This is a genomic window from Streptomyces sp. NPDC048441 (assembly GCF_043200235.1).
Classification (GTDB): Bacteria; Actinomycetota; Actinomycetes; order Streptomycetales; family Streptomycetaceae; genus Streptomyces.
Genome location: NZ_JBICXM010000021.1, coordinates 1 through 57,329 on the forward strand (window position 1 = coordinate 1; position 57,329 = coordinate 57,329).

The following is a 57,329-nucleotide window of genomic DNA, read 5'->3' on the forward strand; positions in this document are numbered from 1 at the left end:
CCCGTCGAACTCATCGGCGGAGTCCGCTTCCCCGCCATCGGCGAACTCCCCTACCTCCTCACCCTGGCCGGACACGGCTTCTACTGGTTCCGGCTCCGCAAGGACCCGGCGTAGGCTCCACTCCTGCGACTCCTGTGCGGGGCGGTTTCCACCGTCCCGTCGTGGGCACTCTCCCGCACTAACCGGCCCTGCTGTACGACCGGCACTCCCGCACTCACCCCTTGTCCGCACCGCGGAAAGGACGCGACGCCATGTCGGAAGCCGTCACCCGCCCGGGAATCACCGCGGACGCGCTGCTCGCCTCGCTCGATCCGCTGCTGCGCGCGTGGCTGCCCCGGCAGCGCTGGTTCGCGGGCAAGGGCCGCCCCATCGCCGGCTTCACCCTGGTCACGGCGACCGAACTGCTGCCGCCCACCTCCAAGTTGGGTCTGCTGCACCTCCTCATTCAGGTCCACCAGCCGCAAGTCACCGGACAGGGCGGCGGCGGGGCTCCACAGCCCGCCGACTGCTACCAACTCCTCCTCGGCGTACGGCGTGAGCTGCCGCCGCGGCTCGCTCCCGCGCTCATCGGGCATGTGACACAGGGACCGCTCGCCGGGTTCACGGTCTACGAAGCGCTGCACGACGCCCGCATGTCCGGGTTCCTGATGGAAGCGCTGCGGGTGCGGGCCCGCGTCGGCAAGCTGCGCTTCGAGCGCGACATGCGCAAAGCCATCGGCGACGATCTCGCGCCGCGCATGTTGGCCGCCGAGCAGTCCAACTCCTCGCTCGTGTACGGCGATACGTTCATTCTGAAGCTGTTCCGCCGCATCGTGCCCGGCGTCAATCCCGACCTGGAGCTGCCCCTGAGGCTCGCCCGCGAGGGCTGTGCGCAGGTCCCCGCCCCGGCCGCCTGGTTCCTCGCGGACGTCGGGGAGGAGGTGAACGTACTCGGCGTACTCCAGCCCTACTTGAAGGGCACGATCGACGGCTGGGAGCTGGCCCTGGGAGAGCTCGCCAAGGGCCGGGACTTCAGCGACGAGGCGCGGACGCTCGGCCGCGCGACCGCCGATGTGCATCTCGCGCTCGCCCGCGCGCTGCCCACGGTCACCCTCGGCCGGGCCCAGGTGGAGCTGATCGCCGAGGGCATGACGGGCCGCCTTGAGGCGGCGGCGCATGCCGTCCCCGCCCTGCTCCCCTACGCCCCCGCCCTGCACACGGCCTTCGAGGCACTCGCCGACCTGGGGCAGGAGGGGGCGAGCTGGACGGCCCAACGCGTCCACGGGGACCTGCACTTGGGGCAGTTCCTGCGCTCGCCCGCCGGGGAGTGGTCGCTCATCGACTTCGAGGGTGAGCCATCGCGTCCGCTGGCCGAGCGCAGGATGCCGCAGCCGCCGGTGCGCGATGTGGCGGGGATGCTCCGTTCCTTCGACTACGCGGCGCGCTCCCAGGAGTCGTGGGCGCCGGAGTGGGCGGGCGACTGCCGGGCCGCGTACTGCGCGGGCTACGCGGAGATCTCGGGGCGCGATCCCCGTACGGACCCGGTCATTCTGCGCGCCTACGAGACGGACAAGGCGGTCTACGAAGCGTTGTACGAGGCCAGGCACCGACCCGACTGGCTCCCCGTGCCCCTCTCCGCGATCGAGCGCCTGGCCGCGAACGGCCCCGCCACCGAAGCCAACTGACCAGCCACCGCCGAGGAGGCCTCCCGCCGTGACCCCCCGCCCGCAGCCGCGCAAACCGTCCGACGAGACAAGCAAGAAGGCGAAGACGGGCAAGAAGCCGGCGTCCGCGCCGACAGCGAAGCCGACGTCGAAGCCGCAACCGCAACCGCAACCGCAACCGCAACCGCAACCGCAACCGAAGCCTGCCGCCGATACGACGGCATCGCGCCCCGCTTCCCCCGCTTCCCTCAGTTCCCCTGTCTCCGAAAGCGACCGCGCCCGCCTCCTCGACGGCACGCACCACGACCCGCACGCCGTACTCGGCGCCCACACCGTGCGCGAGGGCATCGCCTTCCGCGCGCTGCGACCGTACGCCCGTTCCGTCGCCGTGGTCGCCAAGGATCTGCGGGCCGAGCTGCGGGACGACGGCGACGGGTTCTTCTCCGGGGTGCTTCCGCTGCGGGAGATCCCCGATGACTACCGGCTGCACATCTCGTACGAGGACGCCGAGCTCGAGATCCACGACGCGTACCGCTTCCTGCCCGCGCTCGGCGAGTTCGATCTGCATCTGATCGGCGAGGGACGGCACGAGCAGCTGTGGCACGCGCTCGGGTCGCGCCCGATGGTGCACGAGGGGGCCACGGGGACGCGCTTCACGGTGTGGGCGCCGAACGCCCAAGGCGTGCGCGTGGTGGGGAACTTCAACTTCTGGGACGGCACCGGATTCCCGCTGCGCTCGCTCGGCGGCACCGGCGTCTGGGAGCTCTTCGTGCCGTCGGTGGGCGAGGGCGAGCTGTACAAGTACGAGATCACCCGCCCCGACGGGTCCAAGACCCTGCGCGCCGATCCCCTCGCGCGCCGCACCGAAGCGCCCCCCGCCAACTCCTCCGTCGTCCACGAGTCGCACCACGAATGGCATGACGAGGAGTGGCTCGCGCACCGGGCGGAGCCACCCGTGCACGCGGCGCCTTTCTCCGCCTACGAGGTGCATCTGGCCTCCTGGCGGCCGGGCCTGACGTACCGCCAGCTGGCCGAGCAACTACCCGCGTACGTCGCGGACCTGGGGTTCACGCACGTCGAGCTGATGCCCGTCGCCGAGCACCCCTTCGGCGGTTCCTGGGGCTACCAGGTCACCGGCTTCTACGCGCCGACGGCCCGCCTCGGCACACCCGACGACTTCAAGTATCTCGTCGACGCGCTGCACAGAGCGGGCATCGGCGTCCTGATGGACTGGGTGCCCGCGCACTTCCCGCGCGACGACTGGGCCCTCGCGGAGTTCGACGGACGGACGCTGTACGAGCACGAGGATCCGGGCCGGGCGGCACACCCGGACTGGGGCACCCTCGAGTTCGACTACGGCCGCAAGGAAGTCCGTAACTTCCTTGTCGCCAACGCCACTTACTGGTGCGAGGAGTTCCACATCGACGGCCTGCGCGTCGATGCCGTGGCCTCGATGCTGTACCTGGACTACTCGCGCGAGGACGGCGAGTGGACCCCGAACGTGCACGGCGGGCGCGAGAACCTCGACGCCGTGGCCTTCCTCCAGGAGATGAATGCCACCGTCTACCGCCGCGCCCCCGGCGTCGTCACGATCGCCGAGGAGTCCACGGCCTGGGACGGCGTGACACGGGCGACGCACCACCAGGGTCCCGGCGGCTTCGGCGGGCTCGGCTTCGGCCTGAAGTGGAACATGGGCTGGATGCACGACTCGCTCGACTATGTGTCCAAGGAGCCCGTGCACCGCAAGTACCACCACAACGAGATGACCTTCTCGATGGTGTACGCGTACAGCGAGAACTACGTCCTGCCCATCTCGCACGACGAAGTCGTGCACGGCAAGGGCTCGTTGGTGTCCAAGATGCCGGGCGACTGGTGGCAGCAGCGTGCCAACCACCGCGCATACCTGGGCTTCATGTGGGCCCATCCCGGCAAGCAACTCCTCTTCATGGGTCAGGAGTTCGCTCAGGGCGCGGAGTGGGCGGAGGGGCACGGCCCTGACTGGTGGCTGCTCGACCCCGCTTATGCGGCCGAGCCCGATCACCGGGGCGTACGCGATCTCGTACGCGACCTGAACACCGTCTACCGCCGTGAGCCGTCCCTGTGGCAGCGCGACACGGACCCCGGCGGCTTCGCCTGGGTCGAGGGCGACGCGGCCGAGGACAATGTCTTCGCCTTCCTGCGCTACGGGTCACAGGACACGGAGGGCGGTCCGCTCCTGGCCGTCTCCCACTTCTCACCGGTCGTCCGGCACGAGTACCGCCTCGGCGTCCCGAGCGAGTTCACCGCCTGGCAGGAGGTCCTGAACACCGACCTCGCACGCTACGGCGGCGGCGACGTCACCAACCCGGACCCGGTCAAGCCCGAGCCGGTGGCGTCGCACGGCCGCCCCGCGTCCCTGCGGCTCACGCTGCCACCGCTGGCCACGGTGTGGCTGCGGCCCGTGTGAGCCCCACTCGTAGGTCCTAGCCGAGCTGCTTCAGCGCCACCGGCAGCTCCTCGGAGTGCAGGACGCCGAGCCGCTGGGTGGCCCGCGTCAGAGCCACGTACAGGTCGCTCGTGCCGTAGCGGGCCGGCTCGACGACCAGGACCGTGTCGAACTCCAGGCCCTTCGCCTGACGCGGGTCGATCAGCACGACCGGCCGCGTCAGGTCCGGGGCCTCCCCGGCCGTCACCCCGGGAAGCTTTCCGGCGAGCCCGTCGTGGAGCTCGCGGGGGGCGATCACCGCCAGGCGGCCCTCGTCCCGTTCCTCGGCCGCCACCGCGTCGGCCACGGCCGCGGCGAGGTCGTCGGTGCGGCGCGCCCAGGGCCGTACGCCCGTGGACCGCACCGAACTCGGCGGCTGAAATCCGGGGTGCTCGACGCGGGGCACCTCGGCGGCCACGTCCATGATCTCCACCGGTGTGCGGTAGTTGACGCCGAGCCGGGTGTACTCCCAGCGGTCCTCGACGTACGGCGACAGGATCGACTCCCAGGAGCCGCAGCCGCCGGCCTCCGCGGTCTGCGCGGGGTCGCCGACGAGCGTCATGGAGCGGGTCGGGCAGCGCCGCATGAGCAGCCGCCAGGCCATGGCGGAGAGCTCCTGCGCCTCGTCCACGATGATGTGCCCGAACGCCCAGGTGCGGTCGGCCGCCGCACGCTCGGCGGCACTACGGTGGTCGGCTTCCTCCTGGCGCTCGGCCATCCGCTCGGCGTCGATGATGTCGTGCGCGAGCAGGACCTCGGATTCCTCGTCGTCCAGGTCCTCGAATTCGTACGTCCGGGACGCGTACGACACGTCGAGGACACCCTGGGCGTAGGCGATCTGCTTCGCCCGCTCGGCCTCCGCCATCGCCAGTGCCGCGCTGTCGTCGCTGCCGAGCAGTTCGGCGGCCTCGTCGAGCAGCGGGATGTCGGCGGCCGTCCAGGCTGCGGCGCGCGGGCGCCGGACGGTCCGGGCGTCCTCCTCCGACAGATGCGGTGTCGGCTCCTCAAGGAAGTCCGCCAGGAAGCCCTCCGGAGTGAGCTGCGGCCACAACTCCTCTATGGCCGCGTGCACTTCGGGGCTCGCGGCGATCGCCTTGCCGAGCTGGGCGATGTCGTCGGGGCCGAGGAAGTTGGGCCCGCCGTACGGGTCGGCGCCGATCCGCTCGGCGAGCTGCTCGGTGAGCATGTCGATGACGCGGAAGGCGAAGTGCGGGCGGCCGAGGTTGTGCGGGACGTCCGCGTCGCGGGCCGCCTCGCGCGCCTCGTGGGCGATCGTCCAGTCCAGGATGAGGTCGCCGTCGTCGTGCTCGATGATCAGCGGGGCGCCGGGCTCCGGGGTCTGCTGCCGGTCGCGCACGGCGGCGGCGAGCACGTCCGCCATCTCCGCGCTCCCCTTCACTCGGGCGGCTTCAGGGGTGTCGGTGCCGGTGGCGGTCACGCCGGGGAACAGCTCACCGACCGTCGAGAGGAGCACGCCGGTCTCGCCGAGTGCGGGCAGGACCTCGCTGATGTAGCCGAGGAAGGCGGGGTTCGGGCCGACGATCAGGACCGCGCGCTTGGCGAGCAGCTCGCGGTGCGCGTAGAGGAGGAAGGCGGCGCGGTGCAGGGCCACGACCGTCTTTCCCGTGCCGGGGCCGCCCTCGACGACGAGGACGCCACGGTGCGGGGCGCGGATGATCCGGTCCTGCTCGGCCTGGATGGTCTGCACGATGTCGTGCATACGCCCGGTGCGGGCCGAGTCGAGCGCGGCGAGGAGCACCTCGTCGGCGTCCGCGCCCTCGTACCCGGTGCGGGTGGTGTCGCCGAGATCGAGGATCTCGTCGTGCAGGGCTGTGACCTCGCGACCCTGTGTGGTGATGTGCCGACGTCGGCGCAGCCCCATCGGCGTATGACCGGTGGCGAGATAGAAGGGACGCGCGACGTCCGCACGCCAATCGATCACGAGCGGGGTGCGTTCGGTATCGGACGCACGGATTCCGATGCGCCCGATGCGGTGATCACGGCCGTCACGGAATTCGAGCCTCCCGAAGCAGAGCCCGTTCTCTCCCGTGTTGAAGGCGGCCAGCAGTCCGGACTGCTCGGCCACCAGGACGTCACGCTCAAGCCTGGCCTGCAGACCGTTGCCGACCTGCGACAACGACGCCTGCACGGCGGCTTCGGCCTCCTCGCGCAGCGCGTCGAGGCGCGCGTACAGCCCGGAGACGAATTGCTGCTCTTCCCGCAATTCCTCGGTTGACAATTCAGCCCCTCGCCAGTTACAGTGCTCTTATACAGATTCACGCGATCCCGTTATGCCCAAATGGGCAGGGAGCCGCGAAAGGATCCAATATACGCAGAGAAATACCCCGGACGTCAATTCGTCCGGGGTATTTTTTCTTTCCTGCGTACGCCCTGTCAGAGCACTTCGGCCTCGGCCAACTCCGCGAGCAGCTTCCGCTTGGGCCGCGCGCCCACCATCGACTTCACCGGCTCACCGCCCCGGAACACCAGCAGGGACGGCACGGACAGGACTCCGTACGCCATCGCGGTCTGCGGATTGTGGTCCACATCCAACTGCACGATCTTCAGCCGGTCCACCTCCTCGCCCGAGATCTCACTGAGCACCGGCGCGAGCTGACGGCACGGACCGCACCACTCCGCCCCGAACTCCACGAGCACCGGCAGCTCCGACTTGAGCACCTCCCCCTCGAAGTCCGCGTCCGTCACCTCGGCCACGCCTGCCGCCTTGACCATCGCCATGCTTGCGCTCCCTCTCCCTCAACACGTCAGCTCGCACTGCGGCTCCGGACCCCCCGGAACCACCGCCTCGGCGCGCATGAGCTGCGCGCCGACCTGTTCGCGCACCGCACTCAACTCACTGATCAGCGAGTCGAGTTCACCGAGCTTGCGGTGGTAGACATCGAGCGACGCGGGACAGAAGTCGCCCGCCGGATGCCCCGACCGCAGACACTCCACGAAGGGCCGCGTCTCCTCCAGATCGAACCCGAAGTCCTGCAAGGTCCTGATCTGCTCGAGAAGCCGTACGTCGTCCTCGTCGTAGGTGCGGTAGCCTCCCCCAAGCTCTTAAGGAGCAGGGGGGACCCCCATCACTGCGACGGGCGGGCAGCAGCCCCCGTGACTCGTAGTACCGAAGGGTCCGCGTGGTGGTGCCGGCCCGCTCCGCAAGTTCGCCGATGCGCATGTGTACGACGGTAATCCTTGACGCAGGCGTCAAGGCCAGCGTGTCTTGGCGGCAGCCTGGTCAGCCCAGCTTCAGCACGCCGACGGCCTGGTCGGCCATCTTGGACTCGCCGAGGGCGTTGGGGTGCACGGGGACGAAGTTGGTGCCGAACAGCACGGGCTCGATCCACCGGGTGCCCTGCGGCTTACAGGCGTCGTGCCCGTCGGAGGCGGCGGCCATGTCGACGAAGGTGGCCCCCGTCTCGGAGGCGGCGCGCTGCACGGCCTTGTTCAGGTGGGCCTGGAGTTCCCGCAGGTAGGGGACGTCTCCGGTGGCGATCGGCATCTTGGCGAAGCACGTGGGGTCGGCCTGGGCCGGGACGATCCACGGGTAGCCGAGGATGCCGACGCGCGCGTTGGGGGCCTTGGCCTTGATCGCTTGCAGGGCGGTCTTCAGCGCCGGATACGTACTGGCGTCGATCTGCTTGGTGAACTTGTCCCCGTTGGCGTCCTTGCAGGGGCTGCCCTTGCCGCCGGAGAGCACACCGGCGGTGCCGCAGGCGAGGATCGCGCTGATGAAGGTGCTGTTGTCGTTGCCGCCGATGGTCAGCGTCACGACGTCGGTGCCTGCCTCGACGGCATCGAGCTGCGGGGCGACGCCGGGGTACTGCGACCCGGCGAAGTCCTTGGTCTGGGCCCCGCCGCAGGTCACATCGGTGAGCCGGGCGCCGGTGCGCTTGGCCACGACGTGCGGGTAGTTGGCCGTCGAGCGTGCGCAGAGCAGCGAGGCTGTGGGGTCGAGGGGGAGGATGCCGGATCCGGCGCTGAAGCTGTCACCGAGGGCGACGTAGTCGAGCGGGTCGCTGCCGCCGGCCGCCTGGGCGGGGGCGGCCAGACCGAGGGTGGCGGTTCCGACAGCGGCCAGGGCGGCTGCCAGGCGCAGGGCGAGGGGGCTGGTGCGGCGGCTGGTGCGGATCGCCATCTGGAGTCTCCTTTGAATCCGATGGGGGTCAGTCCCGGGGAGGAGCAACCCAGCAAGCCGCAGGCGCCAACTGCCGTTCTGTGTAAGGAATTTGAGCAGGCTTCAGCGACTGTCGGCGGGGCCTCAGTGGTACAACGCTGAAGTTACTGGCTGGTTTGAATATCAGTCAACAGTTTGCGCACGCGCCCACCTAGATGGCGGAATCCTCACCCAGCACACGCCGCACCCGCGCACAGAATTCCTCCACCGCGCCCGGCTCCGGCTCCGCACCCTCGGCGAACATCGCCATCTGGAGGGCGGGCCCGTACGCGCCGCCGTGCCGGTCGATGTCGGACGTACGGGCGGGCTGCGCGACGAAGTGGATATGACCGGGCACGCGCCCGGAATGGGACCAGAGGCAGACATAGACCTGCTCGCACTCGTCCCCAACTACCGTGCGCAGGACGGATGTCACGCGGGCGAGCAACGGCCCGAGCTCGGTACTCTCCTGTGCGCTCATCTCGTGTACGCCGGTGATGTGCCGCAGCGGCTTGACGATGAGGGTGCCGACGCCGAGGGGGCCGACGCAGTGCTCGACGGTCCAGTGCGCGGTGCGCAGCAGGGTGCCGCCGGGCAGGGGGCGGGTGCCGTCGGCGAAACCGCAGGCGACGCAGCCGCTCCCCTTCCCCGGCTTCACTTGTCCGGCTTCACTTGTCCGCTCGGTACAACTTGAGCTCGCGGTTCACGAAGAGGTGGACGTAGCCGCACCGCCAGCAGATGAGCCCGGTCGCCGACTCGTTCGCCCAGGCCAGGTTCATGAACTCCATGCCGGAGCTGTTGAGCTTGACCTCCCGGTCACGGAACAGATCCCCCTCGCAGACCTGACAGTTGATCCACATCTCTCCGACAGCGGCTCGCATCGGCTTGGACCCCATGAGCTCCGCCCCCTTCCCCGTTTTCCTGATCCCCCGTGTTCAGCTGCCCTTGAGGCTATCCGGCCACGCTCTGGGAGGCGGTAGCCCCCACGTCCTCCCCGGATTCCGAAGCAGCCTCCCCGGATTCCGAAGCAGCCTCCCCGGATTCCGAAGCAGCCTCCGCGGATTCCGCGCCGTCCGCCACCGGCGCCCCCGCACCCTTCCCGCGCCCCGGCAGCAACAGAGCCACCACGACCGTCCCCACCCCCAGGATCACCGCGCCGATCAGACTGGTGTGGGCCACCGCGCCGGAGAACGCCGAGCCCACCGCGTCCGTCATCTGGTGTGCGCCCCCGGCGAGTTCCTGCGCCTGCGCCTTCAGCTGCGCCGCCTGTTCCGGCGATGACGCCCCCGCCGCCTTCTCCGAGAGGGCGCGCGCCTGCTCGGCGATGCCCTGCGCCACCCCGTTGCCCGCGCCCACGGAGTCCTGAGCGGTCTCGAGCGCGGAAGCGGGAAGCTTGCTGCCCGAAGTCTCGTCGGCCAGCTTCGAGGAGTACGACCCCGCGAGGACCGAGCCGAGGACCGCGATGCCGAGCGAGCCGCCCAGCTCCAGCGAGGTGTCGTTCACCGCGCCGCCCACCCCGAGCTCCGACTCGGGGAACGCGCCCATGATGACGTCCGTGCACGGCGAGACCGCGAAGCCGAGGGACAGGCCGAGGATGACCAGCGGTGCCACGAAGTCCGCGTACGTGGAGCCCGCGTCGATCTGCGTGAGGAGCGCGAGCGACACCGTGCCGCCGACCATGCCCGCCACCACCATGATCTTGCCGCCGATGCGCGGCGCGAGGATGCCGGTGACCGCCGAGCCCACGAAGACCGCACCGGCGAGCGGCAACATGCGGATGCCGGTCTCCAGCGGGTCGTAGGCGAGTACGAACTGGAGGTGCTGGGTGAGGTAGTAGAACGCGCCGAAGACAGCAAGGAAGAAGAGCGCCACGGCGAGGTTCGAGCCCGCGAAGCCCCGCTGGGCGAACTTGCGTACGTCAAGGACCGGGCGCGGGTGCTTCAACTCCCATACGACGAAGGCGACCAGGCCGAGCCCCGCCACCACCGCCGCGCTGATCGCCCGCACGCCCCAGCCGAAGTGCGGACCATCGATGATCATGAAGATCAGGGAGCCCACCCAGACGACCGAGAGCAGGCCGCCCACGTAGTCGATCCGGCCGTGCCGCGCCGCCTTCGAGGGCGGTACGAGGACGAACGCGCCGATGATCGCGAGCACCGCCACCGGGATGTTGATCAGAAACGTTGAGTGCCAGCCGTTGTCACGGAGCAGCGCGCCCGCGATCAGCGGGCCCGCCGCGATCGCGATGCCGGACGTGGCCGCCCAGATGGTGATCGCCTTGGCCCGTTCCGCGCGCGGGAAGGTCGCGGCGAGGAGCGACAGCGTCGCGGGCATGATCAGCGCCGCGCCCACGCCCATCACGGCGCGGACCACGATGACCGCCGTCGAGCTGTCGACCACCGCGCCCGCGGCGGCGCCCACGGACATGATCAGCAGGCCGAGCACCAGCGCTCCCCTGCGGCTGTACTTGTCGCCGATCGCGCCGAGCAGCAGCATCAGCGCGGCGTACGGGACGGTATAGGCGTCGATGACCCACTGCAGGTCGGAGCTGGACAGGCCGAGGTCCATGGTCATGTCGGGCGCGGCCACCGTCAGCGCCGTGTTCGCCATCACGGCGATCAGGAGGCTCAGGCAGAGCACACCCAGGGCCCACCAGCGGCGGGCGTACGGCCGGTCCATCCGTTCGACCGGTTCCTTGATCAGCAGAGACATCTGGATTCCACCCATCCCGTATTGCACAAGCCTGTGTAACTGCACACCACTGTGCAAGATACCCGATGTTGCACAGCAGTGTGCAAGTGGGTGGGCGAGAGGGCGCCGGTGAATGGGCAGAATGGGGCCATGAACCCCCGTCCAGCGAGCAGCGCCAGGGCTGACGCCAACCGCCGCCGCATCCTCGACGTCGCTGTCACGGAGCTGCTCCGCGACCCTGACGCGTCCATGGACCAGATCGCGCGCGCGGCGGGCGTGGTGCGGCGGACGGTGTACGGGCACTTCCCCAGCCGTGACGCGCTGATCGAAGCGATCGTGGAGCGGGCCGTGGAGGCGGTGGAGTCCGCGCACACCGCGGGCCGCGAGGGCATCGACGACCCCGCGGAGGCGGTGGCCGGTTCACTGCTGGCCGTCTGGGACGTCGCCGACCGCTACCGCCTGCTGCTCTCCCTCGGAGAGCGGAGCGTGACGATGGGCGGCATCCGCGAACGGCTCGGCCGCGTCCACGAGGAGGGCCTCGAGATGTTCCAACGCGGCCTGGACGACGGCACGTTCGTGTCACCGCTGCCGACGCGGGCGCTCGGCTACGTGCTCGAAGGGATCCTGTTCGCCGTGATGGAGGCCGTCAACGACGGTGTCGTACCAGCCGAAAAGGCGGGCAGGTCCACCGCGATCACGTTTCTGACCGCGGCGGGCCTGCCCGCCTCGAAGGCCACCGAGTTGGTGACCAGGGTCGCCGACCGAAGAGCGGCGACCACCGACGGCAAGGTCTAGGCCGTCAGAGTCTTCTTCTCACCGCTGTCCGACGTCTCACTACTGTCCGACGTCTCACCGCTGCCCGGCTGCGAAGGGACCCCGTCCGCCGCGTCCGGGTTCGCCACCTCGTGCTGCGGGGCACTGTCGTCGAGCAGCGTCTTCTCGTCGAACGGCAGCTTCCCCGCGAGCACGAGGTCGACCCGCTCCCGGTCGACCTCCTTGGTCCACGTACCGATCAGGAGCGTCGCCACCGCGTTGCCCGCGAAGTTCGTCAGGGCGCGCGCCTCGCTCATGAAGCGGTCGATGCCGATGATCAGGCCGACGCCGTCCACCAGGCCCGGCTTGTGCGACTGCAGGCCGCTGGCCAGGACCGCGATGCCGGAGCCCGAGACACCCGCCGCGCCCTTGGACGCGATCATCATGAACAGGAGCAGTGAGATCTGCTCGCCGATGCCGAGCGGCTGGTCCATCGCCTCGGCGATGAAGAGCGACGACATGGTCAGGTAGATCATCGTGCCGTCGAGGTTGAAGGAGTAGCCCGTCGGTACGGTGATGCCGACGACCGGGCGGCTTACGCCCAGGTGCTCCATCTTCGCGATGAGCCGCGGCAGGGCGGACTCGGACGAGGACGTGGAGAGGATGAGCAGGAACTCGCGGCCCAGGTACCTCAGGAGCTTGAAGAGGTTGACCCCGGTGGCCAGGCGCAGCAGCGTACCGAGCACGATCACGATGAACAGCGCGCAGGTGACGTAGAACCCGATCATGATCGTGGCAAGGGCCTTCAGGGCATCCGTGCCGGTCTCGCCGACCACCGCCGCCATCGCGCCGAACGCGCCGACCGGGGCGGCCCACATGATCATGCCGAGGACCCGGAAGACCAGCTTCTGGATGTGCCCGATGCCGCGCAGGATCGGCGTACCCGCCGAGCCCATGGCCTGTAGGGCGAAGCCGACGAGCAGCGCGACGAGCAGGGTCTGGAGCACCTGCTCCTGGGTGAACGCCGAGACGAGCGTGGTCGGGATGATGCCGAGCAGGAAGTCGACCGGGCCCGTGCTCGCCTCGTCCGCGGCCGCGTGGCCCGCGCCCTTGGCCGCCTCGGTCAGGTCCATGCCGGAACCGGGGTGCAGGATGTTGCCCACGACCAGGCCGATGGCGAGCGCGACGATCGACATCACCAGGAAGTAGCCGAGCGCGAGACCGCCGACCTTGCCGACCTTGGCGGCCTTTCGGACCGAGCCGACGCCCAGGACGATCGTGCAGAAGATGATGGGCGAGATCATCATCTTGATCAGGTTCACGAAGCCGGTCCCGACCGGCTTCAGCTCTTTGGCGAAGTCCGGGAAGAGCAGCCCGACGCCGACGCCGAGGACGACGGCGATGATGACGGCGATGTACAGATAGTGGGTGCGGTCCCGCTTGGCTGCGGGTGCCGGTGCCACCTGGCTGTCGGCGGTGTCGGCCACGAGGGCCCTCCTTGGAACGACGACGTCGGCGTTGTGTGGCCAGTGCGTGCGGCTCACGTCCTGGGTGGGGAATCCGGAACCCCATAACTGGCGGAAAACCCGCTGTCCGATCGGGGATCCCCGCTGTCTGAGCTATCGGGATTCCCGGTGACTATCTCTCGCCCTGTGAGGGCGGTCACCCTTACGTTCATTTAGTTCGCGCTTATACAGCGAGGCAGACTGGCACCATGCCCCTCGCCCGTCCACCCCGGCCGCGCAGCCTCGCCGGACAGCTCTTCGCGATGCAGATCGTGCTCGTCACCCTCGTGGTGGCCGGATGTGCGCTCTTCACGTTCCTCAGCGACCGGCAGCAGGCCGAGGAGGGCGCGGGCCGCCAGGCGACGGCCGCGGCGCGGGCGGTCGCCGACTCCCCTTCGGTACGTGCGGCCGTGCGCGGCAAGGATCCGACGAAGACACTCCAGCCGTACGCGAAGGATGTGCTCCACCACACCGGGGTCGACTTCGTCACGATCATGAACCCGGACGGCATCCGCTGGACGCACCCCGACAAGGACCAGATCGGCGAGCGCTTCCTCGGCCACCGGGCGAAGGCACTGCGGGGCAGGACCTTCACGGAGACCTACACGGGGACACTCGGCCCGTCCGTGCGCGTGGTCACCCCCATCCGGGCCGACGACGGCAGCGGCCGCATCACCGGCCTGGTCAGCGCGGGCATCACCATCGAGGAGATCAGCGAGAACGCGCGCGGCCAGCTGCTCGCCCTGCTCGGCGTCGCGGCGGGCGCGCTCGCGCTCGGCGGACTCGGCACATACGTCATCAACGCCCGCCTGCGCCGCCACACCCACGGCATGAACGCCGCCGAGCTGAGCCGTATGCACGACTACCACGAGGCGGCGCTGCACGCGGTGCGCGAGGGCCTGCTGATGCTCGACGGGCAGCGGCGGATCGCCCTCATCAACGACGGAGGGCGTGAACTGCTCGGCGTATCAGGGGACTTGCTGGGCCACAGCGTCGCCGACCTCGGCCTGCCCGCCCCGCTGACGGGCGCACTGCTCGCCGCCGAGCCGCGGGTGGACGAGCTGCACCTGACGGCGGACCGGGTGGTCGTGGTGAACACATCCCCCGTGTCGAGCGGTGAACGCCGGGGCACGGTGGTCACCTTGCGCGACCACACCGAACTCCAGGCCCTGACCGGCGAACTGGACTCGGAACGCGGCTTCACGCGGGCGCTGCGCTCGCAGGCCCACGAGGCGGCGAACCGTCTCCACACCGTCGTGTCCCTCATCGAGCTGGGCCGCGCGGACGAGGCGGTCGACTTCGCCACGGCCGAGCTGGAGCTGGCGCAGACCTTGACGGACCAGGTGGTCGCCGCGGTGAACGAGCCGATCCTCGCCGCCCTGCTCCTGGGCAAGGCCGCCCAGGCCAACGAACACGGCGTGGAGCTCGTCGTCTCCCCCGACAGCAGCATCGACGACGGAATGCTGCCCCCTGACCTGCCCGCACGCGACCTGGTCACGGTCCTCGGCAACTTGATCGACAACGCGGTGGACGCGGCCCAGGGATCACCCGCGGCCCGCGTGACGGTGACAGCACGGGCCGACGAGGCCGGCCTGACCCTGCGGGTCTCGGACACGGGCCCGGGGGTGGACCCCGCCCACACGGAGGCGGTCTTCGAGCGGGGCTGGTCGACGAAGGCCACGGCGGGACGGGGGTTGGGGCTTGCGTTGGTCCACCAGACGGTGACGAAGCACGAGGGGACATTGACCGTGCGGGATTCGCCGGGAGGTGGTGCCGAGTTCGAGGTCTACTTGCAGATGACTGCCACCGTTGTGGGCAGGCGTTCCGCAAGGCGGAACGGGTGGGCACAACCCTCGATGCCGGGTGCCGATGAACAAGCGTCCAGCACACCGGACGCACCAGACGGAGGCACCAAATGACAGAGCCGATCAAGGTCCTCGTCGTAGAGGACGACCCCGTAGCAGCGGACGCCCACGTCCTCTACGTGAACCGAGTGCCCGGCTTCCAAGCCGTAGGCAAAGCCCACAGCGCCGCCGAAGCGAAACGCGCCCTCGACCGGACAGAGGTCGACCTCCTCCTCCTGGACCTCCACCTCCCCGACGGCCACGGCCTCCAGCTGGCCCGCACCCTGCGAGCCGCAGGCCACCGTACGGACGTCATCGCCGTCACCTCAGCCCGCGATCTGACGGTCGTACGCGAAGGCGTCTCCCTCGGCGTGGTCCAGTACGTACTGAAGCCCTTCACCTTCGCCACCCTCCGCGACCGCCTCACCCGCTACGCCGAGTTCCGCGCCGCCGCGGGCGAGGCCACCGGTCAGGACGAGGTGGACCGCGCCCTGGCGACCCTGCGCACCCCCAGCCCCGCCGCCCTCCCGAAGGGCCTCAGCGGCCCCACCCTCGAAAGGGTGACCCGCGGCCTGCGCGATGCGCCCGCGGAGGGCCTCACCGCCGCGGCCACCGCCGAGTCCGTCGGCATCTCGCGCATCACCGCACGCCGCTATCTGGAGCACCTGGTCACCACGGGCCGCGCCGCCCGCGCCCCGCAGTACGGCCACGTCGGCCGCCCGGAGTACGTGTACCGCTGGCTGACGCCGAACACCTGAAGTCGGACACGTGACGCCCAAATCCCCATCCCCGTAAGCCGATTGCCGTCCCGGCAGCACACCGGCAACACACCGGCGGTGCCCCGCCCCCGCTTCCAATAACAACGTTGTCACGTTGATGACAAGGGACGACGCACGGGCATTGACCTTGCTCCGAGCCCGCCCTTACGTTCACCGGGCAGCCCCGCGTTGCGCCCTGCGTGGTAACTCAGCCGCGTCGGCCTGTAGGAGGTCGTGCCCGTGCGTCCCACCACCCCGCTGCTCCTCGCCACCGCCCTGGTCGCCGCAGGCACCCTCACCGCGTGCGGCGGGGGCTCCGACGATGATCCGGACACCGTGAAGGTCTCCTTCAAGCAGTCCACGGACAACCAGATCAAGGTCATGGACACCTATCTGGCGGACATCAAGAAGCAGTTCGAGAAGGCGAACCCCGGCAAGAAGGTGAAGCTGGTGCCGATCAAGGCGCCGGACTCCGAGTACTACACCAAGCTCCAGCAGATGATGCGCTCCCCGAAGACCGCGCCCGACCTGGTCTACGAGGACACCTTCCTCATCAACTCGGACATCACCAGCGGATACTTGAAGCCGCTCGATCCCTACCTGGACAAGTGGAAGGACTGGGACCAGTTCATCGGCACGTCCAAGTCGGCGGCGAAGGCGGCGGACGGCAAGACGTACGGCGTACCGGACGGCACCGACACGCGCGGACTCTGGTTCAGCAAGGGCATCTTCAAGAAGGCCGGGCTGCCGGCGAACTGGCAGCCGAAGTCGTGGGACGACATCCTTCAGACGGCGCGGACCATCAAGAAGAAGGTCCCGGGCGTCACCCCCCTGAACGTCTACACGGGCAAGCCCGCGGGCGAGACGGCCACCATGCAGGGCATGGAGATGCTCCTGTACGGCACGGGCCAGGACCCGATGTACGACCCGAAGTCGAAGAAGTGGGTCACGGGAAGCCAGGGCTTCAAGGACTCCCTCTCCTTCGTCGAGACGGTCTACAAGGAGAAGCTCGGCCCCGACGTCTCCGACGCCCTCGACCCGAACTTCGCCACCCGGGTCCGCGGCGAACTCCTCCCCGAGGACAAGCTCGGCATCAACCTCGACGGCTCCTGGCTGCCGCAGGACTGGGGCAAGGGCGCGGGTCACGAGTGGCCCGAGTGGTCGAAGAAGCTGGGCCTCGCCCACATGCCGACCCAGAACGGCCAGGCTCCCGGCAAGGTGAGCATGTCCGGCGGCTGGACCTGGGCCGTGCCCACCAAAGCGTCCAACCCGGACCTGGCGTTCAAGTTCATCGAGCAGATGCAGACCAAGGCCAACGCCCAGAAGTGGTACGTGGCGAACTCGGGCATCGCGGTCCGCAAGGACGTCGCATCCGACCCCTCGTACCTGAAGGCGCAGCCCGGCCTGAAGTTCTTCACCGACCTGGTGCCGTCGACGCACTACCGCCCGGCGTACCCGGCGTACCCGAAGGTTTCGACGGCGGTCCAGGAGGCCATGGAGAAGGTCACGACGGGCGACGGGTCCGTGGCGGACGCGGCGAGCGGATACGACGAGGAGCTCAAGGCGGCGACGGACGGCAAGGTCATCAAGAAGTAGCCGCGTCCCGCAGCCGTCCGTACGCAAGGGAAGTGAGTGCCCCGAGGTGACCACCGCACCCCCCGCAGGGCCCGGCGACATCGCCAAGACGGCGCCGGGTCCGGACCCGGGCGCCCCGCACCCCCCACGCCCGCCCTCGCGCCGCAAGCTGGCGGGCCGGTCGCTGACCCGCGCCCTGCCCGTCTCCCCGGCCGTGATCCTCCTGCTCCTCTTCCTCGCGGGGCCGATCGGCTACTGCGCCTACATCGCCTTCACCGACCTCCAGCTCACCGGCCAGGCGGAATCGAGCTTCGTCGGCTTCGACAACTTCCGTAAGGCTTTCGGCGACGATGCGTTCCTCAACGCGGTCTGGCTGACCCTCGTCTTCACGGTCCTGTCGTCCCTCATCGGCCAGAACACGATCGGCCTGGCACTCGCGTCCCTGATGCAGCGGGCGTCCAAGCCGGTCCGCACGATCACCGGCGCGATCGTGATCACCGCGTGGGTACTTCCGGAGGTGGTGGCGGCGTTCCTCCTGTACGCGTTCTTCCGCCGCGAGGGCACTCTGAACGCGGTCCTGGACTTCCTCCACCTCCCGTCCCAGAACTGGATGTACACGCTGCCGATCCTGGCGGTGTCGTTCGCGAACGTATGGCGGGGGACGGCGTTCTCGATGCTGGTCTACTCGGCGGCCCTGAACGAGATCCCCAAGGAGATCACCGAGGCGGCGGAGGTGGACGGCGCGGGCGGCTGGCGCCGCATGTGGCACATCACGCTCCCGATGATCCGCCGCTCCATCGGCACGAACCTGATGCTGAACACCCTCCAGACCCTGTCCGTCTTCGGCCTGATCTGGGTGATGACGCGAGGCGGCCCGGGAAACCGCAGCCAGACCCTCCCCCTGTTCATGTACGAACAGGCCTTCCAGAAGAGCATGATCGGCTACGGCACGGCGGTGGCACTCCTGCTCCTGGTCGTCGGCTCACTCTTCTCCCTCGTCTACCTGCGCCTGCTCCGCACGGAGGTCTGAGTGTCCGCCCACACCGTCAAGTCCCCTTCCAGAAAGCTGAGTTCACGGCGCACGACGCGACGCCTGGCGGCGGACGCGGGCCTTCTCGTGGTCGCGGCGGCATTCATCCTGCCGCTGGCCTGGGTGATCCTTTCGTCCCTCGACACGAACGCGGACCTCAAGGTGAAGGTCCCCGACGGCATCACCCTGGACAACTACGACGCTGTCCTGACCCCCGAGATCACCTTCACGCCGCTCCTCAACAGCCTGCTCCTGTGCGGCGGCGGCACGCTCCTGACAGTGGTCTGCGCGGCATTGGCCGCCTACCCGCTCTCCCGCTTCAAGTCCCGTCTGAACCGCCCGTTCATGCTGACGATCCTCTTCGCGACGAGCCTGCCGATCACGGCGATCATGGTCCCGGTGTACGCGCTGTTCGTCCAGGTGGACCTGATCGACACGATGCAGGGCACGATCTTCTTCTTCGCGGCGTCCCAACTCCCCTTCGCCATCTGGCTGATGAAAAACTTCATGGATGGAGTCCCGAAGGAGCTCGAGGAGGCGGCGTGGACGGACGGCGCCTCGCCGTTCCAGTCCCTGCTACGGATCGTGCTCCCCCTGATGGGCCCGGGAGTGGCCGTGGTGACGGTCTTCTCCTTCGTCATGATGTGGGGCAACTTCTTCGTCCCGTTCATGCTCCTGCTCACGCCTGAGCAGATGCCGGCATCGGTGAGCATCAACGACTTCTTCGGCAACAAGGGCACGGTCATCTATGGCCAGTTGGCGGCGTTCTCGATCATCTACTCGACGCCGGTGATCCTGCTGTACGTCCTGATCTCGCGAAAGCTCGGCGGCGGCTTCGCACTCGGTGGCGCCGTGAAGGGCTGAGCCGCACTGGTCCACACCTGCCTGGAGCCGATCTGGATGCTCGCCATTGGCCGTTGAGCTGGTCGATGTCCTTGCGGGCGATGCGGACCGCGGCGGTCCAACTCCGATGTGTCTGCCCATTGGTCTCGCATAGTGGTCGCACCCTGGACCTGGGTGCCGGGCAGTATGTTTACATGCGCGTAACACTTGAGTGTCCCGCGCGCGGCAAGGGCGCCGAGCGTCCCGAACGGGCTGTACCGGAGTGCGCCGCGCCCCGTACCGGATCCCCCCGGTGTCAGCCGTGCCAGAAAGGCCTCCTTTGACCACGCGATCCGAGACGACGAAGAGCACGCTCGCGCAGCTGCTCACCGAGATGGAACACCGCAACCCGGCCCAGCCGGAGTTCCTCCAGGCCGCCCACGAGGTCCTGGAGACCCTGACACCCGTCATCGCGGCCCGCCCCGAGTACGCCGAACCCGGCCTGATCGAGCGGCTGTGCGAGCCGGAGCGGCAGGTCCTCTTCCGGGTGCCGTGGCAGGACGACCGGGGGCGCGTCCACGTCAACCGCGGCTTCCGGGTGGAGTTCAACAGCGCGCTCGGCCCGTACAAGGGCGGCCTGCGCTTCCACCCGACGGTGAACCTCGGCGTCATCAAGTTCCTGGGCTTCGAGCAGATCTTCAAGAACGCGCTGACCGGCCTCGGCATCGGCGGCGGCAAGGGCGGCAGCGACTTCCAGCCGCACGGCCGCAGCGACGCGGAGGTCATGCGTTTCTGCCAGTCGTTCATGACGGAGCTGTACCGGCACATCGGCGAGCACACGGACGTGCCCGCGGGCGACATCGGCGTCGGTGGCCGGGAGATCGGCTACCTGTTCGGCCAGTACCGGCGCATCACCAACCGCTGGGAGGCCGTCCTCACCGGCAAGGGACAGGGCTGGGGTGGTTCGCTGATCCGTCCGGAGGCCACCGGATACGGCAACGTCCTCTTCGCGGCGGCGATGCTGCGCGAGCGCGGCGAGGACTTGGAAGGCCGCACCGCGGTCGTCTCCGGTTCCGGCAACGTCGCCATCTACACCATCGAGAAGCTGGCCGCCCTCGGCGCGAACGCCGTGACCTGTTCGGATTCGTCCGGCTACGTGGTCGACGAGAAGGGCATCGACCTCGACCTCCTCAAGCAGATAAAGGAGGTCGAGCGCGGACGGGTGGACACCTACGCCGAACGTCGGGGCGCCTCGGCCCGCTTCGTGCCGGGCGGGCGCGTCTGGGACGTCCCGGCCGACATCGCCCTGCCGTCGGCCACACAGAACGAGCTGGACGAAAGCGATGCCGCCACGCTGGTCCGCAACGGCGTGAAGGTGGTTTCGGAGGGCGCCAACATGCCGACGACCCCCGAGGCGGTGCAGCTGTTCCAGCAGGCGGGCATCGCGTTCGGGCCCGGCAAGGCGGCCAACGCGGGAGGCGTCGCGGTCAGTGCCCTGGAGATGGCCCAGAACCACGCCCGTACGTCGTGGTCGGCGGCGCGGGTCGAGGAAGAACTGACGCACATCATGAACGACATCCACACCACCTGCCACGAGACCGCCGAGCGCTACGACGCCCCCGGAAACTACGTGACGGGCGCGAACATCGCGGGCTTCGAGCGGGTGGCGGACGCGATGCTGGCCCAGGGCGTCATCTGACCGAACCGGGGAAACGCGACCGCACCTGCCATGTGAGCACCCCCGTAGCTTCGTACCAATCCGCAACCTCGTAGGAACACACCGTAGTCGCCAGCCCCCCGCCCCCATACCGTGTGCCCGTGCAACCGAGCCAACCGTCACACCAGCCCACGCCCCCCTTCAACTTCCCCGCCGCCCGGCGCCTTCGCGAGGCCCTCGGCATGGCGCATGGGCACGTCGCCTACGGGATGCGGGCGAGTTATGGGCTCACCTACATCACCCCCGAGACCATCGCCGCCTGGGAGCGTGGGCTCGCCGCGCCCACCTCCGCCGAGCTCACCGCCCTCGCGGGGACCCTGTGGTGCTCCCCCGGTGAGCTCATGGGCGCCGCCACCACCTTGCGCGAGCACCGGCTTGCGCGCGGGCTTGCCCCCGAAGATGTCGCGCGAGGGGCCGGGGTCGAGATCCAGGTCTATCTGCACATGGAGGAGACCAACACCTGGCGCGGCAACGAGCGGCAGTCCGCCGCCCTCGCCGAGGTGCTGAACCTCCCCCTGTCCGACTTCATCGCCGTCACCGGGCGCTCCGACGAACTCGCCGAGTTGTTGCGCAGCGCCGTGACATCCCGCTGGCAGGGGTACGTCCGGCCCGTCGGCAAGATGTTGCCCGTACAGAAGCGGCACCTGGAAGACGTGCTTCAGCAACTGCACGCCGACTATCAGTCCCGGATGGTCCGGACGCTCAGCTGGGGCGGTGGCGCCGGGGCCGATGCCTCGGGGAGCGCCGGGCGGGACTTCCTGGACAAGATCCTTGAGCACTTCTGGGCGCAGCTTCAGGGGACGGGGAACGCCGGGGAGTGACGCCCTCCGGACCCCGGACCCCGCAGCCCCTAGAAGACCGACTCCGCCTCGTCCATCCGGTCCTTCGGCACCGTCTTCAGCTCCGTGACCGCCTCGGCCAGCGGCACCATCGTGATGTCCGTGCCCCGCAGCGCCGTCATCCGGCCGAAGTCCTTACGGTGTGCCGCCTCCACGGCGTGCCAGCCGAAGCGGGTGGCGAGGACGCGGTCGTACGCCGTCGGGGTGCCGCCGCGCTGGACGTGGCCCAGGATGACCGGCTTGGCCTCCTTGCCGAGGCGGGTCTCCAGTTCGTACGCGAGTGCCGTGCCGATGCCCTGGAAGCGCTCGTGGCCGAACTGGTCGATCGCGCCCACGCCGTAATTCATGGTGCCGTCCTGCGGGTGCGCGCCCTCGGCCACGCAGATCACCGCGAACTTCTTGCCGCGCGAGAACCGCTCCTCGACCAGTTTGACCAGGTCAGCGGGGTCGAAGGGGCGCTCGGGGAGGCAGATGCCGTGGGCGCCGCCGGCCATGCCGGACTCCAGGGCGATCCAGCCCGCGTGGCGGCCCATGACCTCGACCACCATCACGCGCTGGTGGGATTCCGCCGTCGTCTTGAGGCGGTCCATCGCCTCCGTCGCCACCCCCACCGCCGTGTCGAAGCCGAAGGTGCGGTCTGTTGAGGAGATGTCGTTGTCGATTGTCTTAGGGACCCCTACCACCGACAGGCCCGCGTCCGACAGCATCTTCGCGGCCGTGAGCGTGCCCTCGCCGCCGATCGGGATCAGGACGTCGAAGCCGATCTCCTTGGCGAGCGCGGGCGCGTCCTCGCAGGCCGCGCGGAAGCGGTCGCGCTCCAGGCGTGACGAGCCGAGAATCGTTCCGCCACGGGCCAGGATGCCGCTGACCTCGTTGAGGCCGAGGGAGCGGTAGCGGCCGTCGAGCAGGCCCGCGTAACCGTCCTCGAAGCCGATGACCTCGTCACCGTAGTGCGTGACGGCTCGGTGCACGACCGACCGGATCACTGCGTTGAGGCCGGGGCAGTCGCCGCCTGCGGTGAGAATTCCGATACGCATCGCGCTGTTTCTCCTGCTCGCTGCTGATACTTGTGAGCCGGTCCGTGTGAGCCGGTCTGATTGTTCCACGAGCGCGAACGCGTCGCCGCCCCATAGCCGCCCCATCGCCACTCGCGTACCGGGGGTACCGCCCGCACGGGCCCCTTCGTCCGGCGGGCGTCGTAGCCAGCCCCAGAGGTATCGTCAAGTAGGCACGGCAACCATATCGGGGCATTTGTCCGGCCTCGCCCGGCCCCGCCGGGTACGCACCCACGGCACCGCAGCGAAGGAGAGAGCACGCGTGACGCGCAGCGTGTACGTGACCGGGATCGACCGGGGCGACGGCCGCCAGGTCATCGAGCTGGGAGTCATGGAACTCCTGACCCGCCAGGTCGACCGGGTCGGGGTCTTCAGACCGCTCGTCCATGACGGCCCTGATCGTCTCTTCGATCTTCTTCGGGCCCGCTACCGGCTCGCGCAGGACGCGGCGTCCGGATACGGCATGGATTACCACGAGGCCTCCGCGATCCAGGCCGAGCAGGGCACCGACGAGTTGGTCTCCCAGCTCGTCGACCGTTTCCACCGGGTGGCAAGGGACTACGAAGTCGTCCTCGTGCTCGGCACCGACTTCGCCGCCACCCAGCTGCCGGACGAACTCGCACTCAACGCCCGGCTCGCCAATGAGTTCGGCGCCTCCGTGATACCCGTCGTCGGCGGCAAGGACCAGACCGTCGAATCCGTCCACGCCGAGACGCGCAACGCCTACCGCGCCTACGAGAGCCTGGGCTGCGACGTCCTCGCGATGGTCACCAACCGCGTGGCGCCCGCCGACCGCGACGAGATCCACGACAGCCTCGCGGCCGGCCTCCCCGTGCCCAGCTACGTCCTGCCTGACGAGCCCGCCCTCGCCGCCCCCACGGTCGCCCAGATCGCCCACGCGCTCGGCGGCCGCGTCGTACTCGGCGACGACGCGGGCCTGGCCCGTGACGCGCTCGACTTCGTCTTCGGCGGTGCGATGCTGCCGAACTTCCTGAACGCCCTGACCCCGGGCTGCCTCGTCGTCACCCCCGGCGACCGCGCCGACCTGGTCGTGGGCTCGCTGGCCGCGCACAGCGCCGGTACGCCGCCCATCGCGGGCGTCCTCCTCACCCTCAACGAGCAGCCGGGCGAGGCCATCCTGAAGCTCGCCGACCGGCTCGCGCCCGGCACCCCGGTCATCGCCGTCTCCGGCGGCTCCTTCCCCACCGCGGGCGAACTCTTCGCCCTGGAAGGGAAGTTGAACGCCGCCACGCCCCGCAAGGCGGAGACCGCCCTCGGGCTCTTCGAGCGATACGTCGACACCGCCGGGCTTCTCACCCGCGTACAGGCTCCGAGCAGCGACCGCGTCACGCCCATGATGTTCGAGCACAAGCTCCTCGAGCGCGCCCGCTCCGACAAGCGGCGCGTCGTCCTGCCCGAAGGCACCGAGGAGCGCGTCCTGCGCGCCGCCGATGTGCTGCTCCGGCGTGGCGTCTGCGATCTGACTCTGCTCGGACCCGTCGAGCAGATCCGCAAGAAGGCCGCGGATCTCGGTGTCGACCTCGCCGACTCGCAGCTCATCGACCCGCAGACCTCCGAACTGCGGGACGCCTTCGCCGCCAAGTACGCCGAGCTGCGCGCCCACAAGGGAGTCACCGTCGAGCTCGCGCACGACGTCGTCGCCGATGTGAACTACTTCGGGACGCTGATGGTGCAGGAAGGATTCGCCGACGGCATGGTGTCGGGTTCTGTTCACTCCACGGCCGCCACCATCCGGCCCGCCTTCGAGATCATCAAGACGAAGCCCGATGCCTCGATCGTCTCGTCCGTCTTCTTCATGTGCCTCGCCGACAAGGTTCTCGTGTACGGCGACTGCGCCGTGAACCCGGATCCGAACGCCGTGCAGCTCGCCGACATCGCCGTCCAGGCGGCCGCCACCGCCGAGCAGTTCGGCGTGGAGCCGCGGATCGCGATGCTCTCGTACTCGACGGGTACGTCAGGGTCGGGAGCCGATGTCGACAAGGTGCGTGAGGCCACTGAACTGGTGCGGGAGAGCCGGAGCGATCTGAAGATCGAGGGGCCCATTCAGTACGACGCAGCCGTCGAGCCCTCGGTCGCGGCGACGAAGCTGCCGGACTCGGAGGTCGCGGGCCAGGCCAGCGTGCTGATCTTCCCGGACCTGAACACCGGCAACAACACCTACAAGGCCGTCCAGCGCTCGGCCGGCGCGATCGCCGTCGGGCCTGTGCTCCAGGGCCTGCGCAAGCCGGTCAACGACCTGTCCCGCGGCGCCCTCGTCCAGGACATCGTGAACACCGTAGCCATCACCGCGATCCAGGCCCAGGGCCCGGCCGCCGCCACCGTATGACGTCTACAGAAAGCATCTCCCCCGTGACCGCCCACCCGTCTCCCACCACCGCCCTACCCGACGAGCTTCGCTCGGCACCCCCTGCCACTCGCGTCCTCGTCCTCAACTCCGGCTCCTCGTCGGTGAAGTACCAGCTCCTCGACATGCGCGACAGTTCGCGTCTCGCGGTCGGCCTGGTCGAGCGCATCGGCGAGCAGACCTCACGGCTCAAGCACACCCCGCTGACGGGCAGCGGCGAGGAGCGTGAACGCGAAGAACCGATCGCCGACCACGAGGCGGCCCTGAAGGCGGTCGCCGCCGAGCTCGCCGCCGACGGGCTCGGTCTCGACTCCCCCGAGCTTTCCGCGATCGGCCACCGCGTGGTGCACGGCGGACTGAAGTTCACCGCGCCGACGGTCATCACGGACGAGGTGCTCGCGGAGATCCAGCGGCTCGTCCCGGTGGCGCCGCTGCACAACCCCGCCAACATCACCGGCATCCGCACCGCCCAGGCCCTGCGCCCCGATCTTCCCCAGGTCGCCGTCTTCGACACGGCGTTCCACACGACGATGCCGGAGTCGGCCGCGCGGTACGCGATCGACGTGGCCACCGCCGACGAGCACCGCGTGCGGCGCTACGGCTTCCACGGGACGTCGCATGCGTACGTGTCCCGGGAGACGGCCAAGCTGCTCGGCAAGACGCCCGATGACGTGAACGTCATCGTGCTGCACCTGGGCAACGGCGCGTCCGCGAGCGCCGTGCGGGGCGGCAGGTGCGTCGATACGTCAATGGGGCTCACGCCGCTTGAAGGGCTCGTGATGGGTACCCGTTCCGGTGACGTGGATCCGGCGGTCGTGTTCCATCTGGCCCGCGTCGGAGGGATGTCGATCGACGAGGTCGACACCCTGCTCAACAAGAAGAGCGGTCTGGTCGGTCTCTGCGGTGACAACGACATGCGGGAGATCCGGCGCCGCGTCGACGAGGGCGACCAGGCGGCTGCGCTCGCCTTCGACATCTACATCCACCGTCTGAAGAAGTACATCGGCGCCTACTACGCGGTGCTCGGCCGGGTGGACGCCATCGCGTTCACGGCGGGGGTCGGTGAGAACGCGGCGCCCGTGCGGGAGGCTGCCGTCGCGGGTCTCGAGGAGCTGGGGCTCGCGGTCGACGGGGAGCTCAACGCTGTACGTTCCGACGAGGCTCGGCTGATCTCACCGGAGTACGCGCGCGTCGCGGTCGCCGTTGTCCCCACCGACGAGGAGCTGGAGATCGCGCAGCAGACGTACGCACTGGTAGCGACGCTCGGAGACCCGTCATGACCGCCACGCTCGACCGCCACGCCTGAGCGCACTGCCGCCCATTTGTAGATTCCACCAGACGGAATATTCCGTAGCGAAACAAACCGATAGGATCGCCCCTATGCGCCGTTCCAAAATCGTCTGCACGCTGGGCCCCGCCGTCGACTCCGAAGAGCAGCTCGTCTCGCTGATCGAAGCCGGTATGAACGTGGCCCGCTTCAACTTCAGCCACGGCACGCACGCCGAGCACCAGGGGCGGTACGACCGCGTCCGTGCGGCTGCCGACAAGACCGGCCGTGCCGTCGGCGTCCTCGCCGACCTGCAAGGTCCGAAGATCCGCCTGGAGACCTTCGCCGAGGGCCCCGTCGAGCTGGTGCGCGGTGACGAGTTCACCATCACCACCGAGGACGTCCCCGGTGACAAGTCCATCTGCGGCACCACCTACAAGGGTCTGCCCGGTGACGTCTCCAAGGGCGACCAGATCCTCATCAACGACGGCAACGTCGAGCTGCGCGTCGTCGAGGTGGAGGGCCCGCGCGTCAAGACGATCGTCGTCGAGGGCGGTGTCATCTCCGACCACAAGGGCATCAACCTGCCCGGCGCGGCCGTGAACGTGCCCGCGCTCTCCGAGAAGGACGTCGAGGACCTGCGCTTCGCCCTGAAGATGGGCTGCGACATGGTCGCCCTGTCCTTCGTGCGCGACGCGGGCGACGTCAAGGACGTCCACAAGGTGATGGACGAGGAGGGCCGCCGGGTCCCCGTCATCGCCAAGGTGGAGAAGCCGCAGGCCGTCGCCAACATGGAGGGCGTCGTCGCGGCCTTCGACGCCGTCATGGTCGCCCGTGGCGACCTGGCCGTCGAGTATCCGCTCGAGAAGGTCCCGATGGTGCAGAAGCGCCTCGTGGAGATGTGCCGCCGCAACGCCAAGCCGGTGATCGTCGCGACCCAGATGATGGAGTCGATGATCACCAACTCGCGCCCCACGCGCGCCGAGGCGTCCGATGTCGCCAACGCGATCCTGGACGGCGCGGACGCGGTCATGCTGTCCGCCGAGTCGTCCGTGGGCGCGTACCCGATCGAGACCGTCAAGACGATGTCGAAGATCGTCATCGCGGCCGAGGAGGAGCTGCTCGCCAAGGGCCTGCAGCCGCTCGTGCCCGGCAAGAAGCCGCGTACGCAGGGTGGTTCGGTGGCCCGTGCCGCATGCGAGATCGCGGACTTCCTGGGCGCTGAGGCGCTGATCGCCTTCACGCAGTCCGGTGACACGGCCCGCCGTCTGTCCCGCTACCGCGCGGCCCAGCCGATCCTGGCCTTCACCACCGACAAGGCGACCCGCAACCAGCTCACCCTGAGCTGGGGCGTGGACTCGTACGTCGTGCCGCACGTCGACAACACCGACGCGATGGTCGAGCTCGTCGATGCCGAGCTGATCAAGCTGAACCGCTTCAACGACGGCGACACCGTGGTCATGACGGCCGGTTCGCCCCCCGGCGTCCCCGGCACCACCAACATGGTCCGGGTGCACCACCTGGGCGGCTGACACGCCTTGGTACTAAGTACTTGGTACTTGGGTACTTGGTACGACACTGAGGGCGCCCCCTGGTTCAGGGGGCGCCCTCAGCGCTTTGCGGCTCCCGTTGAAGATCAGTCGGTGATCGACTGCTGCAGACCGGGGACGTGCAGGTTTCCGCCGAACTGGCCCGCCTGCTTGACCTTCACGTCCGTGAAGTAGATCAGCGGGATGTTCAGGGGCGGCGGGTGCTCCGGGTCGAACGTGATCGGGATCAGGCCGAAGAGCTTGCCCGAGATCGACTCGGTGTACATCGTCGTCTTGCCACCACGGATCGTGGACGTGGAGCCCTTCTCGGCCTCGACGTGGTACTTCTTGCCGCTCGGGCCGTCGACGATCTGGTGCAGATCACCGATGTCCGTGGCGTCGATGACGTACTTCAAGGACTGCTTGGTCTTGCCGTTGGGCATCGTCAGGTTCACGACGCCCTGGTAGTCCGCACCCTTGAGTGTCAGCGAGCTGGCTTCCAGGTTCCACGGCTGGTTCGGGATCGGCGAGGGCGTCTTCTCGGACTCCCCGTCGACCTTCTTCTCGACCACGCACGGGAACGGCTTCTTGCCGCTCTCGTCCGCCGCCATCGGGTCTTCGGCCTTCTCGGCCTTGGCCTTGTCGGCAGCCTCTTCAGCCGCCTTCTCAGCCTTTTCCTTGGCCTTGTCGACCGAGTCCCCGGCCTTGTCGGCACCGTCCTTGACGCCGTCCTTGAGCCCGTCGACGGTGTCGTCGACCGGCTTGGTGACGTCGTCGACCGTGTCCTTCACCGGGTCCTTGGAGGACTCGGCGGACCCGGAGGATTCAGTCTCCTCCGAGGCGGACGGGCTCGGGCTCGCGGACTCCTTCTCGTCGGGCGTGAAGAGGTCCTTGAGCGCCGGACCGACGCCCAGCGGGTCCAGCGGGTTCTTGGTCTCGGAAGGCTCCGGAGCGGGCTCCTCGGCCTTGTCGGTGCCATCCTCCGAGGCGGACGGGGTCGGCTCGGCCTTGTCGGCGTCCGAACCGGCCTTGTCACCGGTGGAGGGCGAAGGTGTCGGCTCGTCCGTCGCCTTGCCGGCGCCGTCCTTACCGTCCTTCTTCTCGGCCGCTTCCTTCTCGGCCTTGTCCGCCGCAGCCTTTTCCGCCTTCTTCTCGGCGGCCTCGTCGGCTTCCTTCTCGGTGTCCTTGGACGCCTCGTCCGGCGCCGTGACACACGGGCCGTCCTGGAAGGGGTTCTTCGGCAGCGGCTTGGCCTGCGCGAGCTGGGGGGTCAGTCCCATGCCCATAAGGACCGCGGTCGGCATGGCCGCGATGGCTATCGCCTTGCCCGCGGGAACATGCAGGCGAGTGAGGAGCGGCTTTCTGGGTGCCGCGTGGCGCGGCCCGGATCTCGCGCGGAGCTCGCCCGCGGAGTCCTCATGGTGCACCTCGTCAGCCGGCACGGTGCCTCCCGTTCGTCCCGTTGTCCGGGCTCGTTCCTGACAGATCGTCCGTAGTGCCGCTCACCCCGTTCGAGGCCCCGGCGGCCGCGGGCTCCGGCGCCCCGTCTTCGGAGCTTTCGGAGCCGTCGGCGTCCCCGTCCTTACGTCCCTTGGCGGGCTTCGCCGGCTTGACCGCCGCCCAGGAGATGCCGAGGGCACCGCCGAGCAGAGCGAGCAGGAAGCCGATGACGAGACCGCCGAAGTTGGAGACGACGAGGGAGACCAGGGCGAGCAGAATCGCCGCGACACCCGCGAAGACCCGGGAATGCGGCTGGAACCACATGGTCAGGCCGAGCACGACAAGCAGGACACCGATGATCAGCGAACCGGCACCGGCGGTCGTCGCCATCCGGATCGTCATCGTGCCGAGCGTGAGGTTCGCGTACGGCAAGTACATGATCGGGATGCCGCCGAGCAGCGTCAGCAGACCACCCCAGAACGGGCGCTGACCGCGCCACCCTCGGAACGATTGGCGCATCCGACCGAGCTTGTCGCCCAGTCCCACTTGCGCTTCGGCGCTCATGTCGTACAGCTCCTCGGGGAATGGCGTTGGTTCTGTGTCCTGCGGATTCGGGCACGGGGACGGGGACGGTGGTGATTTCCGTCGCGTCCCCGCGCCCGGCCGTTATTCGCAGCAAGTAGCGCTCTTAAGGCATCAATCGCCTCAGTAGCACTCGTGCTTGCCCTTCTTGACCGACATACCCAGGCCCGAGAGCTTGAAGGTGCCGGCGGTGGTCGCCCACGCGCGCTGCTTGACGTCGGTGAACCGCACCGCGTCGGCCTGCTGCGCGAACGAGTCCGGGGCGTACTTGTCGCCCTTCGACGGCCCAGGGCCCTTGGTGGTCTGGTCGACCGAGACGCCGATGTCCACATTGGTGAACGTCGCGTCGGCCTTCAGGTCATCGGCGTCGATGTAGAGCTTCTTCGCCTCGACCTTCGGGCCGCCCTTGCCGCCGGCCTTGAGGGTCATCGACACATCGCCGAACACCGGGACCGGAACAACGACCGACTGGCAGAGGTTGGTGATCTCGGCCGTTTCGAGGCCGACGACGGCGACCGGGTGATTACCCGACTTACCGCTGTCAAGCGCCCCGTACTGGACGAATCCCTTGCCGTCGAGCTGGTCGGCAGTCACCTTGAACTGCTGACCGGACACACTGAACGATGCCGCAAGTGCACCCTGCGAGAGGGCCACGCCTATCGCGGCAGTAGCCGCGACGCTCGGCACCATGACTACGGCGAACCGCTTCCATCTGGTTCCGCCACGAGCCACGGACTCCATGACTTTCCTCCTTCTCGGACGTACATCTCCGGCCCTGACTGCTGGGCGCTCAGTCGGGCAGGGATGGGAGAAGCGCTACGTCCTCGGGAGATCACCCCCGAGCGACAACCACTGGTCGCACGCGACACGCACAACCTGCCGGACAGGCCCTGCCGGATGGCAGAGACCCCCCTGTCCAAGACCGTCGGCGGGGTGCCTCCGGCCTGCTCGGTGGGGACCCAGAAACCCCGCTCCCGATTGGCTGTCGGGCTGCGGGTTATTGGACCGAGCGTCGCCGATCGTGGTGCATTCTCGGCCCCCGCACAAGGGGGTTCGTTACTGGCTAGTAACGGCGCGATAACCGAAGCACGACCGCGCGGTATCGGTCGGCCACGGACGGTGCAACCGAGAGGCGGAACAGAACAGGATGTTGAAGGGCACAACAGGACAGAAGAGCCGCCCGGTCTTACTCCAAGTAACAGTGGCCGCGTTTACCAAGATTTGGTAAAGCGCGGCCACTGTGACGCTCTGTCGGCGAATTTTTCACTCGGGCATCACAAGCCCCAGTGTTTAGGGACTGGTCAGCGAACGGTCCCCGCGGGGCCGAACAACCGTGCAAGATCAGATGTGTCGGACCTGTTGGGCCTATCGGATCTCTCGGACCTCTCGGACCTGTCCGGCCAGTCCGACCTGTCGGATCAGAACAGCACCCGTGCGAGCTGCGTACGCGCCGCACTCACCCGCGGGTCGTCCGAGCCGACCACATCGAGGAGTTCGAGCAGCCGCACGCGCGCGGCGTCCCGGTCCTCACCCGCCGTACGCCGGACCGCCTCGATGAGCCGCCCGAAGGCGTCCTCCACATGACCGCCCACCAGATCCAGGTCGGCGGCGGCGATCTGCGCGGCCACATCAGCGGGACGGTCGGCGGCGTCCTTGCGGACCTGCTGCGGGTCCAGACCCTGGACGCGCTGGAGCAGTTCGGCCTGGGCCAGACCGAGCTTGGCCTCCGTATTACCGGGGTCATCGCTGAGTACGTTGCGGTACGCCTGGACCGCTCCGGCCAAGTCGCCCGCGTCCAGCGCCTCGACGGCGGATTCGAGCAGGGCGTCGTACGGCCCGGCCGGGATCTCGGCGACGGGGGCTTCCTGCTGCTCGTCCCCGCCCTCGGCGTCGGGGTCGACCGTGACGCCGGTCAGACCGAAGCGCTCCTCGCCGACCTGGATCAGCTGGTCCAGGGTCTGGCGGATCTGCTCGACCGGGGCCGCGCCCTGGAAGAGCGGCAGGGCCTGTCCCGCCACCACGGCGAAGACCGCCGGGATCCCCTGGACCTGGAACTGCTGCATCAGCATCTGGTTCGCGTCCACGTCGATCTTGGCGAGGACGAAACGACCGTTGTACTCCCGTGCGAGGCCTTCGAGCAGCGGGCTCAGCTGCTTGCACGGCTCGCACCACTCGGCCCAGAAGTCGATGACGACGGGCACCTCGGTGGAACGCTGCAGGACCTCGCGCTCGAAACCCGCCTCGTCGACGTCGATGACGAGACTTGACGGGGAGACACCGGAGACGGCGCCCCCGCCCTGCCTGGCCGCTTCGGCGCGCGCCTGTTCCGCCTTCGCCTTGGCCTCCTGGGCCGCCTTCACGGCGGCGAGGTCGACGACTCCGCTCATGGACATGTTCCGTGGCTGCATGAGTACATCCTCCCCCAAGCCGTACGGGAACCGCGCCCGTCCGTCCGAAGCCCCCCGCCGGATTGCGGGGCCGCGGACAGCCGTGGCGCCAAGGTCCCGAGGAGGACCGGTGGTTGTCGGCCTGGGTCCCCACCCTGTGCCGACGCTTGTCGCTGTGGTGTTGCTGTTGTGTCGCTGTGGTTTGTCGCTGTGGTTGTCACTCGGCGAAGGAGCGTGGGCGGCGAGGAATTGCCGTTCGTCCCGCCCACCTCTCTTTCGCTACGAGTCGTAGCGTAACTGCCGAGCGCTGCCAGGTGGGCGGCGGGCCCACGCGAAGTTCGGTGATCTGCCTCACTCGCTCTCACTCGCCGCCGCTCCGGCCGACTCCGTACTGGCCGGTATGGTCGCGGGATGCAGAGCCGCACCCCCCCATCCGCCCGTACGGGCGGCCGTCCCCGCAACGCCGCGACGGACACCGCGATCCTGGAGTCGACCCGCCAGGCCCTGGTCGAACTGGGCTGGTCAAAGCTGACCCTGGGCGATGTCGCGACGCGCGCGGGCGTCGCGAAGACGACCCTCTACCGGCGCTGGGCGGGCAAGAGCGAGCTGGTCGTGGACGCGGTGGCGGAACTCTTCGACGAACTGGAACTCCCGGACCGCGGCAGCCTGGCGGCGGACATCGAAGGTGTGGTGCTCCAGTTCGCGGCACTCCTTTGCCGCCCCGAGACGAAGACCGCGCTGATGGCGGTGGTGGCCGAGTCGACGTCGGACGAACCACTGCGGGAGCGGATCCGTACGTCGATCGTGGACCGCCAGAAGCGGTTGGTCCTCGCGGGGCGCAGGCGGGCGCAGGAGCGGGGTGAACTCCCCCCGGAGCCGGACGCCGCCGCCGCGGGGCGGACCGCCGACCTCATTTTCGACGTGATCGCGGGTGCGGTGGTCCACCGCGCCCTGGTCAGCGCGGAGCCGGTCGACGAGGACTGGGCCCGCCGCTTCACGTTGCTACTGCTGGGCGGTCTCGCTGCGGCTGCCGCCCAGCAGTAGCACTCCGCTCTCCGGTCACACCTGGTAGCGGTCAGCCGCGAAGAGCCGGAGGTTCTCGGCGACCCACGCCGACGTCCGCTTCAGGCCCTCCGTCAAGGAGACCTCCGGAGTCCAGCCCGCCCACTCCCGGGCCCGGGAGTTGTCGGAGAGGAGGCGCTGGACCTCGCTGCCCGAGGGGCGCAGGCGGGCCGGGTCCACGACCACCCTCGCCTCGCGGCCGGACGCCCCGATCAGCGCCTCCGCGAGATCGCCGATCGAGATCTCCTCCCCCACCCCGAGGTTCACCGCATGGCCGACGGCCGCATCGCACTGCGCCATCGCCATGAAGCCCCGCGCCGTATCCGTCACGTACGTGAAGTCACGCGTGGGCGTGAGCGAGCCCAGCTTGATCTCCCGTGCGCCGGAGTGGAGTTGGGCAAGGATCGCGGGGATCACCGCACGGGCGGACTGCCGCGGGCCGTACGTGTTGAAGGGGCGGACCACCGTCACCGGCAGCTCGAAGGCGTGCCAGTGCGACAGCGCCATCATGTCGGCGCCGATCTTCGACGCGGAGTACGGGGACTGGGGCTGGAGGGGGTGGTCCTCCGAGATGGGGGCGGTCAGCGCCGTCCCGTACACCTCGCTCGTGGACGTATGGACGAGCCGCCGCACCGAGTGCCGCCGGCACGCCTCCGCCACGTTCTCCGTACCGACGACGTTCGTCTGGACGTACGCACCCGGGGAGTCGTAGGAGTACGGGATGCCGATCAGCGCCGCCAGGTGGAAGACCGTGTCGCAGCCCGCCACCGCGTCCATCACGCGCCCCGCGTCCCGGACGTCACCGGCGAGCATCTCGACCCGCGGGTCGCCGAGGAGATGGGCGAGGTGCCCCTTCTCCGCGTACGGCTTGTAGTGCACGAAGGCACGCACCTTCGCCCCCTGCTCCAGGAGCAGGTCGACCAGCGTCGAGCCGATGAAGCCTTCGGCCCCGGTGACGAGGACCGTGCGGTCGGCCCAGCTGAACGTCGTGCCCTTGTTGCTCATGCGTACTCCAAGTGGGGTGTGTGGTGGGTGAGTTGGATGACCCGCTCGGCGAGCAGATCGGCGGCCCGCGCGTGCGGTCCCGGATCGGCCGCCCCGCTCATCGCGGCGAGCCGCGCCGGATCGGCGAGCAGCGGCCCGACAAGCTCCGCGAGCCGCGCCGCGGTCGTCTCACCGTCGGGAAGGAGCAGACCCGCACCTGCGTCGGAGAGGACGCGCGCGTTGTGGGTCTGGTGGTCGCCGGGCGCGTGCGGGTAGGGCACGAGGACGGCCGGGACCCCGGTGGCGGCGAGTTCGGCGACGGTCGCCGAACCGGCACGGCAGATGACCAGGTCGGCGGCGGCGTACGCGAGGTCCATCCGGTCGAGATAGCGAACGGCCTTGGCGACCGTCTCCGCGCCCGCCTCCACGAGCCGCCGCCGCGTCTCGTCGAGCGCGGTGGGCCCCGTCTTGATCAGCAGATGTACGTCGGTGCGGTGCCGCCACCGCGCCGCGAGCCCCACCGCGGCCTCGGTGAGCCGGGCCGCGCCGAGGCTGCCGCCGTTGAAGAGGAGAACCCTTGCCCCCTCCGGCACCCCGAACTCCCTGCGGGCCTCGGCCCGCAGCGCACCCCGGTCGAGCGCGGCGAGCGGCGCCGCGATGGGCATCCCGGTGGTGTACGCGCGGTCGCCACCCGGCAGATGCTCCCGGCTGCGGTCGAAGGCGACGGCGATGTTCGGGGTGAGGCGGGCCGCGAAACGGTTGGCGCGGCCGGGGACGGCGTTGGACTCGTGGATGAGGCTGGGAAGACCGGCCATTTTGGCGCCGACGATGACGGGCGCGCTCGGATAGCCGCCCATCCCGACGGCGACCTGCGCGCCCTGGGCCCGCAGGATCGCCCGGCACTGGGCGCCGGACTTCACCAGGGCGGCGGGCAGGAGGAACCGCTTGGCGCCGAGCGACGGATCGAACGGGATCATGTCGACGGTGTGCAGGCGGTATCCCGCGTCCGGTATCAGCCGGGTCTCGAGCCCCCGTTCCGTACCGACGAAGGAGACGACCGCGCCCGGCACGGCGCGCCGCAGGGCGTCGGCGAGGGCGAGGCCGGGATAGATGTGCCCACCGGTGCCGCCCGCGCCGATGACGACGGAGAGAGGGGCGCGCGGCCCTGTCCCGGGGGATCGCATATCGGGTGTTCGCATGGCAATGGAGCATTACGAGCAGGTCTAAGAGTGTTTTAAGAGCTGGGTTTGGCACCTTTGGACCATGAGATCTCCGAGCTCCACCCGGCAGGCCTCCAGCACGGCGGGCCCGGCATGACCGCACCCCCCGCCGCCAAGGTCCTCGTCGTGGACGACGATCCCGAGGTCCGCGCGGCGGTAGAGGACGCCCTCACGATCGAGGGCCACCTCGTCCGCGGCGCCCCCGACGGGCAGCGGGCACTCACCGCGGTGGCCCGCTGGGAGCCGGACCTCGTGGTCCTGGACGTGCTGATGCCCGTCATGGACGGCCTCGCCGTCTGCCGGCAGATGCGCGCGCTCGGCGACCGCACCCCCGTCCTCGTCCTCACCGCCCTCGGCTCCGTCAGCGAACGCGTCGACGGCCTCGACGCGGGCGCCGACGACTACCTGGTGAAGCCCTTCGCCCTCGACGAGCTCGTCGCCCGCGTCCGCGCCCTCCTGCGCCGCGCGACGCCGGAACAGCCCGCCACCGCGCACGGCGACGACCTCGCGTACGCCGATCTCGTCCTGGACCCGTCGACCCGCACCGGCCACCGCGGCCACCGCGCGGTCGAGTTCAGCCGCACCGAGTCCGCCCTGCTCGAACTGCTCCTGCGCAACGCGGGACAGGTGCTGCCCCGCGAGATCATCCAGGAGGCGGTCTGGGGGCGTGACTTCGGCCCTGACTCCAACTCCCTTGCCGTGTACGTCGGTTACCTGCGCCGCAAACTGGAGTCGGACGGCGAGCCACGCCTCGTGCACACCGTGCACGGCATCGGCTACCGGCTCGGCAGCCCATGAGCGCCCGCCGCAGGCTCGGCACCCGGTGGCTCCGCCGCCGCCCGCTGCGCACCCGGCTCGCGGTGGCCGCGGCGGCGGCCGTCGCGCTGGTCGCGGTCGGGGTGTGCGTGGCCGCGTTCCTCGTCATCCGCTTCAAGCTGTACCAGCAGCTCGACCAGAACCTCGCCCAGTCGGCGACCCTCATCGCCCAGCAGCGGAACTACGACCCCGAGCCCGGCGTCGTCACCGGCGAATGCCGTTTCATGGGCGCCCCCGCCTGCTCACAGATCGTCCCCGCCGACCCGGCGAACGATCCGGCGAAGCCCTATCTGCTCCCCGTCACCGAGTCCACCCGGAAAGTCGCGGGCGGCCGGGCGGCGCCGTACTACACGAGCCTCACGCTGCACGGGAAGCCCACCCGGATGTACACCACCCACTACGGCAAGGGAGACGCCGTACAGGTCGCCCTGCGCGCCGACATCGCGGAGCGCGGCGTACGGCAGGCGGCCTCGCTCCTGTCCGCCGTGGGTGGCGCCGGAGTGCTCCTCTCGGGGCTCGGCGGCTACTGGGTCTCCCGCACCGGCCTCGCCCCGGTCGCCCGCCTCACCGCCACGGCGGAGCGCATCGCCGCGACCCGTGACGCCCGCCACCGCATCGAGCTGCCGCCGGGGCCGCCGGGCCGCGAGGACGAGGTGACCCGCCTGGCCGCCGCGTTCAACGCGATGCTCGCCGAGCTGGAGGAGTCGGTCACCGCGCGGCGCCGCCTGGTCGCCGACGCCTCGCACGAGCTGCGTACGCCGCTGACCGCGCTGCGCACGAACGCCGAACTCCTCGCCCGCGCCGACCGGTTGACCGATGCCCAGCGCGAACGGGCGTCCGGCGCCCTCGGCCGTCAGCTGCGCGAAGTCACCGGCATGGTCAACGACTTGATCGAGCTGGCCAGGGACGAGGAGCCGCAGCCCCTCCTGGAGGAGGTGCGGCTCGCTCCCCTGGTCGCCCATGTCGTGGACGCGGCGCGCGGCCACTGGCCGCAGGTGCCCTTCACGCTCCAGGTGGCACGAGAAGCGGCGGACCTGAGCATCCCCGGCGTTCCCGCGCGCCTCTCACGCCTCGTCACCAACCTCCTGGACAACGCGGCCAAGTTCAGCCCGCCGGTCGCACCCGTGGAGATCTCGCTCAACCCCACCGGCCTGACGGTCCGCGATCACGGCCCCGGCATCGCGGACGAGGACCTCCCACACGTCTTCGACCGCTTCTACCGCGCCGAGAAGGCCCGCGCCCTGCCGGGCTCGGGCCTCGGCCTCGCGATGGCCCGCCAGATCGCCCACGCACACGGCGCGGAGCTCTCGGCGGAGAGCGCGCCGGGCGGGGGCGCGCTGTTCAGGCTGACACTGCCCGGCTAGTCGCTCCGGCTAGTTGTTCTTCCAGGCACAGCTGCCCAGGGTGGCCTTGCCCTTGGCGACGAGCTGGTCGGCCTCGTCCGCGGGGAGCACGCGCGTGTGCTTGCCGCGGCAGATGACCGTGCGGTCACCGTGTCCGGCCAGGTCGACCAGGATCTGGTCCCAGTGGCGGTACTGCACGTCGTGCCCGGAGTCGGCGTACGTCCGCACCTTCGCCTTGCCCGGCAACGCGTCCTGCCAGGTCTTGAGGGTCGCGGGCGGCACCGTCGTGTCCTTCTTGCCGCCGTAGAGATAAACCGGGGCGTCGAGCTTCGAGAGATCAGGACCCGGCCGCCCGCAGTACAGCTTCTGCTCGTGCACCTGCGGCGCGGGGTCCGCCTGCTGGCCGCGCTGGTTGTAGGTGCGAGCGCCTTCCTCGTACGCCGTGTCGGCGAAGCCCGGTATCGACTTCACGGGGCTGTCGTCCGGGAAGGCCCACCACTTGCGCGGGTCCCGGATGGAGTCCTTCACGGTGCCGGCGAGCTCGTCGTCGGACATCGAGCAGTACGCGGGCTTCGTGCCGTAGGGCGGCAGGGCCGCCGCGAGGTGTAGGGCCGAGATCCGCCCGGGGGCGCGCCCCGCGAGCTCCGCCGCGTACGGACCACCGCCGGAGATCGCGATCACGCTCACGTCGTCCACGCCGAGCTTGTCGAGGACTTCGAGGGTGTCGTCGGCGAAGTCCGCCTTGCCGAGCTTCTCGTCGTACTCCGTGTCACCGAAGCCGTTGCGCTCGACGGAGATAAGACGCAGACTGAGGTCCTCGCGGGTCGTACGGAAGAAGTCCGTCATGTGCGCGGCACGAGCGCTCGTGCCGGTGCCGCCTATGAAGAGGACGGGCTTGCCCTTCTTGTTCCCCGTGTCGGAGTAGTGAGCGGTCCGACCGTTCGAGAGCTTCGCCGCGTGCACGGCGGGGCCGAGCGAGTCGAAGGTGTCCTGGACCTTCGGCTCGGGCGCCGGGCTCGCGTTCACTTCACCGGAGCCGAACACCGCCAGCGCACCGAGAAGCGTGAGCGTCGCGGCTCCGATGGCGATCACAGCGGTACGAGTGGGACCGGGCAGGCTCATGGGTGACACAGGGTGACTCCAGGGGCAGGACGAACTGACGCGAGCGCGCACCTACCCAGCTACTTGCATCTGACACCCACAACTTTCCGCCGGGCTCCAAGAGGGCCCTGAAGGGGCGCGGGGAACTGCGCGACCAGCCACGACGGCCCGCAGCTCCCCACACACCCAAAGACCCGGAACTAGAACCCCGGCGGCTCGGTGTAGATCCCCCACTCGCCCCGCAGGGCATTGCAGATCTCCCCGAGGGTCGCCTCCCCGCGGACCGCCTCCAGCATGGGGGCGATCATGTTGGACCCGTCGCGGGCAGCGACAAGCATGGCGTCGAGCGAGGCCCGCACCCGCGCATCGTCCCGCGCCACCTTGCGCGCGCCGAGGACCTTGACCTGCTCCCGCTCCACCTCGTGAGAGACCCGCAGGATCTCCAGGTCACCGGTGACGGAACCATGGTGGACGTTGACGCCCACGACCCGCTTGTCGCCCTTCTCCAGGGACTGCTGGTACTGGAACGCCGACTCGGCGATCTCGCCGGTGAACCAGCCGTCCTCGATCCCCCTGAGGATCCCGGACGTGATCGGGCCGATCGGGTGCTCCCCGCGCGGATGCGCCCTGCGCCCCCGCTCCTTGATCTGATCGAAGATCTTCTCGGCCTCGGCCTCGATGCGGTCGGTGAGCTGCTCGACGTACCAGGAGCCGCCCAGCGGGTCCGCCACATTGGCGACGCCGGTCTCCTCCATGAGCACCTGCTGCGTGCGCAGCGCGATCTCGGCGGCCTGCTCGCTGGGCAGCGCGAGGGTCTCGTCGAGGGCGTTCGTGTGCAGGGAGTTCGTGCCGCCGAGGACCGCGGAGAGCGCCTCGACAGCGGTGCGTACGACGTTGTTGTAGGGCTGCTGGGCGGTGAGCGAGACGCCCGCCGTCTGCGTGTGGAAGCGCAGCCACTGGGCCTTGTCGGTCTGCGCGCCGTACACGTCACGCATCCAGCGGGCCCAGATGCGGCGCGCGGCACGGAACTTGGCGATCTCCTCGAAGAAGTCCAGGTGCGCGTCGAAGAAGAAGCTGAGGCCGGGCGCGAAGACGTCCACGTCCATGCCGCGCGAGAGGCCGAGCTCCACGTAACCGAAGCCGTCCGCGAGGGTGTACGCCAGCTCCTGCGCGGCCGTCGCGCCCGCCTCGCGGATGTGATAGCCGGAGACCGACAGGGGCTTGTACGCGGGGATGTCGCGCGCGCAGTGCTCCATCAGGTCGCCGATCAGGCGCAGATGCGGCTCGGGCTGGAAGAGCCACTCCTTCTGCGCGATGTACTCCTTGAAGATGTCCGTCTGGAGCGTGCCGTTCAGGACGGCCGGGTCGACGCCCTGCCGCTCGGCGGCGACGAGATACATACAGAAGACGGGGACGGCGGGTCCGGAGATCGTCATCGACGTCGTGACGTCACCGAGCGGGATGTCCTTGAAGAGGACCTCCATGTCGGCGGCCGAGTCGATGGCGACCCCGCAGTGTCCGACCTCACCGAGGGCTTGGGGCTCGTCGGAGTCCCGTCCCATCAGGGTCGGCATGTCGAAGGCCACGGAGAGGCCGCCGCCGCCGGCGGCCAGGATCATCTTGTAGCGCTCGTTCGTCTGCTCGGCGTTGCCGAAGCCGGCGAACTGGCGGATGGTCCAGGTGCGGCCGCGGTAGCCGGTGGGGTGGAGTCCGCGGGTGAAGGGGTATTCGCCGGGCCATCCGATCCGCTCGAACCCCTCATAGGCGTCCCCGGGCCGCGGCCCGTAGACGGGCTCGACCGGGTCGCCGGAGAGCGTGGTGAAATCCGCGTCGCGCTTCTTCGCGGTGTCGTACCGGGCCTGCCAGCGACGGCGGCCCTCCTCGATGGCGTCAGCGTCCATACCTTTGAATTTACTAGGACGTCCTAGTAAATGTCGAGGCCGACCGCCACGGACGTGTCCGTGGCGGCATTTCGAGGCGGCGGTTACGCCTTCGCGGTGACCGGGGAGCCGTCGGTGATCAGCGGCTCGACCTCACGCACGACCTTGCGCTCGACAAAGAAGGCGGCTGTCGGGATGGTGCCGGAGACGAGCACCCACAAGAGCTTCCCGAACGGCCACTTCGCCTTGGAGCCCAGGTCGAAGGCGAAGATCAGGTAGATGATGTAGAGGACGCCGTGGATCTGGGAGACGACCAGCGTCAGGCCCTCGCCCTTGTCGAAGCCGTACTTGAAAATCATGCAGGTGCACAGCACGAGCAACATGACGGCGGTGACATAGGCCATCACCCGGTATCGGGTCAGCACGCTTCGCTTCATGCCTACGAGCGTATCGGCCTGATTTGCGCGATCTTCCGGCGGCCCCGGCCGACCGGAACTCGAGGTTCTACTGCTCGTCGAAATCCTCCGCCGCCACCCGCAACGGCCGCAGCATCGCGAAGATCTCCGCGCACTCCTCGGCGTCGTACACCCCGAGTCCGAAGTCCATGGCCATCAGCTCGCGGGTGGCCGCCTCCACGACCTCGCGGCCCTTCTCCGTGATGGAGGCGAGGGTGCCGCGCCCGTCGTTCGGGTTGGGGCGCTTGTCGACGAGGCCGGACCTGACCAGGCGGTCGACGGTGTTGGTGACGGACGTGGGGTGGACCATCAACCGCTCGCCGATCTTGGACATCGGCAACTCGCCCGCCTGCGAGAACGTGAGGAGGACAAGCGCCTCGTAACGCGCGAAGGTCAGTCCGTACGGCTTGACGACCGCGTCGACCTCGGCGAGCAGGATCTGGTGCGCCCGCATGATCGAGGTGATCGCGCCCATGGCCGGTACGGATCCCCAGCGCTGCTTCCAGAGTTCGTCGGCGCGGGCGATGGGATCGAAGGGGAGGCTGAGCGGCTTCGGCACGCCAAAGACCTTACCCGCCGGTCACATGGTGGTCAGCCCCGTCTCGCAATTCGGTCGCCCGTTCCCGTACGCCGACGGGTTCACCGCCGGTCGTGCGGTGCCGGCGGGTGGCGCGGACCTCTGCCGCCAGGGCCGCGCAGCAGACCGTGCCGAGCACGCCCGCCGCCGTGACGACGGTGCTCACCGCGAAGAACTCCGCCGCGAGTCCGGCAAGGGCCATCCCGACCCCCTGGATCGTCATGAGCCCCGCCGTGTGCACGGTCATCGCCCGCCCGCGCAGCGCTTCCGGCACGGCGTCGACGAACCACCGGTCGAGGCCCAGGGTGTACGCGGATCCGGCACCGGCGAGCGCGAGGGCGAGCATCGCGGGGAGGAGGCCCGGGGTGACGGCGTACACGGTGAGCGGCAGGAGTGTGAGCGAGGCGAGCGGCAGGACGATGCGGGCCCGGGTGGTGGCACTGAGCGCGGACCCGGCGTACAGCTCCCCCGCGATCGTGCCGACCGGCAGCGCGCACATCAGAAGGCCTACGCCCGCGACGCCGACGCCGATCTCGTCGGCATAGGGGGCGGCGAGCGCCTCCGGGGCGACCATGAACATCGGGGGTGCCCAGAGAAGCAGCAGCAGCGCTCTGATCCTGCGGTCGCCGAGGACCTGCCGTGCGCCGCTGAGGGAGTACTTCATGAGCGCGGAACCGTCGCTCCCGCGCGCGGGGCGGCGTTTCGTCCCGTACCGCAGCAGCAGCGCCGACGCGACGAACGTACACATGGTGATGAGCAGCGCCCCGCGCGGCGGGACGACGGTGAGCAGTACGCCGCCGAGCCCGAACCCGACGAGTACGGAGCTCTGCGAGACGATCCGGAGCAGGGACCGCCCGAGGACGAACAGGTCGCCGTCCCCGAGGATGTCGGTGAGGGTCGCCATCCGCGTCCCGTTGAACACGGGCGACACGACAGCGATGGCGCACCGCAGCGCGAGCAGCCCGAAGACGGGCGTGGCGGGCAGCGCCATGAGTGCCGCGCACCCGGCGCACAGGACATCGCAGGCGACGAGTACGCGCCGGGGCGGGTAGCGGTCGGCGATGCCGGACAGCAGGGCCCCGCCCACGAGGTAGGGCAGCATCCCCAGGGCGAAGGTGAGGGCGCTGAGCAGCGGCGACCCGGTAAGCCCGTACACGAGCACGGTGAGCGCGACCTCGCTGACGACGATGCCGAGCAGGGAGAAGGCGTACGCGAGGAAGACGGCACGGAACTCGCGGATCTTGAAGAGGCGGAGGTAGCCAGTCGATTCGGGGGCGCACGCTTCGGAGATGGGCTCGTCAGACATGTCCGCACCGTGCACGCGCGCGTGCCCGTCGCCCTAGAGTTTCGGCTCCAGGCGAATCGAGGGGGGTGAGTCCGTGTCGAACCGGTTGCGTTTCGGGCCCGACGATCTCTTGCGGTGCCGGTTCGCCGTCTCGCCGCTGTGGGAGACGCAGGAAGCCGTGCGCACCCTGAAGCGGCCCGACCGGCACGGCTACCACCCGCAGTGGCTGCGGCGGATACGCGGGGCGAGCGCCGGGCTCGAACTCGGGGCGCTGTGGCTCCTCATGCCGCAGCGCGGCTACAGCCCCGACTTCATCGGTCCTCCCCCCATCGGCCCCGCCGCCACCTTCGAGGAGGAGATCGCGGCCGTGCGCGCCGCCGACCCCGAAGCCGCGCGGGGCGAGCTGACGCGAGCGCTTGCCTGCACCTCGGGAGCCGCCGAGTCGCCGCAGGGGCGCGCGCTGCTCGCCGATCCGGAGCGCGCCGTGCGGGAGCTCGCCGATGCCATGGAAGCCGCCTGGCACACCCTCGTCGAGCCGGACTGGCCCCGGCTCCGCGCGCTCCTGGAGGCGGACGTCGCCTTCCACTCACGGCGGCTCGCGGAGGTCGGCCTCGGCGCGCTGGTCGCCGAGCTCGACCCGAGGTTCGCCTGGGACGCGGGGACGCTGACCGTCGCGCGGGCGGCCGACCATGCGCGGGATCTGGCCGGGCAGGGCCTCGTCCTGATGCCCAGCGTCTTCGCCTGGCCCGACGTGGTGGGCGGCCACGACCCGCCGTGGCAGCCGACCCTGGTCTATCCGGCCCGTGGCCTTGCCGGACTCTGGACCGAGCCGAGCGAACGCACCTCCGAGGCGCTCGTACGGCTCCTGGGGCGGGGCAGGGCGACCGTCCTTGCCACGCTCACCGACCCGGCCACCACATCGGCCCTCGCGCATCGCCTGGAGCTCGCCCCGTCGTCCGTCTCCGCGCATCTGAGCGCGCTGCGGGGCGCGGGTCTTCTGGTCTCGCGGCGGTACGGGCATCAGGTGCTGTACGAACGCACCCCGCTCGGGATCGCGCTGGCCAGTGGCGGCGGTATCTGACGGGTCCGGTCCAGTGTCGTGATCGCCGGCCCGGTGTCGTAACCGTACGTGATTCGCGCGTTATGTAACGATTGCCGCCCATCGTCGCCCAAGGGGGCTGGATGCACCGCCTGCTCCGTACGTTCACGGCACTCACGGCCCTCGCGGCCTTCGGGCTCACGGCAGGCTGCTCGTCCGGCTCCGGCGGCAAGGGCAAGGGGAACAAGGAGAACGCCGCCGTCGAGTCCGGTGCCTCGCCCGATGGCGCCAAGAAGGCCCAGCAGAGCGCCTTCTGGGTCGACCCGGAGAGCGCCGCCGCCCGGCAGGTCAAGCAGTGGGAGCAGGAAGGCCGCACCCGGGACGCCGACGCCCTCAAGCGGATCTCCGAGCAGCCCATGGCCGTGTGGCCCGCCGGGGACGATCCGGCGCCGGACATCAAGGCCGCGACCGAGGGCGCCGCACAGAGCGGGCGCACCGCCGTGCTCGTCGCGTACAACATCCCCCACCGCGACTGCGGCCAGCACTCGGCGGGCGGCGCGCACAGCGCGGACTTCTACCGGCAGTGGATCGACAAGTTCGCGGGCACCATCGGCGAAAGACCGGCCCTCGTCATCCTGGAGCCGGACGCGATCCCGCACATCGCGGACGGCTGCACCCCCGCCCAGTACCACGCCGAGCGCTTCTCGTTGCTCTCCGAAGCGATCGAGCGGCTCAAGCGGCAGCCCCGCGTGAAGGTCTATCTGGACGCGGGCAACCCGGGCTGGATCACCCAGGCGGACAAGCTCGCCGAGCCACTGGAGCAGGCGGGGATCGACCGGGCCGACGGCTTCTCTCTGAATGTCTCCAACTTCCAGAGCGACGAGACGATCAAGGCGTACGGCCGCAGCCTGTCGGGGATCGTCGGCGGCAAGCACTTCGTGATGGACACCAGCCGCAACGGGAAGGGCCCGCTCGCCGGTGACCGTCAAGACGCCTGGTGCAATCCGCCGGGACGCGGCCTCGGCACGCGCCCCACGGACAACACGGGTGACCCTCTCCTTGACGCCGCGCTGTGGATCAAGCGGCCCGGCGACTCGGACGGACCGTGCCGTGGCGGCCCGGCGGCGGGTCGCTGGTGGCCCGACTACGCACTCGGTCTCGCGCGCAACGCCAAGGCCGCCTGACCGCAGGTCGAATGCCGAATGCCGAATGCCGTAAGCGGATCCGGCTACTCCACGTGGATCCACTTCGCCTCTGACGACGTGCCGTCCTGGTCCGTCACGAACAGCATGTACCAGCCCGGCGGCACCAGCGCGGTGTCGCCCTTGGGCACGTCGACCGTCACCGAACCCTTGCCCTTGGTGAGGCCAAGCGCGATCGACCGCTGTTCGACGTCCGTCGTGTGCGTCACCGCGCTCGGACGCATCAGACGGGCCGACGCGATCTTCGACGCGTCACCCGTACGGAACGTCGCGCGGCCGTCCGCCGCCAGCTTCTCCGGTCCGTCGCCGATGACCGGGCGGTTCTCCCCCGCCTTGTGCAGCGTGGGCGGTGTGAAGACCTCCATGCGCTGCTCGAAGTGGCCGAGCTTGGTGTTCTCGTGGTTGTCGAAGAGGGGGTCCGAGCCGAAGGTGACGACGCGTCCGTCGGGCAGGAGCAGCGCTTCGGAGTGGTAGTTGCGGCCCACCTTGGGAGACGCTGCGTCGCGGAAGGCGTTCGTCTTGGGGTCGTAGAACTGCGCCTTGTGGATGTTGCTGGCGCCCCGGCCTCGGTAGTCCTTGGAGCCGTTGGCCGTGAACACCGAGTCGTCCGGCATCAGCACGCTGTTCAAATAGCGTGTCCCCTGCGGGAGTTCGGGCCCGGTCCGGAAGGAGGGGTTGTCCTCCTTGAGGTCGACCACGGCCGTGCGCCGGGTCGCCTTGTCGGACTCGCCGACGCCTCCGCCGCCCAGGATCATCACCTTCTGGTCCTGCGCCGGGGGCAGCAGGACGGAGGCGGACGTCTCGGTCTGGTCGAGGTCGACGAGGCCGGGGATCTTCTTGAACTTGTTCGTCTTCAGGTCCCACAGGCCGGGGTCACGGCCCTTGTCGGCGGGGCCGTAGCCCGCGTTCGACGCCGGGTAGAAGAGCTTTCCGCCCTTGGTGAGGAAGAGCGCGGGGTAGGTCGGGAAGTAGCGCTGGGGACCGTCGGTCCACTTCTTCGTCTTCGGGTCGTAGATCTCGTTGTCGCCCGGATCGATCATGCCTACGTCGTCGAGGCCGGAGACCGCGAGCACCTTGCCATCGTCGAGACCGACCAGCGTGGGATACCAGCGGGCCTTGTCCATCGGCTCCACCGGGATGTACTTCTCGGCCTTCGGGTCGAACTCGTAGGCCGCCTTGATCCCCTGGAAGTCCTGCTTGTCCAAGGTGATCTTCTCGGCGATCCCGTACGCGTTGTCCGCGTCCTTGCCGGTCAGGCCCTCGATCTCGTACTGCGCGGCCTTCTCCGTGACGAACTGCTTGCCCTTCTGGGCGGCTTCCACGAAGACGCGCGTCTCGCTCGGCTTGATGGTCGTCTTCCAGGGCTGCATCACACCGGACTTGGAGTACGTGATCTTGAAGTCCCGCTTGGCCTTGGGGACTTCGGCCTTGAACTTGCTCACGTACTCGACGCCCGAAGGAGAGCGGAAACGGGTGCCCTTCTTAAGGACGATGGCCTTGTCGGGGTTCTCGTTCTTGACGCGCATACCGCCGCCGGCCCGGTCGATCTCGTCGTCGAGGAGTTCGTAGCGCGCCGTTCCGCCCGCCACCAGGAGGCGTCCGTCGGGAAGTTGGGCGTGGCCCGAGCAGAAGAAGTCCTCCGGGGTCCTGACCTTCTTGAAGGTGTCCGTCTTCGGGTCCCAGAGGATCGTGTCGAACGACCCCGCGTCGAACTTCTTCTGCTCGTTGCCGGAGCCCGCGACGATCAGGACCTTGCCGGTGTGCAGGAGCGCGGCGTGGATGGCATTGGTGCGGAACTCCTCGGGGATGCCGATCTGCTTCCAGGAGCCGTACTTCGCCTTGTATCCGGGCTGGGCGATCTTGTAGGCCTCGTACTTCTCCTCGGCGAAGGAGAGTGCGGCCGGTGCGTTGAGTCCTACGAGCAGTGCGCCCGCGCCGACGCCGAGGAGCGTCTTCCTGGTGCGCTTCGAGGGCCGGTAGGCCAGCTTCGAGGGCCGGTGAGCCATGGGTCAGTTCCCTCCTGTCGTCGTACCGGTGGCGAACGCCGGCTCCGGCTCGCCGTCCGCGCCGTGGGCGCCGTGGGCGCCTGCGGCTGTGACGCCTGTGATGCCCATGCTTTCCGCGTCTTCCCTGCCGAGGTGTCGCGCCGTGTGACGTGTCGCCCTGCGGGCCTTGCGCTCCTTGAACTGCGTGCCGCCCCAGATCGCTATCGGGGCCAGCGAGATGACCATCGCCAGTACGGTCCAGGTGCGCATCGCCACGTGGGTGTGGCCGAGCACGAACGAGGCGATGAATGAACTGGTGAGGACCGCCGCCCAGAAGAGGTGGATGCGGAAAGTGAGGACCCGGTCCGGGCTCGCGTCGCCGCCCTTGGGCGTCACCACGAAGCGGCTCGGGCGGCGCAGGACGGCGGCGCCGAGGGACTTGGCGTAGATGGGGGCCGAGAGCGCGGACATCGCCATGCCCGCGAGGCCGCCGGAGCCCTCCGGTTCGTGCGGGGAGACGTTGTGGCGGCGGTTCCAGAGATAGAGGCAGATCTGGAGCGCTGCCGCGTCGCTGTAGAGCATCAGCCAGACCGACGCGGCGACCTGGGTGCCGGACGCGCCGAACCAGAGGAAGAGGACACAGCTCAGCACGCCGAGCAGCCAGTTGACCGCCGTCATCGGGTAGTAGACGAGCATCATCGTGTACGAGAAGAGCCGTCCTGGCGGCATCGTGAACGGCGCCTTCCAGTACTGCTTGAACAGCGTCTCGTACGTGCCGCGCGACCAGCGCATCTGCTGGGTGAAGAAGTCCGTCCAGGAGGCGGGGCCCTCGCCTACGGCCAGTACGTCCGGGGTGTAGACGGACCGCCAGTGGTGGTGGGTGACGGGGTTCTTGTGGCGGTGCAGCTCGAAGCCGGTCGCCATGTCCTCGGTGATCGAGTCGTACAGGCCGCCGATCTGGCGGAGTGCGGAGATACGTACGACGTTGTTGGTGCCTACGAACATGGGGGCGCGGTAGCGGTTGCCGGCGCGCTGGATCAGGGCGTGGAAGAGGAACTGCTGGGACTCGGCGGCTTTGGTGACGGGGGTGTCGTAGTTGCCGTACACCTGGGGCCCGACGACGAAGGCGACGTCTTCGTCCCGGAAATACCCCATCATCCGCTCGAGGAACTTGGGGAGCGGAACGTGGTCGGTGTCCACGGAGGCGAAGAAGTCGTAGTCGCTGCCGTGCATCGCGAGCCAGGCGTTGTAGTTGCCGTGCTTGGTGCGGGCCTTGTGGACACCCTTCTCGCGGTTCCACTCGGGGACGCCGTTACGGGTGAAGTGGCGTACGCCCAGCTCTGTGCAGAGTGCCTTCGCGCCTTCGTCGTCGCCCTCGTCCAGGAGCCAGACGTCGAGGGGGCCCGTGTGGTGTATCCGCGTGGCCCCTTCGAGAGTGGCGCGGACCATGCTGAGGGGTTCCTTGCCGGGGACGTACGTCGTGAGGAACGCGACGCGGGAGCCGGGCTCGGGGGTGACCGGTATCGGGTCCCTCGCCACCATCGTCGCGTGGGCGATCGAGATGACGTTGACGAGCATGAAGAGCTCGATCAGGCCGATGGCCACGAGCATCGTGATGTCGAGGCCGATGAGCCAGCGGTCGGCTCCCTCGCGCTTTGTCCAGTGGGTCGGCCAGACGAGGTAGACCAGGAGGAGGCCGGTGAGGACGGGCGCGAGCGTCATGAGGATGACGGCCCTTATTCGGTGCGGCTCCTGGGCGAGGAGCTTGTTGTACTGCACTCGGTAGCCCGGTTCCGGCTCGGTCAGCGGTCCGGCGAGTGTGCTGTGGGATTCGTAGTCGTAGCCCTCCGGCCGCACAGCGCCCTCCAGGTTCTGGTGGTCCGACAGGTTCGGGGACGAACAAGCCGGTAACCACACAAAAGTGGAGTTTCCCCGGCGTGTCGAACCGGGTGCGTCCGTGTGAGCGGTTTTGGGGTGTGCGGTTTGGTTGGAGTTGCGGGGTGGGGGGGCCTGTGCGGGTGCGTGGGTGGGGGGGACCTCTGCGGCTGCGTGGGTGGGGAGGCCTGCGCGGGTGCGTGGGTGGGGAGGCCTGCGCGGGTGCGTGGGTGGGGAGGCCTGTGCGGGTGCGTGGGTGGGGAGGCCTGCGGCGCCTGTGGCTCGTTGGGTGGGGGTTGGCGACGCGGCATCGGTTCGTCGGTGGCAGCGGGGCCGCGCCGGTATGTCCGTCCTCGCCATCACGGTCTGGGCGCGTGGGTGCTGCGGCACCGGAGTTCTGGGAACCGTGCTCCGGGCGGAAATACCGACACGACCCCGCGCGAGCGCTGCCGACAGCAGGTGCATCGCGGCCAAGCCCGGACGGCCGGGGCGTGTTCGCAACTCTGCCGCCGAGTTCACCACCCCACCCGCCCACGCCATACTGCCCGCTACCCACCCACCCGGCGTACGACCCACCCGCCCCCCCCTCAATCACTGCGGGGCAATCGGGCGGGTGGGCGGGAAAGCATGTTCGGTGCAGGCAAGGCTGCGGGGGAATCGGGCGGGTGGGCGGGAAAGGCTTGTTCGGTAGGGCTGGTTGCCGGGGGCGAGGCCCCCGGCAGAGGGACCTCAGGGGCGCGTGACCCGCCGTAGGCGGTGGCGCATGGCCCGCTGGGCCAGGGGGCCCAGGTCCTCCACCACCGTTACCAGGACGGCCAGTTGCTCCAGGGCGTCCAGCGCCCTGTTCGCACCGGGGGCATCGACCCCCTCGTACAGTTCTATGCCTACGAAGGACGCCGCCACCGCACGGGCCAGCCCCGCCGGATCGGCGAACTCGCCCAGCGGTGTCGATGAGAAGACACGGATCAGGACCTTTTCGATCTCCTCGATCCAGAGGGCGAGGCCCGCAGCCGTCGCGGGGGCGAGGCGGGGCTGCGTCTGCGCTCCGGCCAGGAGCTGGCCGAGGACGGCGACATGCCCCGCCGCCCGCTCCTCCTCGTGCATCTCGCGGCCGAACTCCAGGAGTTCGGCCAGCGAGGAGACCGCGTCGAGCCGCTCCCGGTAGCGGGACACCCGCTGCTCCGACCCGTAGCGACATGCCTCCGCCAGCAACTCGTCGACCGACCCGAAGTGGTAGAAGACCAGCGCCTGGTTGACCCCGGCGGCAGCCGCGATCGTCCGCGCGGACGTCTTGGCGATGCCCTGCTCCGTGAGGGTGCGCAGGGCCCCTTCGAGGAGCTTTTGCTTCGTATCGGCGCTCACGCGCGTGCCTCCTCGCGCCGCGGGCGCAGCCCTGCCCTGACGCCGCAGGTGCGCACGTCCGCGTATGTGGTGGTGAAAGTGCCCTCGTAGCCGAAGAGCGGCCCGAAGTGCCTGTTCACCACCCGGACTTGGATACGGAAGCGGCCTGTCGAGTCGTCGTACGACTCCCGCACCTCCGCGTCACCGCCGATCAGTTCCGGGACGCGTACATCCACCGGGCCCTCCCGGAACCGGTGCTCCCCGGAGCGGATCAGCAGGGAGCCGTCCGGTTCGGCCTGGAGGTGGAGGTCGCTCGCCAGGTGCTGGTGGGTGCCCAGGTAGTCGAGGATCCGGTCCCCCTGAGGGCCGAGGACCATCTGGGCGTCGAAGCGGCGGGAGCGGCCGGGCAGGTCGAAGGTGCGCACGAAGCTCACCGTCTCACGGCCGAACGTGTCGGCGTACGGCACGTTCTCGATGGTGAAGGGGACGTCGCGTCCGGCACGTGGGACGAGGATGTTGCGGGTGCCACCGAGGGACAGGAAGGGCTTCACGAAACCCCTGCCGTGCCAGATGCGGTCCATGACGCCCCTGCCCGTGCACGCCTCCCCGCTGCCGAGACCTACGGAGAAGCGCCGTTGGAGCTGGGGGTGCAGGCGGTCGAAGTCCGCGCCCATCACCGTGCGGAAGATCGACGGCTTCATGACTGCTCCTGGAGGGTCGTCAGCAGGCGCGGCGCACGCGCGCGTGCCGGTGGCGTTCGCAGGCAGCGGCGCGCCGCCGGCGTCGTCGGCAGGGGCGGCAGGAGGAAGGCGAGTGCCACCGCCGCCAGCGTCAGCATCGGCGCGGTGAGGAACGCCGCGATCACGCAGCCGACGCGGAAGGCCACCTCGGCCAGGCCGTGCAGCAGCTGGCGTTCGGGGGTGATTCCCCGTTCGAGCCAGAGCCGGAGGCGGTCGAAGGACCAGGCCGTCGCCCAGCCCATCAGGGGGCGGAAGAGCAGCCGGTCGGCCAGCGCGCCGAAGCGGCCCCAGCGCGGCCGGTAGTCGTAGCCGGTGACGAAGCGGATGCCGCCGTCCGGGGTGGGGACGTAACGCCAGTAGCCCGAGCCCTCCTGGAGGAGCGACAGCGGGTGTGGGGAAGCGAAGCGCAGTGCCGATGTCCGCGTGCCGTCGGCTCGGCGCTTCTCGCCTGCGGAGATGCCGGTGCCCGCGATCGTGAGGAAGGGCAGCACGCGCGTGCCGTACCGGAAGCGCTGCGGCTCGCCCGGCACCTGCGGCAGATAGTCGATCTCGGTGAAGCGCAGGTCCCAACGCTGATGCCGGGACGGGTCCTGGGTGCGGGCCCAGAGCTCTTCGAGGTCGGCTTCTATGCGTGCTTCGACGTACAGGCTCACGACATACCCCCATGTCAGTACGTTTTTGAGCGACTGCTTAAGAGGGAGGTTAGGTTGTTTTGAGCGTTCGCTCAAGTCTGGAGGAAGAAGAAAGCCCCCGCCTGTGTCGGCGGGGGCTTCGACGCGTGCGATGGGGCTATGCGGAGAGGTGTCGTTCCACCGTCTCGATCTTTGATGTCATTCCGTCCTTCACCCCGGGGCGGATGTCCGCCTTGATGACGACGGAGACGCGCGGCGCTCGGGCCTCTACCGCCGCGACGGCACGCTTGACCACGTCCATCACCTCGTCCCACTCGCCCTCGATGGACGTGAACATCGCGTCGGTCTTGTTGGGCAGGCCCGATTCGCGGACTACGCGGACCGCGTCGGCGACGTACTCGCCCACGTCCTCGCCTACGCCCAGCGGGGTCACGGAGAAGGCGACGATCATGCGCTCACGACTCCCTCGCGGCGGGCGCGCGACGCGATCACCGCGGCCTCAGCCTCACGCTTCAGCTTGCGCTCGGCGAAGAAACCGCCGGTCGGCAGGACGGAGAGGACGAAGTAGAGAGCGGCCGTCTTCGCGTTCCACTTCGTACGGTTCCAGGCGTCGAGCCAGAACAGCACATAGAGGATGAACAGCACGCCGTGGACCATGCCCATCACCGGTACGGCGTTGAAGTCCGTGGTCCGCTTGAGCACCGAGCAGATGATCAGGAGCAGGAAGGAGACGGCCTCGGGGGCCGAGACCAGACGGAGCCGGCGGAGTGCGGAAGCGGTCTTGATGTCCACGGATCACCTTCGGTGGGAGGGCGGGGCGAGGGGCGGGGCCGCTCGACGGCATTGATCTTGTGAATGCGCGCACAAGCGACCCCCATTGTGACATCGGGGTGTTCTCCGGGTTCGCTCAGGGGCCGTTGCCCTGTTCCGACCCCATATCTGACGGCTACCGTCGATACGTGGCAACGTTCCGACTGCAAGGCAGCAGGGTGCTCGCCGTGGAGATGTCCGGCGACGCCGTCAAAGCGAAGAACGGCTCGATGGTCGCGTACGACGGCCAGATGGCCTTCAAAAAGATGACCGGCGGCGGCGAAGGCATACGGGGCATGGTGACCCGCCGCCTCACCGGCGAACAGATGACGGTGATGGAGGTGAAGGGGCACGGCACCTGCTGGTTCGCCGACCGCGCCACAGAGATCAATCTGGTGCAATTGCGCGGCGACAAGCTTTTCGTCGAGGCGGGCAACCTCCTGTGCACCGACGCGGGCCTGCGCACGGGCATGCACTTCACCGGCGTGCGCGGCGCCTCCCAGGGCAATGGGCTTTTCACCACGACCGTCGAGGGCTCGGGGCAGGCGGCGATCATGTCCGACGGTCCGGCGGTGGTGCTGCGGGTGAGTCGGCAGTATCCGCTGACGGTGGACCCGGGGGCGTACATCGCGCATCAAGGGGACCTCCGCCAGAACCTCCAGTCGGGGGTCACTTTCCGTACGTTCATGGGCGAAGGCGGCGGCGAGGCCTTCCAGATCCGCTTCGAGGGCGACGGCCTTGTGTACGTCCAGCCCAGCGAGCGCAACACGATCGCGGGGGACGTCTGACATGCCCTTCCGGGAGATCAACTCGAAGATGGTCGAGGCCCTGGTGCAGCCCGGCGCGAAGATCTTCAGTCAGCGCGGCGCGATGCTCGCCTACAAGGGGGACGTCTCGTTCACCCCCAACATCCAGGGCGGCCAGGGCGGCGTGATGTCCATGATCGGGCGCAGGGTCGCCAATGAGGCGACCCCCCTGATGAGCGTGGATGGCAGCGGCACCGTCCTCTTCGGGCACGGCGGCCATCACATCCAGGTGATCAACCTCTCCGGAGACACCCTCTATGTGGAGGCGGACCGGCTCCTCGCCTTCGACGGGACGCTGCAACAGGGCACGATGTTCCTGGGCTCACAGGGCGGCGTCATGGGCATGGTGCGCGGACAGGTCACTGGGCAGGGCCTCTTCACCACCACCCTCAAGGGACAGGGCGCGGTCGCCGTCATGGCGCACGGCGGCGTCATCGAGCTGCCGATCACCCCGCAGCGCCCGGTCCATGTGGACCCGCAGGCCTATGTGGCGCACCACGGCGACGTACGGAACAAGCTCTCCACGGCGCTCGGCTGGCGCGACATGGTGGGGCGGGGCTCGGGTGAGGCTTTCCAGCTGGAGCTGTCAGGGAGCGGTGCGGTGTACGTCCAAGCGTCGGAGGACAAGCTGTGAACCCATCCATGCCCGCGGGAGGGCCCGCGGTCCTCGACCCGATGACACTGCCGAGCGACGACAGCGTGAACGCGTACACGTTCTGCGTGGAGCTCAAGGGGAGCCAGTGGTTCCTGCAGAAGGGGAAGATGATCGCCTACTACGGATCGATCGACTTCAACGGCATCGGACACGGCCGCCTGGACCGTCTGGTCCGCACGAGTTTTCATTCGCCGCTGCACGCGAGCGACTGGGTCGTGGCGGAGGGCCAGGGCAAGATGCTCCTCGCCGACCGGGCCTTCGACGTGAATTCGTACGATCTGGAAGAGGGCAACCTGACCATTCGCTCCGGCAACCTCCTCGCTTTTCAGCCAACTCTCGCGCTGAAGCAGTCCATCGTTCCGGGCTTTCTGACCCTGATCGGAACCGGAAAGTTCGTGGCCGCTTCGAACGGCCAGGTGGTCTTCATGGAGCCGCCGATCCGGGTGGATCCACAGGCCCTGGTGGGCTGGGCCGACTGCCCTTCGCCCTGCCATCACTACGACCACGGATACCTGACGGCCGTCATCGGAGGCGTGCGCGCACTGACCGGCATCGGCGGAACCTCAGGTGAGGAGCACCAGTTCGAGTTCGTGGGGGCGGGCACGGTGCTTCTGCAGTCCTCGGAGACACTCATGGCCGAGCAGGCGACGGGCGCGGTGCCACAACAGGCGGGAGTGCCGGGCGGACAGGGCACGCCGGGTCAACACGGACAGCAGCCGGGGCAACCACGCCTTCCCGGACAACTGGGGGACCTCCAGCGTCGCTTCGGCCTGTGAGCGGTAGTCTGCGGAGTGTGACGGCGAACGCCTGTGCCCCTCTGTCATCTCGGGGGTGCGAGGCGCGTGTCACACACCGACATTCGTTCACCTTTCAACTTCTTAGGTAGAATCGATTCCATGGAGACCGATACGGCCCCGCAGTGGCTGACCAACGAGGAACAGTGCGCCTGGCGCACCCACGTGGAGGTCAACAGGATGCTGACATATCAGCTCGAGAAAGACCTCCAGCCGTTCAACCTGACCATGAACGACTACGACATCCTCGTGCATCTCTCCGAATCGGAAGAGAAGCGGATGCGTATGAGCGATCTCGCGGCCGCCACACTGCAGTCCAAGAGCCGCCTGTCCCATCAGATCACCCGCATGGAGAACGCGGGCCTGGTCCGCCGGGAGAACTGCGAGTCCGACCGGCGCGGGCTCTACACCGTCCTCACGGACGAGGGCATGGAGACCATGCAGCGGGTCGCCCCGCACCACGTGGCCTCGGTCCGCCAGCACTTCGTCGACCTGATCTCACCCGAGGCGCTCGGCGAACTCCACAAGGCCCTGACCCCGATCGCGGAACACCTCCGCGCCCAGCGGAGTAAACCCTGACCCTCACCGGGCGGCGGCAGGGACCCTGAGCTCGAAGAGCGCTCCCCCACCGGGGGCCTCTTCGACCGTGAGGGTCCCGCCGTGGCGTACGGCGACATCGCGAGCGATGGCGAGACCCAGACCCGCCCCGCCGTCATCACGCGTACGGGCGTCGTCAAGGCGGACGAAGCGCTCGAAGATCCGGTCGCGTTCATTCTCCGGCACGCCGTCTCCGTCGTCGGAGACTTCGAGAACCGCCCACGCGCCGTCGGCGCGGGTGGTGACCGTGACGTGCGAGCGAGCGTGGCGCTGCGCGTTGGTCACGAGGTTGCCGAGCACACGCGCCAACTGGCTCCGCGAGCCGGTGACTTCGACGTTCGCCAGATCCATACGGACGTCGACACGGTCCCGCGTGCGCTGCGAGAGCTCCTCGCGCGCCATGGCCGCCAGGTCCACATGCCCGCCGCCCGGCTTCTCGCCCGCGTCCAGGCGGGCCAGCAGAAGCAGGTCGGCCGCGAGCTCCTGGAGCCGCACGGTGTCCTCGACCGCACCGTCCACATCCAGCAACTCCGGGTGGGCCGCGCCCACTTCGAGCTGCGTACGCAAGGAGGCGATGGGGCTGCGCAGTTCGTGCGAGGCGTCGGCCACGAAGCGGCGCTGACGCTCCACCGAGGCCTGTAGCGCGGCGAGCGTCTCGTTCGTGGTCGTGGCGAGGCGGGCGATCTCGTCGTGTGTGTCCGGCTCGGGCACGCGGCGCGCGAGGTCCTCGGACGCCGTGATCGCCGCCATCTCGGAGCGGATCGCGTCCACCGGGCGCAGGGCGCGGCGCGTCACCAGCCAGGTCACGCCGGCGATGACAGCGAGGAGCAGCGGGAAGCCGATGAGCATGGAGGCCAACGCCGTTGACACCGCGCTCTCCTGGGCGGCGAGCGAGGCGCCCGCGTAGACGGTGAGGTCGCCCTTCTTCTCGACGTTCACGTCGACCGCGGCGAAGCGGTAGTCCTGCGTGTCGCCGTCGACGGTGGCGGACCCGGTGGTGACGTCCGCCGCGTCCTCGGAGATCTCCCCGAGTTCGAGCGCGTCCCCCTCGCTCTCGTCGTCATCGTCGTCGTCGCCCTTGGGCGGTGTGGTGGACCTCGGCTGGGGCTTCACGGCGTCGGTTCCCGTGCCGCTGATGCGCTCCAAGTCGTCGCTGGCGGCGACGAGCCGTCTGTGGTCGTCGACAACCTGGACCGGATGGTCCTCGTCGTCCAGATCCAGCTGGTCGTACGCCGTGTTCGCGGCGAGCTGCGAGGCTACCCCGCTGGCGGCGGACTCGGCCTGGCCGCTCGCCTGGTGGGTCAGATTCGCGCGCAGTGAGAGCAGGACGGCGGCGCCCGCGGCGACCAGCGCGACGGCCACGACGAGGGTGGCGCCGAGGGCGGCCCTGGCCCGTACGGAGCTGAGGAAGCGCTTCATCGGGGGGTCTCCAGGCGGTATCCGGCGCCCCGCACCGTCGTGATGAGCGGCGCCCCGAGCTTGCGCCGGAGTGCGCTGATGTACACCTCGACGATGTTGGGGTCTCCCTCGTAGGCGAAGTCCCAGACGTGTTCCAGGATGTCGCCCTTGGAGACCACCTCGCCCGCGCGCAGGACGAGCTGCTCGAACACCGCGAACTCCTTGGCGGTGAGCGTCACTTCATCGCCATCGCCGCCATCGCCGCCACGGAAGACGCGGCGCGCCGCGGTGTCGACCTTGAGGTCTC

Annotated in this window: 51 protein-coding genes and 1 pseudogene (1 of these 52 running past the window's edge); 23 read left to right on the forward strand and 29 right to left on the reverse strand. The window is 69.2% G+C overall.

Annotated features, from left to right (window positions below; all coding sequences use genetic code 11):
• From ACGFSB_RS35285 to glgB, 3 genes are all read left to right on the forward strand, one after another.
• The coding region (locus ACGFSB_RS35285; protein ID WP_393408305.1) for an alpha-glucosidase C-terminal domain-containing protein at nt 1-114 on the forward strand (114 nt) is incomplete at its 5' end.
• 137 nt (nt 115-251) lie between these two features.
• Complete coding sequence (locus ACGFSB_RS35290) at nt 252-1,664, forward strand: maltokinase (protein ID WP_393408069.1); 1,413 nt, start codon at nt 252-254, stop codon at nt 1,662-1,664.
• A 28-nt stretch (nt 1,665-1,692) separates the two neighbouring features.
• On the forward strand, nt 1,693-4,089 hold the full coding sequence (gene glgB, locus ACGFSB_RS35295; protein WP_393408072.1) for a 1,4-alpha-glucan branching enzyme: 2,397 nt from the start codon (nt 1,693-1,695) through the stop codon (nt 4,087-4,089).
• Between the two features lie 16 nt (nt 4,090-4,105).
• Here glgB and ACGFSB_RS35300 read toward each other — a convergent pair whose 3' ends face one another.
• The 7 genes and pseudogenes from ACGFSB_RS35300 to ACGFSB_RS35330 all read right to left on the reverse strand — a co-directional run bounded on the left by ACGFSB_RS35300 (nt 4,106) and on the right by ACGFSB_RS35330 (nt 10,978).
• On the reverse strand, nt 4,106-6,346 hold the full coding sequence (locus ACGFSB_RS35300; protein ID WP_393408074.1) for a HelD family protein: 2,241 nt from the start codon (nt 6,344-6,346) through the stop codon (nt 4,106-4,108).
• 155 nt (nt 6,347-6,501) lie between these two features.
• Complete coding sequence (gene trxA / locus ACGFSB_RS35305) at nt 6,502-6,840, reverse strand: thioredoxin (RefSeq protein WP_393408308.1); 339 nt, start codon at nt 6,838-6,840, stop codon at nt 6,502-6,504.
• Between the two features lie 24 nt (nt 6,841-6,864).
• A pseudogene (locus ACGFSB_RS35310) lies at nt 6,865-7,288 on the reverse strand (MerR family transcriptional regulator).
• 60 nt (nt 7,289-7,348) lie between these two features.
• A complete protein-coding gene (locus ACGFSB_RS35315; protein WP_393408076.1) occupies nt 7,349-8,248 on the reverse strand; it encodes an SGNH/GDSL hydrolase family protein in 900 nt (299 codons plus the stop codon).
• A gap of 190 nt (nt 8,249-8,438) precedes the next feature.
• Nucleotides 8,439-8,924: a hypothetical protein gene (locus tag ACGFSB_RS35320; protein ID WP_393408079.1), complete on the reverse strand. Its 486-nt coding sequence runs from the start codon at nt 8,922-8,924 to the stop codon at nt 8,439-8,441.
• Nucleotides 8,925-8,934: 10 nt separating this feature from the next.
• On the reverse strand, nt 8,935-9,162 hold the full coding sequence (locus ACGFSB_RS35325; RefSeq protein ID WP_393408082.1) for a hypothetical protein: 228 nt from the start codon (nt 9,160-9,162) through the stop codon (nt 8,935-8,937).
• A 55-nt stretch (nt 9,163-9,217) separates the two neighbouring features.
• Complete coding sequence (locus ACGFSB_RS35330) at nt 9,218-10,978, reverse strand: MFS transporter (RefSeq protein ID WP_393408084.1); 1,761 nt, start codon at nt 10,976-10,978, stop codon at nt 9,218-9,220.
• 129 nt (nt 10,979-11,107) lie between these two features.
• On the opposite strand from ACGFSB_RS35330, the gene ACGFSB_RS35335 reads away from it, so the two are divergent.
• The gene (locus ACGFSB_RS35335; RefSeq protein ID WP_393408087.1) at nt 11,108-11,752 is read left to right on the forward strand and encodes a TetR/AcrR family transcriptional regulator; all 645 of its coding nucleotides are present in this window, start codon (nt 11,108-11,110) and stop codon (nt 11,750-11,752) included.
• Here the strand turns inward: ACGFSB_RS35335 and ACGFSB_RS35340 are convergent.
• Complete coding sequence (locus tag ACGFSB_RS35340) at nt 11,749-13,197, reverse strand: cation:dicarboxylate symporter family transporter (protein WP_393408089.1); 1,449 nt, start codon at nt 13,195-13,197, stop codon at nt 11,749-11,751. The two genes, ACGFSB_RS35335 and ACGFSB_RS35340, sit on opposite strands and share 4 nt — an antisense overlap.
• 227 nt (nt 13,198-13,424) lie before the next feature.
• Here ACGFSB_RS35340 and ACGFSB_RS35345 point away from each other — a divergent pair, with 227 nt between their 5' ends.
• The 7 genes from ACGFSB_RS35345 to ACGFSB_RS35375 all read left to right on the forward strand — a co-directional run bounded on the left by ACGFSB_RS35345 (nt 13,425) and on the right by ACGFSB_RS35375 (nt 21,782).
• A complete protein-coding gene (locus ACGFSB_RS35345; RefSeq protein WP_393408091.1) occupies nt 13,425-15,134 on the forward strand; it encodes an ATP-binding protein in 1,710 nt (569 codons plus the stop codon).
• Complete coding sequence (locus ACGFSB_RS35350) at nt 15,131-15,817, forward strand: response regulator (RefSeq protein WP_393408093.1); 687 nt, start codon at nt 15,131-15,133, stop codon at nt 15,815-15,817. The genes ACGFSB_RS35345 and ACGFSB_RS35350 overlap by 4 nt, the downstream gene beginning before the upstream one ends.
• 240 nt (nt 15,818-16,057) lie before the next feature.
• The gene (locus ACGFSB_RS35355; protein WP_393408095.1) at nt 16,058-17,413 is read left to right on the forward strand and encodes an extracellular solute-binding protein; all 1,356 of its coding nucleotides are present in this window, start codon (nt 16,058-16,060) and stop codon (nt 17,411-17,413) included.
• Nucleotides 17,414-17,492: 79 nt separating this feature from the next.
• Nucleotides 17,493-18,422, forward strand: coding sequence for a carbohydrate ABC transporter permease (locus tag ACGFSB_RS35360; protein WP_393408310.1), 930 nt, complete (start codon nt 17,493-17,495; stop codon nt 18,420-18,422).
• The gene (locus ACGFSB_RS35365) at nt 18,423-19,286 is read left to right on the forward strand and encodes a carbohydrate ABC transporter permease (RefSeq protein ID WP_393408097.1); all 864 of its coding nucleotides are present in this window, start codon (nt 18,423-18,425) and stop codon (nt 19,284-19,286) included.
• A gap of 298 nt (nt 19,287-19,584) precedes the next feature.
• Complete coding sequence (gene gdhA, locus ACGFSB_RS35370) at nt 19,585-20,943, forward strand: NADP-specific glutamate dehydrogenase (protein WP_393408099.1); 1,359 nt, start codon at nt 19,585-19,587, stop codon at nt 20,941-20,943.
• A 113-nt stretch (nt 20,944-21,056) separates the two neighbouring features.
• Nucleotides 21,057-21,782: a helix-turn-helix domain-containing protein gene (locus ACGFSB_RS35375; RefSeq protein ID WP_393408102.1), complete on the forward strand. Its 726-nt coding sequence runs from the start codon at nt 21,057-21,059 to the stop codon at nt 21,780-21,782.
• A 29-nt stretch (nt 21,783-21,811) separates the two neighbouring features.
• On the opposite strand, the gene ACGFSB_RS35380 is transcribed toward ACGFSB_RS35375, so the two are convergent.
• Nucleotides 21,812-22,837, reverse strand: coding sequence for a 6-phosphofructokinase (locus ACGFSB_RS35380; RefSeq protein WP_393408104.1), 1,026 nt, complete (start codon nt 22,835-22,837; stop codon nt 21,812-21,814).
• Between the two features lie 280 nt (nt 22,838-23,117).
• Between ACGFSB_RS35380 and pta the strand changes: the two genes are divergently transcribed.
• The 3 genes from pta to pyk all read left to right on the forward strand — a co-directional run bounded on the left by pta (nt 23,118) and on the right by pyk (nt 28,019).
• On the forward strand, nt 23,118-25,202 hold the full coding sequence (gene pta / locus ACGFSB_RS35385) for a phosphate acetyltransferase (protein ID WP_393408106.1): 2,085 nt from the start codon (nt 23,118-23,120) through the stop codon (nt 25,200-25,202).
• A gap of 23 nt (nt 25,203-25,225) precedes the next feature.
• On the forward strand, nt 25,226-26,500 hold the full coding sequence (locus tag ACGFSB_RS35390) for an acetate kinase (protein ID WP_393408109.1): 1,275 nt from the start codon (nt 25,226-25,228) through the stop codon (nt 26,498-26,500).
• Between the two features lie 100 nt (nt 26,501-26,600).
• A complete protein-coding gene (pyk, locus tag ACGFSB_RS35395) occupies nt 26,601-28,019 on the forward strand; it encodes a pyruvate kinase (RefSeq protein ID WP_393408111.1) in 1,419 nt (472 codons plus the stop codon).
• Between the two features lie 104 nt (nt 28,020-28,123).
• Here the strand turns inward: pyk and ACGFSB_RS35400 are convergent, their stop codons facing one another.
• From ACGFSB_RS35400 to ACGFSB_RS35415, 4 genes are all read right to left on the reverse strand, one after another.
• Nucleotides 28,124-29,458 carry a hypothetical protein gene (locus tag ACGFSB_RS35400; protein WP_393408114.1) on the reverse strand — a complete coding sequence of 445 codons (1,335 nt, stop codon included), beginning with the start codon at nt 29,456-29,458 and terminating at the stop codon, nt 28,124-28,126.
• On the reverse strand, nt 29,448-30,020 hold the full coding sequence (locus ACGFSB_RS35405) for a DUF6114 domain-containing protein (protein WP_393408117.1): 573 nt from the start codon (nt 30,018-30,020) through the stop codon (nt 29,448-29,450). The genes ACGFSB_RS35400 and ACGFSB_RS35405 overlap by 11 nt, the downstream gene beginning before the upstream one ends.
• A gap of 141 nt (nt 30,021-30,161) precedes the next feature.
• Nucleotides 30,162-30,779 (reverse strand): DUF6230 family protein, encoded by a 618-nt coding sequence (locus ACGFSB_RS35410; RefSeq protein WP_393408119.1) that lies wholly within the window; start codon nt 30,777-30,779, stop codon nt 30,162-30,164.
• Between the two features lie 677 nt (nt 30,780-31,456).
• On the reverse strand, nt 31,457-32,446 hold the full coding sequence (locus tag ACGFSB_RS35415) for a tetratricopeptide repeat protein (RefSeq protein ID WP_393408122.1): 990 nt from the start codon (nt 32,444-32,446) through the stop codon (nt 31,457-31,459).
• A 390-nt stretch (nt 32,447-32,836) separates the two neighbouring features.
• Here ACGFSB_RS35415 and ACGFSB_RS35420 point away from each other — a divergent pair, with 390 nt between their 5' ends.
• Nucleotides 32,837-33,469, forward strand: a complete 633-nt coding sequence (locus ACGFSB_RS35420) for a TetR/AcrR family transcriptional regulator (RefSeq protein ID WP_393408124.1) — start codon at nt 32,837-32,839, stop codon at nt 33,467-33,469.
• A 15-nt stretch (nt 33,470-33,484) separates the two neighbouring features.
• Here the strand turns inward: ACGFSB_RS35420 and ACGFSB_RS35425 are convergent, their stop codons facing one another.
• Together ACGFSB_RS35425 and ACGFSB_RS35430 are read right to left on the reverse strand one after the other, a co-directional pair.
• Nucleotides 33,485-34,492 (reverse strand): SDR family NAD(P)-dependent oxidoreductase, encoded by a 1,008-nt coding sequence (locus ACGFSB_RS35425; RefSeq protein ID WP_393408126.1) that lies wholly within the window; start codon nt 34,490-34,492, stop codon nt 33,485-33,487.
• Complete coding sequence (locus ACGFSB_RS35430) at nt 34,489-35,670, reverse strand: glycosyltransferase (RefSeq protein ID WP_393408128.1); 1,182 nt, start codon at nt 35,668-35,670, stop codon at nt 34,489-34,491. The genes ACGFSB_RS35425 and ACGFSB_RS35430 overlap by 4 nt, the downstream gene beginning before the upstream one ends.
• A 114-nt stretch (nt 35,671-35,784) precedes the next feature.
• Here ACGFSB_RS35430 and ACGFSB_RS35435 point away from each other — a divergent pair, with 114 nt between their 5' ends.
• Both ACGFSB_RS35435 and ACGFSB_RS35440 read left to right on the forward strand, forming a co-directional pair.
• On the forward strand, nt 35,785-36,489 hold the full coding sequence (locus ACGFSB_RS35435) for a response regulator transcription factor (RefSeq protein WP_393408313.1): 705 nt from the start codon (nt 35,785-35,787) through the stop codon (nt 36,487-36,489).
• Nucleotides 36,486-37,871, forward strand: coding sequence for a sensor histidine kinase (locus ACGFSB_RS35440; RefSeq protein ID WP_393408130.1), 1,386 nt, complete (start codon nt 36,486-36,488; stop codon nt 37,869-37,871). The genes ACGFSB_RS35435 and ACGFSB_RS35440 overlap by 4 nt, the downstream gene beginning before the upstream one ends.
• Nucleotides 37,872-37,880: 9 nt before the next feature.
• Here the strand turns inward: ACGFSB_RS35440 and ACGFSB_RS35445 are convergent, their stop codons facing one another.
• The 5 genes from ACGFSB_RS35445 to ACGFSB_RS35465 all read right to left on the reverse strand — a co-directional run bounded on the left by ACGFSB_RS35445 (nt 37,881) and on the right by ACGFSB_RS35465 (nt 43,169).
• A complete protein-coding gene (locus tag ACGFSB_RS35445) occupies nt 37,881-38,972 on the reverse strand; it encodes an alpha/beta fold hydrolase (RefSeq protein ID WP_393408133.1) in 1,092 nt (363 codons plus the stop codon).
• Between the two features lie 179 nt (nt 38,973-39,151).
• Nucleotides 39,152-40,852 carry a methylmalonyl-CoA mutase gene (locus tag ACGFSB_RS35450; protein ID WP_393408136.1) on the reverse strand — a complete coding sequence of 567 codons (1,701 nt, stop codon included), beginning with the start codon at nt 40,850-40,852 and terminating at the stop codon, nt 39,152-39,154.
• A gap of 83 nt (nt 40,853-40,935) precedes the next feature.
• Nucleotides 40,936-41,268 carry a DUF3817 domain-containing protein gene (locus ACGFSB_RS35455; protein WP_393408138.1) on the reverse strand — a complete coding sequence of 111 codons (333 nt, stop codon included), beginning with the start codon at nt 41,266-41,268 and terminating at the stop codon, nt 40,936-40,938.
• Nucleotides 41,269-41,335: 67 nt separating this feature from the next.
• Nucleotides 41,336-41,845 (reverse strand): MarR family winged helix-turn-helix transcriptional regulator, encoded by a 510-nt coding sequence (locus ACGFSB_RS35460; RefSeq protein ID WP_393408140.1) that lies wholly within the window; start codon nt 41,843-41,845, stop codon nt 41,336-41,338.
• Between the two features lie 10 nt (nt 41,846-41,855).
• Nucleotides 41,856-43,169 carry an MFS transporter gene (locus tag ACGFSB_RS35465; RefSeq protein ID WP_393408142.1) on the reverse strand — a complete coding sequence of 438 codons (1,314 nt, stop codon included), beginning with the start codon at nt 43,167-43,169 and terminating at the stop codon, nt 41,856-41,858.
• 73 nt (nt 43,170-43,242) lie between these two features.
• Here ACGFSB_RS35465 and ACGFSB_RS35470 point away from each other — a divergent pair, with 73 nt between their 5' ends.
• Together ACGFSB_RS35470 and ACGFSB_RS35475 are read left to right on the forward strand one after the other, a co-directional pair.
• Nucleotides 43,243-44,229 (forward strand): DUF5937 family protein, encoded by a 987-nt coding sequence (locus ACGFSB_RS35470; RefSeq protein ID WP_393408144.1) that lies wholly within the window; start codon nt 43,243-43,245, stop codon nt 44,227-44,229.
• A gap of 101 nt (nt 44,230-44,330) precedes the next feature.
• Nucleotides 44,331-45,371 (forward strand): glycoside hydrolase family 6 protein, encoded by a 1,041-nt coding sequence (locus tag ACGFSB_RS35475; protein WP_393408147.1) that lies wholly within the window; start codon nt 44,331-44,333, stop codon nt 45,369-45,371.
• Nucleotides 45,372-45,415: 44 nt separating this feature from the next.
• On the opposite strand, the gene ACGFSB_RS35480 is transcribed toward ACGFSB_RS35475, so the two are convergent.
• From ACGFSB_RS35480 to ACGFSB_RS35510, 7 genes are all read right to left on the reverse strand, one after another.
• A complete protein-coding gene (locus ACGFSB_RS35480) occupies nt 45,416-47,374 on the reverse strand; it encodes a galactose oxidase-like domain-containing protein (protein ID WP_393408315.1) in 1,959 nt (652 codons plus the stop codon).
• A gap of 24 nt (nt 47,375-47,398) precedes the next feature.
• Nucleotides 47,399-49,231, reverse strand: coding sequence for a glycosyltransferase family 2 protein (locus ACGFSB_RS35485; RefSeq protein ID WP_393408150.1), 1,833 nt, complete (start codon nt 49,229-49,231; stop codon nt 47,399-47,401).
• 747 nt (nt 49,232-49,978) lie between these two features.
• The gene (locus ACGFSB_RS35490) at nt 49,979-50,611 is read right to left on the reverse strand and encodes a TetR/AcrR family transcriptional regulator (protein ID WP_393408153.1); all 633 of its coding nucleotides are present in this window, start codon (nt 50,609-50,611) and stop codon (nt 49,979-49,981) included.
• Nucleotides 50,608-51,291 carry a DUF4166 domain-containing protein gene (locus ACGFSB_RS35495; protein WP_393408155.1) on the reverse strand — a complete coding sequence of 228 codons (684 nt, stop codon included), beginning with the start codon at nt 51,289-51,291 and terminating at the stop codon, nt 50,608-50,610. The genes ACGFSB_RS35490 and ACGFSB_RS35495 overlap by 4 nt, the downstream gene beginning before the upstream one ends.
• The gene (locus ACGFSB_RS35500) at nt 51,288-51,983 is read right to left on the reverse strand and encodes a hypothetical protein (protein ID WP_393408158.1); all 696 of its coding nucleotides are present in this window, start codon (nt 51,981-51,983) and stop codon (nt 51,288-51,290) included. The genes ACGFSB_RS35495 and ACGFSB_RS35500 overlap by 4 nt, the downstream gene beginning before the upstream one ends.
• A 136-nt stretch (nt 51,984-52,119) precedes the next feature.
• A complete protein-coding gene (locus ACGFSB_RS35505) occupies nt 52,120-52,413 on the reverse strand; it encodes an MTH1187 family thiamine-binding protein (RefSeq protein WP_393408160.1) in 294 nt (97 codons plus the stop codon).
• Nucleotides 52,410-52,754 carry a DUF3817 domain-containing protein gene (locus ACGFSB_RS35510; protein ID WP_393408162.1) on the reverse strand — a complete coding sequence of 115 codons (345 nt, stop codon included), beginning with the start codon at nt 52,752-52,754 and terminating at the stop codon, nt 52,410-52,412. Before ACGFSB_RS35510 ends, ACGFSB_RS35505 begins: the two co-directional genes overlap by 4 nt.
• 167 nt (nt 52,755-52,921) lie before the next feature.
• Between ACGFSB_RS35510 and ACGFSB_RS35515 the strand changes: the two genes are divergently transcribed.
• The 4 genes from ACGFSB_RS35515 (at nt 52,922) to ACGFSB_RS35530 (ending at nt 55,606) form a co-directional block, all read left to right on the forward strand.
• The gene (locus ACGFSB_RS35515; RefSeq protein ID WP_393408165.1) at nt 52,922-53,560 is read left to right on the forward strand and encodes an AIM24 family protein; all 639 of its coding nucleotides are present in this window, start codon (nt 52,922-52,924) and stop codon (nt 53,558-53,560) included.
• 1 nt (nt 53,561) lies between these two features.
• The gene (locus tag ACGFSB_RS35520; protein ID WP_393408167.1) at nt 53,562-54,212 is read left to right on the forward strand and encodes an AIM24 family protein; all 651 of its coding nucleotides are present in this window, start codon (nt 53,562-53,564) and stop codon (nt 54,210-54,212) included.
• Between the two features lie 8 nt (nt 54,213-54,220).
• Complete coding sequence (locus ACGFSB_RS35525) at nt 54,221-55,009, forward strand: AIM24 family protein (protein ID WP_393408318.1); 789 nt, start codon at nt 54,221-54,223, stop codon at nt 55,007-55,009.
• 120 nt (nt 55,010-55,129) lie between these two features.
• Nucleotides 55,130-55,606, forward strand: a complete 477-nt coding sequence (locus ACGFSB_RS35530) for a MarR family winged helix-turn-helix transcriptional regulator (RefSeq protein WP_393408170.1) — start codon at nt 55,130-55,132, stop codon at nt 55,604-55,606.
• 3 nt (nt 55,607-55,609) lie between these two features.
• Here the strand turns inward: ACGFSB_RS35530 and ACGFSB_RS35535 are convergent, their stop codons facing one another.
• On the reverse strand, nt 55,610-57,043 hold the full coding sequence (locus tag ACGFSB_RS35535; RefSeq protein WP_393408173.1) for a sensor histidine kinase: 1,434 nt from the start codon (nt 57,041-57,043) through the stop codon (nt 55,610-55,612).
• Nucleotides 57,040-57,329, reverse strand: partial view of a response regulator transcription factor gene (locus ACGFSB_RS35540; RefSeq protein WP_393408176.1) — the end only. Its footprint extends 391 nt past the window's final position; the window shows 290 of its 681 coding nt (coding positions 392-681); the start codon falls outside the window, past its right edge; its stop codon occupies nt 57,040-57,042. The genes ACGFSB_RS35535 and ACGFSB_RS35540 overlap by 4 nt, the downstream gene beginning before the upstream one ends.

Excerpts from the sequence above, each read along its gene's own strand:
- ACGFSB_RS35290 (WP_393408069.1), top strand. The coding sequence starts at position 252 with ATGTCGGAAGCCGTCACCCGCCCGGGAATCACCGCGGACGCGCTGCTC.
- trxA (WP_393408308.1), bottom strand. The coding sequence starts at position 6,840 with ATGGTCAAGGCGGCAGGCGTGGCCGAGGTGACGGACGCGGACTTCGAG.
- ACGFSB_RS35315 (WP_393408076.1), bottom strand. The coding sequence starts at position 8,248 with ATGGCGATCCGCACCAGCCGCCGCACCAGCCCCCTCGCCCTGCGCCTG.
- ACGFSB_RS35325 (WP_393408082.1), bottom strand. The coding sequence starts at position 9,162 with ATGGGGTCCAAGCCGATGCGAGCCGCTGTCGGAGAGATGTGGATCAAC.
- ACGFSB_RS35330 (WP_393408084.1), bottom strand. The coding sequence starts at position 10,978 with ATGTCTCTGCTGATCAAGGAACCGGTCGAACGGATGGACCGGCCGTAC.
- ACGFSB_RS35335 (WP_393408087.1), top strand. The coding sequence starts at position 11,108 with ATGAACCCCCGTCCAGCGAGCAGCGCCAGGGCTGACGCCAACCGCCGC.
- ACGFSB_RS35345 (WP_393408091.1), top strand. The coding sequence starts at position 13,425 with ATGCCCCTCGCCCGTCCACCCCGGCCGCGCAGCCTCGCCGGACAGCTC.
- ACGFSB_RS35350 (WP_393408093.1), top strand. The coding sequence starts at position 15,131 with ATGACAGAGCCGATCAAGGTCCTCGTCGTAGAGGACGACCCCGTAGCA.
- ACGFSB_RS35380 (WP_393408104.1), bottom strand. The coding sequence starts at position 22,837 with ATGCGTATCGGAATTCTCACCGCAGGCGGCGACTGCCCCGGCCTCAAC.
- pyk (WP_393408111.1), top strand. The coding sequence starts at position 26,601 with ATGCGCCGTTCCAAAATCGTCTGCACGCTGGGCCCCGCCGTCGACTCC.
- ACGFSB_RS35405 (WP_393408117.1), bottom strand. The coding sequence starts at position 30,020 with ATGAGCGCCGAAGCGCAAGTGGGACTGGGCGACAAGCTCGGTCGGATG.
- ACGFSB_RS35410 (WP_393408119.1), bottom strand. The coding sequence starts at position 30,779 with ATGGAGTCCGTGGCTCGTGGCGGAACCAGATGGAAGCGGTTCGCCGTA.
- ACGFSB_RS35415 (WP_393408122.1), bottom strand. The coding sequence starts at position 32,446 with ATGCAGCCACGGAACATGTCCATGAGCGGAGTCGTCGACCTCGCCGCC.
- ACGFSB_RS35420 (WP_393408124.1), top strand. The coding sequence starts at position 32,837 with ATGCAGAGCCGCACCCCCCCATCCGCCCGTACGGGCGGCCGTCCCCGC.
- ACGFSB_RS35425 (WP_393408126.1), bottom strand. The coding sequence starts at position 34,492 with ATGAGCAACAAGGGCACGACGTTCAGCTGGGCCGACCGCACGGTCCTC.
- ACGFSB_RS35430 (WP_393408128.1), bottom strand. The coding sequence starts at position 35,670 with ATGCGAACACCCGATATGCGATCCCCCGGGACAGGGCCGCGCGCCCCT.
- ACGFSB_RS35435 (WP_393408313.1), top strand. The coding sequence starts at position 35,785 with ATGACCGCACCCCCCGCCGCCAAGGTCCTCGTCGTGGACGACGATCCC.
- ACGFSB_RS35440 (WP_393408130.1), top strand. The coding sequence starts at position 36,486 with ATGAGCGCCCGCCGCAGGCTCGGCACCCGGTGGCTCCGCCGCCGCCCG.
- ACGFSB_RS35445 (WP_393408133.1), bottom strand. The coding sequence starts at position 38,972 with ATGAGCCTGCCCGGTCCCACTCGTACCGCTGTGATCGCCATCGGAGCC.
- ACGFSB_RS35450 (WP_393408136.1), bottom strand. The coding sequence starts at position 40,852 with ATGGACGCTGACGCCATCGAGGAGGGCCGCCGTCGCTGGCAGGCCCGG.
- ACGFSB_RS35455 (WP_393408138.1), bottom strand. The coding sequence starts at position 41,268 with ATGAAGCGAAGCGTGCTGACCCGATACCGGGTGATGGCCTATGTCACC.
- ACGFSB_RS35465 (WP_393408142.1), bottom strand. The coding sequence starts at position 43,169 with ATGTCTGACGAGCCCATCTCCGAAGCGTGCGCCCCCGAATCGACTGGC.
- ACGFSB_RS35475 (WP_393408147.1), top strand. The coding sequence starts at position 44,331 with ATGCACCGCCTGCTCCGTACGTTCACGGCACTCACGGCCCTCGCGGCC.
- ACGFSB_RS35495 (WP_393408155.1), bottom strand. The coding sequence starts at position 51,291 with ATGAAGCCGTCGATCTTCCGCACGGTGATGGGCGCGGACTTCGACCGC.
- ACGFSB_RS35505 (WP_393408160.1), bottom strand. The coding sequence starts at position 52,413 with ATGATCGTCGCCTTCTCCGTGACCCCGCTGGGCGTAGGCGAGGACGTG.
- ACGFSB_RS35520 (WP_393408167.1), top strand. The coding sequence starts at position 53,562 with ATGCCCTTCCGGGAGATCAACTCGAAGATGGTCGAGGCCCTGGTGCAG.
- ACGFSB_RS35525 (WP_393408318.1), top strand. The coding sequence starts at position 54,221 with ATGCCCGCGGGAGGGCCCGCGGTCCTCGACCCGATGACACTGCCGAGC.
- ACGFSB_RS35530 (WP_393408170.1), top strand. The coding sequence starts at position 55,130 with ATGGAGACCGATACGGCCCCGCAGTGGCTGACCAACGAGGAACAGTGC.
- ACGFSB_RS35535 (WP_393408173.1), bottom strand. The coding sequence starts at position 57,043 with ATGAAGCGCTTCCTCAGCTCCGTACGGGCCAGGGCCGCCCTCGGCGCC.